A 56,220-nucleotide genomic window follows, 5' to 3' on the forward strand; every position below is an offset into this window, starting at 1 on the left:
CGCCGGGGAGGGGGGGGGGGGGGGGGCGGCGACGGTGGCGCTATTGCCCCTCCGTCAGTCCTTCGGACTGCCACCTCCCCATCGCTTCGCGACAGGGAGGACCGAAAACGCTAAAACCCATACACCAAGGTAAAGCGCGTCTGGGTGTCGACGCTTTCGATGCCGGGCGGCGGGCTGGTGTCGATCTGCGCCGAATAGGCGAAGCGCGCCGACAGCGCGCCGGTCAGCTTGGCGTTGAGCGCGGTCAGCGAGCTCGTCGACATATTTGCCTCGCCAATGATCGTCGACGCCACCTGCGTCAGCCGCAAGGTCGGTGAAATCTGCCAGCCGAAATCCAGGCCCGCGAGCGCGGTCAGTTCGGTATCCTCGCCGCCACGGACAAAATCGGTCTGGCGAAAGGCAGGACCGCCCTTCAGGCTGAGCGTGGTCTTCTTGTTGTCGAGCAGCTTGTAGCCGAACCCGCCCGACAGGTTCCAGCGCGTGTCATAACCCAGGATCCGGTCCTTCTCCCACCGCGCGAGGCCATAAGCGAAGCTGCGGTCGTCGATCCGGTATTGCGGCTCCATCTCGGCGACATAGCGTTCGACCGAAGTGCGGCCGTTGGTGCGCTGGTAATCGGCCTGCGCGCGCAATTTATAAGTCCAGTCGATCCCCCGGCGCGACAGCGCGATCCCGGCGCTCAGCCCCGCCGACTTGGTGTTGCCGCTGCTTTGCGACGCGCCGATCTGTCCCTCGCCTTTCCAGTTCTGCCAGAATTTCGCTGCCGCCAGTTTGGCGCGCGCCGCCGCCGCCGCTTCGTCTTTCAACCGCTGCCGTTCGGCGCGATAAGCGGCCAGTTCGGCGTCGATCTCGGCCGCGTCATCGGGGTTCGTTTCCTTTGCCAGCTTGCCCACCGCCTCGACATCGGCGTCCCTGCCGCTGGCCATCGCCGACGCGAGCATGGTGCGGACCGGATTGACCGGAACCACCGGCGGCAGCTCGCTGCGATAATAAGCGAGCAGCGCGTCGATCTCGCCGACATGCGCGGGATGGGTCATGCGGGCGATCCGCGCTACCGCCTCGACATCGTCATTGTCGCCACCGGCAAAGGCGGCGTCGATCATCGCGCGCACCGCGTCGGGCAGCGGCGGATCGAGCGGAACCAGCGCGGTCGGGATCGGGTTCGCCAGCACCGGATCGGCCAGCGCCGGATTGGGCTGCGGCGGGTTTGCCGGTTCCTGCGTCGCCGATGCGGGCGGCACGGCGAGGGCGAACGACAGGCAAAGCACGGCCGGACGGGGGAGAGCGATCACCGATGACGTCCTTCTCGGGGGAACGAAAGCGCGGGCGAAGCGCCGCTATAACCCGAAAGAGGCTGGCATTTCCACCCCGCCTCCCCCATTTGCAACCCTATGGTTATAGCCCTCGTCGCTATTTTCTGTGCCGGTATCGCCAATTTCGCGATGCACCGTGCCTTCATGGAAAGCGACGACCCGCTGATCCAGCAGATGGTCAAACCGCTCGCCGACAAGGCGGGGCCGCACATCACCTATGTCTTCGAATTTCTGCTGCTTGTGGGCGCGATGGCTATCGCGACGCGCAGCTGGTTCGCCGCGCTGATGCTCTACGGCCTCTACACGATGTTCAACACGATGGCGTTCAGCTGGATCATGCAGCGGCGGGATTGAGGGAGGCTACCAAGCCGGGCCGTTGATTGACAGACCTTGCGACTTGAGCCGGTCCAAAACGCCGTCTTGCTCGGCCAGGATGCGCAGCGGCACGACGGCAAGCGTAACGCCGGGCTGGGCGGTCGCGTCGCGGATTGCGTCGACCCAGATCTGGCGCAGCGCCGAGCCAAAGCTGTCGTTTGTCCATGGCCAGCATCGCCCAAGCGCCTCTTCGAGCGGGTTTGCCATGACGGCCGGAACGTCGAACTCGGTCCAGGCACGACCCCGATCGGCCACCACCTGGCCCTCGGCCTCGGTCGCGGCCATCGCTGCCTCAAGGCACGGGATGTGGGTCGCGGGCGCTGCAGCGAATAGATTGTCGAGCATATCCTCGCCGCGCACCTCGCCGACGGGCTGCGTCGGGATTTTCGATTGCCGCGCCGCCTTGCGCACAACGTCCGACGCATCGGCCGCGGTATCCTTGTTGAAGGAAAGCCGCTTTGACAGCAGATCGAAAGCCGTCATCAGAAAGTTCGAGCGCGTATAATCCTGCTCAAAACGGGTTTCGAGGGCCTGAAGCCGGGCGATCTGTTTCGGATCGAGATAATCGGCGGCAACGCTGCCTTTCGGCAGCTTGGTAAGGCCGCCACCCTTGAAAATCAGCCGCAGGATGTCGCCCGGCGATACTTTGGCCCTCGTGCCCAGAATAACGCGCTGGGCACGGTCGGTCGCGCCTTCGAGCCGTTCGGGCCGCCAAGGGTGTCGCTTTCGGAACCGCAACGATTTCACCAACAAGGATGACGACCCCCTTGGGGGTCTGGATCGTCCACATCGGCGCGCCCGAATGGCGCGCAGTGACGATGATTTCGTCATTGGTCTGATTGGCAGCCGATGTCTCGGCCGCCTGCGCGGTGGCCGGTGCCGCCAAGGCCGAAAGCAATAGGGCGAACAGCGTGCGCATCATGCCACCCCGTGATACCACCACACCCCGTCGCGATCCTCGCGCCGCACCCGGCCTTCAACCTCCAGCCGTTTCAGATGCGCCAGCGCCTCGCCCGTCGCTAGCCCCTGATTATGCTCGCCGATCGGCCGGTTGAAGAGCAGCGGGAAGGCGTCGACCGCGCGCATCGGCGTTTGCGCCACCGCCTCGGCCAGATTGTAAAGCCGCATCCGGTGCTCGTCGCGCAGCGCCGTCAACCGGACGTGCAGCCCCTTGAACGGTTCGCCATGCGCGGGGCAGACGGTGACATCGGCGGGAATCGTCGCGAGCAGCTTGTCGATCGACGCCAGCCATTCGCCGAGCGGGTCGGCATCGGGTTCGGTGATGTTGACCGACACGTTCGAACTGATCCGGGGTAACACCTGGTCGCCCGATACCAGCACGCCCTCTTGCTCGTTCCACAGGCACGCATGTTCGGGGCTATGCCCCGACCCCGTCACGACGCGCCACTGGTGCGCGCCGAAATCGAGCCGCTCGCCGTCGCGCATCCGCACATAGGAACGCGGCAGGGTGAAGATCATGCGCTGGAACATGTTCCAGCCGCGCGACCGCTGTGCCTCGATGGCTTCTTCGCTCCACCCGGCGGCGCGCGACTGCGCCAGCGCCTCGTCGGGCGTCGTATCGGACGAATCGGCGATGATCGCGCGCGCGGTCAGCATCTCGCCGCGCGTCATCCACAGCTTGACGCCCTGTTTCTTCGCGATCCACCCGGCCAGCCCGATATGGTCGGGGTGGAGGTGGGTGCCGATGACGCGCGTGATGCGCCGGCCGTTCAGCGCCCCGGCATAGAGCGCCTTCCACGCGTCCGAGCACATGGTCAGGCAAATCCCGGTATCGACGATCGCGACGCCATCGCCCCCATCGCTGGCAGCATCGTCGAGCAGCCAGCTGTTGATATGCCCCAGCGACCCCGGCATCGGGATGCGCGCCCAGCTGATCCCTGGCGCAATGCGGATCGTCTCGCCCGCGCCCGGCGCGGCGTCGCCCCATGGATAGGTCAGCCCGGCGTGGCTGGTGGCGGTAAAGCTGTCATCCTGGGTCAGCGATGCGTCCGGCGAGCCGCTGGCCGCCGGGATCTGGTCGTCATCGCTGCCCGGCATCTTATGCTTCGTCGCCGGTTTCGGTAGCTTCTTCGGCGGCGCGCGCTTCGTTGGCGGCGGTGCGTTCGGCGCGCAGTTCCTCCAGCAACGCTTCGCGGTCGCCTTCCAGCCGGTTGTCGGTCGGCGCCTCGATCCCCGCCTTCTTCGCCGCCTTGGCCACCAGCGCATCAAGCTCGCGCTGCGAACACAGGCCCAGCGTCACCGGATCCTTCGGCACGATATTGGCGCTGTTCCAATGGCTGCGGTCGCGGATCGCATTGATCGTGTTGCGGGTCGTGCCGATCAGCTTGCCGATCGCGCCGTCGGAAACTTCCGGGTGGTTCTTCAGGATCCACGCAATGCCGTCGGGCTTGTCCTGGCGCTTGCTGACCGGGGTATAGCGCGGGCCGCGGGTGCGGCGGATCGTGTCCTGCGCCTGCTTGCTCATCTTGAGCTTGTAGTTCGGGTCGTTCTGCCCCTTTTCGATTTCTTCCATCGACAGTTCGTGCGCACGCACCGGATCGCGGCCGGTATATTTGGTTGCGGCAGTCTCGTCGGCGATCGCCTGCACTTCCAGGATATGGATGCCGCAATATTCGGCGATCTGGATAAAGGTCAGACCGGTGTTGTCGACCAGCCAGGCGGCGGTCGCATGCGGCATCAGCGGGGTGGCATCGGCATTGGCCATCGTTGCTCTCCAAAGCAGAAATAATAAGGGCCGCCCCTCGCGGGGCGGCCGGACATTGGTGGCGGGTTTAAACCTGAATCATGGAACGCGCAAGCGGGCACGGCCCGCCGCTATACGACATCCTCTTGCAGCCAGTCGCACACGGCGCGCACCGCCGGGTCATCGCGGCGTTCCGGCGTCGTTACCGCATGATAGAATTCACCCTCGATCACCGGGCCAAAGGGATGGACAAGCAATCCAGCGTCGATCGCCGGACGCGCCAGCGCCAGCCCGGAAAGGGCAACCCCGCTGCCCGCCGCCGCGGCCTGCAGCGCATGATCATCTTCGGTAAACCGTGGGCCTTGGTCGACCGACAGCCCCTCGATCCCTGCCAGGCGTGCCCAAAGACGCCAGTCGGGCGCCCTTCCGGCACGCCGCCATTCGATGTGCAGCAACGTCATGCCGCGCAGATCTTCCGGACGGGCGATCCCGGCTTTGGGACTGCAAAGAACGCCGAACCGCTCGGCGAGCAACGGCGTGGCGACCAACCCTCGATACCTGCCCGAGCCATAGCGCACCGCGACGTCGGCCTCACCCGCGACCAGATCGACGGGATCGTCAGAGGCATGGAGCCGCAGGTCATAATCGGGAAAGCGCTCGCGGAACCCGCCGATCGCGGGCAGGATGCGGCGCACGGTAAACAAGGTCGTCGCGCTGAGCGTCACGGCGGCCCGGCGGCGGGGCGACAATTCCCGGATGGCCCGGTCGAACATGTCAAAGCCGTCGCGCAAGGTCGGAAACAGCCGCCGCCCCGCATCGGTCAGCGCGACACCGCGGGCACGCCTGATGAACAGGGCAAGCCCGAGCGTCTCCTCCAACAACCGGATCTGATGGCTGATCGCAGTGGGTGTGACGCCCAACTCGGCCGCGGCCAGCCGAAAACTGACATGGCGCGCGGCCGCTTCGAACGCGCGCAAGGCCGCGAGCGGGGGCAGGCGCCGCGGCTGCAATATAGATGAATCAAATTGAGTCATGGGGTGACGGATTCGCATTCGACCCGCTGAAATAATCCATATTATTCACGATAGCACCCCTCCGATGGATAAAAAGGATTATACCATGTTCGAATCGAACCAGACCGCCCTGCACCTGCTCCATATCGATTCCAGCGCCCGCCCCGGCATCTCGGGCCGCGATCCGCACGGTTCGCACACCCGCCGCCTCAGCGCGCGCTTCGTCGAACGCTGGGCCGCGCAGCGCCCGACCGACACGGTGACCTATCGCGACGTCGGCCAGCACCCGCCCGCGCCGGTCGATGCCGACTGGGTGGCCGCCGCCTTCACGCGCCCCGAAAAGCGCGACGCGGCGCAAGAGGCGCGGCTCGCCGAGAGCGACCGGCTCGTCGCCGAACTGATCGCGGCGGACGTCGTGGTCGTCGGCGCGCCGATGTATAATTTCGGAATGCCCGCTCCGCTCAAGGCGTGGCTCGACAATATTGTGCGCGTCGGCGTCACCTTCGGCTTCGACCGTGCCCGCGATGGCGACCCCTATTGGCCGATGCTGCCGACGGGCAAGACGCTGGTGACGCTCTCCGCTCGCGGCGATTACGGTTATGATCCGGGCGGGCGGCAGGCGCACAATAATTTCGTCGAATCGGGGCTGGCCGCGCCGCTCGCCTATATCGGCCTGCACGACAGGCACGCGATCGCGATCGAATATGACGAGTTCGGCGATCAGCGGCTGGCCGGCTCGATTGCGGCCGCCGAGCAGGCGATCGACGCGCTGGTGGATCGCCTGTTCGTCCAGCTCAAAATTCCCGAACCCTCCTGATTGCGCAGTTAGCGTCGCACCCTCTTGCCGAGGCCAGCGGCCTTCGGTAAGAGCGCGGCGTCGGCGGCTCCCGCATCATCCTGGCGGCCGAAAATCGTGAGAAACCAATGCACGATCGCTTCGCACGGCAGCCGCGCCACGCGGCATCTGCCAGTCTGTTTGGCGATCGACGGGGGCGCCCCGATGACCCGCAATCATCCGCGACGCGATTTCCAGTCCAAAGGAGAATGGTGTGACAAATACGGTCCCGGCAAAGCAGCACGAATATACCAGCGAAATCGTCTGGACAGGCAACCGCGGCGAAGGGACCAAGGGCTATCGCAGCTATGACCGGACGTGGGATCTCGCCGCCCCGGGCAAAGCCGTGGTCCATTGCTCGAACGACCCGCTGCTCGGCGGCGACCCGACGCTCTATAATCCGGAGGATATGCTGCTGTCGGCGCTGTCGGCGTGCCACATGCTCTGGTATCTCCATCTTGCCGCCAACGCCGGGATCGTCGTCCACAGCTATCGCGACCAGCCCGTCGGGCTCGGCGAAACCGAACGCAGTGGCGCGGGCCGTTTTCTGGAGGCAACCTTGCGTCCGGCGATCGAGCTCGCCGCTGGCAGCGATGTCGCGCGCGCCGACGCACTGCACCACGAGATTCACCAATATTGCTTTATTGCGCGGTCGGTCGCCTTTCCGGTGACCTATGCGGCAACGTACAGCGAACACGCCGCCAGCGAGGGGGCCGACCATGCCTGATCGCCAGCGCGTGCTGGCCCTTATCGACCGCGTGGTCAGCGGCGACCATGTTGGCGCGATCGAGGATTATTATCACCCCGATGCGTCGATGCAGGAAAATGGCGCCGAACCCCGCCGTGGGCGCGATGCACTGGTCGCGCACGAGGCGGCGGTGCTCGAACGGATGACGATGCACACGCACCCCGTCGCGACGCATCTGGTCGACGGCGATCTGGTGGTCATTCGCTGGACCTTCGACATGACCGATGCGGCAGGGGTGACCCGGCGGCTGGAAGAATTGTCGCTGCAACGCTGGGTCGGTGACCGGATCATGGAAGAACGCTTTTTCTATGACCCGTCGGCCGCCCGAAAGCCGTTCGAAGAGGGCTGAGCGCGCCAGTCAGATTGTCAGCACGATCTTGCCGACATGCGCACCCGCCTGCATCCGCGCGTGGGCCGCAACGGCGTCGGTCAGCGCAAAGGCCTGATCCATCGTCGGCTTCCACGCGCCGTCGGCCAGCCGCGGCCACAAGGTGCGGTGAATCTCGTCGGCGAGCAGCGCCTTGAATTCGGCGCTGCGCGCACGCAGCGTCGATCCGGTCAGCGTCAGGCGGCGGCGCATCACCTGCGCAATGTCGATCTCGACCTTTGCGCCGCGCTGAAAGGCGATGGTGACGTGGCGGCCGTCGTCGGCCAGGCATTCCAGGTTGCGCGACACATAATCGCCGCCGACCATGTCGAGCACGACGTTCACGCCCGCACCGCCGGTAAAACCCTTCACCGCCCCAACATAATCCTCGCTCGAATAATCCACGGCCAGATCGGCGCCCAGAGCGCGCGCTGCCTCGCATTTCGCCGCGCTGCCGCAGGTCACGATCACCTTGATGTCGAACAATCTGCACAGGCCGATCGCGGTCGTGCCGATGCCGCTGGTTCCGCCGTGGACCAGCACCGTCTCGCCCTCCGCCACATAGCCGCGTTCGAACAGATTGTGCCACACGGTGAAGACGGTTTCGGGCAACGCCGCCGCCTCGGCCATCGAAAAGCCTGCCGGCACCGGCAGGCAGCTGCCGACCGGCGCGACGCAAAATTCGGCATAACCGCCGCCCGCGACCAGCGCGCACATCGCCTGCCCCAGCAATTCGGGATCGCCGCCGGGCCCCACCGCAACAACCGTCCCCGCGATCTCCAGCCCCGGCAGGTCCGATGCCCCCGGCGGCGGCGGATAAAATCCCATGCGTTGCAGGACGTCGGGGCGGTTGACCCCCGCGGCGGCGACGCGGATCAGCACCTCGCCCGGCCCCGGCTGCGGCACCGGGCGTTGTTCGGGCACCAGAACCTCGGGTCCGCCGGGCGCACTGATGGCGATCGCGGTCATGCTCGCTGGCAGGCTGGTCACGTTGAATTTCCCCACTTTTTACTTCGCCCTACGGCCACCTTATTGACAGCGTGGCGCACCGGGTCAACAGTCGCGAGGCGTTTCAGGAGGAACCGCCATGGACGATGACGACCTTCCCCGCCGCCGCGACGATGTCCTTGCGGCGCTGACCCGCCAACCGCTCGACCCGCTGTCGATCGACGAACTCGATGACCGTATCGCGACGCTTGAGGGCGAGATCGCGCGCGTCAAAGCGCACCGCGCCGCCGCAACCAGCCACAAGGCGATCGCCGACGCGCTGTTCAAAAAGGGATAGGCGCTACTCCGCCTCGGTACTCAGCCCCAGCTCGGGAATACCGATCGACCGTCGCCCGCCGAAATCCGACCGCACGACGATCGCGCCCTGCTTTTCCATATAGTCGACCAGCCGCCGGATGCGCCCCGGCGAGTGGCTGCCATAGGCGCGGCCCAGCACGTCGTCGTCGGGACAGGGCTCGCCGTCGATCGCCGCGCGTGCAATCTGCAAAAACGGCGCCAGCATATCGTCGGGCAGCCGCTCGGCGACGCGCAAGGCCTCCGCCCAGCGCGGCTCCGACGGGTCGAACACCCCGCCTTTGGCCAGCGCCAAGCGACGGCGAAAGGCGGCGAGGTCGAGCGGTACCTTTTTCAGCTTCGCCATCCGGCAACGCACCGAAAAATCCTGGTACAAAAACGCTTCTGGCTGAAACACGCTGTCAGGGTCGGCCAGCATCTCTTCGAGCATCGCGACCACCACCGCATCGCTCTGCTCGGCCTCTTCGACCGCGGCGACAATGTCGAGCACCACCGGAGCGTCGCGGTCCTCGTGCAGCCCCTCGACCGCCGCAATGCGTTCAAGCACTTCGCTCGCCGCGATCGGCTCGGGTTCAGGGGCAAAGGTGCGCGGCGCCACCGGCGCTTCCAATTCGGTGAACAGCATCGACCGCATGTCGGCGCCGCCCGCCTCGGGCAGCGGCATCAGGCTGTGTGTTCCCATCCGCGTCGCGGTCTGTGTCGCGCCGATGCGGATCGACAGCGGGCGGCGCGAGATGGCGGGACCGAGCCCCAGGAAATGCCCACGCTCCAGATCGCGGATCGCCTCCGCCTGCCGCCGCTCCATGCCGAGCAGGTCGGCGGCGCGCGCCATGTCGATATCCAGGAACGTGCGCCCCATCAGGAAATTGCTCGCCTCGGCGGCGACATTTTTCGCGAGCTTGGCCAGTCGCTGCGTCGCGATCGCGCCGGCCAAACCACGTTTACGCCCGCGGCACATCAGGTTCGTCATCGCCGACAGGCTGGCGCGGCGGACGGTGTCGGACACGTCGCCCGCAACACTCGGCGCGAACATCTGCGCCTCGTCTACCACCACCAGCGCCGGAAACCAATGCTCGCGCGGGGCATCGAACAATGCGTTCAGGAACGCCGCGGCGCACGTCATCTGCGCCTCGATATCGAGCGACTCCAGGCTGAGCACAATCGACGCGCGATGCTCGCGGATGCGCGCGCCCATCGCCGCAATTTCGCGCTCGTTATAATCGCCGCCGTTGATCACAACATGGCTGTACGCGTCGGCGAGGGTAACGAAATCGCCCTCGGGATCGATCACGATCTGCTGCACCAGCGCGGCGCTTTCCTCGAGGATGCGGCGCAGCAGGTGCGACTTGCCCGACCCCGAATTGCCCTGAACAAGCAGCCGCGTCGCCAGCAGTTCCTGCACGTCGATGCGCACGCTCTGCCCCGCGGCGTCGGTCCCGATGTCGATGCTGGTCTTCACGGACGCCGCCCTATCGGGGCGCTTGGGCAAAGACAACCGAGCCGACTTTCGGACGGTCCGATTTTTCCGCGCCACCTTGCCAAGCGGCACGAACGGGCCAAAAGGGCGGCATGGATTTCGACGACCAGCTTCGCCGCTATTTCGGCACCGCCGACCTGTCGGCGATCCACCCCGAGGCGCACGCCGCGGGCACCGAACGCATGCGCGTCGACTTCGGCCTGGAGACCAACCCCGGCCGCCGCTTCGCTTTGTGGGCGCTGATGTACATGCTCGGCGTCGCGCCAGACCTCGACGTCGCGTTCAAGGATGAGGGCGAGCGCAATGTGGCGCGCGATTTTATGGATATGGTGGATAAAGCGGGCGAAAGTTACGGCGGCTAACGACCGAAGGCGGCCGTTCCTACGCTGATTGACATTTCTCTATCGCGGACATCGATCAACCTTCCTAATATCGAGCGATGGTTCAGTCCGCCGTCGCATATTTCGCCAATGGCAAAATCATTGTTGCCCCCGTCGTTCGCACAACAACTGGCCTCGGGCTGGAAGTCGATCCCAGCGTCTATGCACCAATTCCCGCTGAGATAGCTCTTGGCATGAAAGAGGCCTTGGTGAAGTCCGCGGTGGTTGTAGAACACCCGCCACAAAGCGAGTGGAAGAACTTCTTCAAACCGTTTCAAGACGCCGCTGGAGTTCGCAGCCACGCCGCTTTCATGAAAGCGGCGCAAAGGGTGAGCATTCGTGTCGTGGACAACCAAATTAAGATCACACCACAGCGTAACCTAGGCTCGAAGGAAGGATTCGAACCTATCGCCGATGCCGCTTTGTTCTTTCCTATCGGTGACGAGCATGGTGCTGCGCTGGCTGTGTTGCAGCTTCTAAGCTGAACGACTGCTTTTCGATAGCAAGCGAACGAAAGCTGCCATTCCGCCATCCACCCCAAAACCGACATCAAAAAAAAACGCTTTCCTACAAAATTGCCCCCGCATACGCTGCCACCGTCATAGATGACCGATCCACCGCCGAAGCACACCCCGTCCCCTGCGGGGTCGATGTATCGACAAGTTTGACAACTTCGGATGAAAGCTGCGCCCGCGCGAACGAAAATATCAACATCCCGTTAACCATAACACAACCCCGTCATCGTAATTTCACAAAGCCATCCGCTTTTCCCTTGCAGGGCGGCGGCGACATCGCCACCTTGTGTTCCTAGGGGCCGCCTCTCTCCCCCGGCGGGCCTCGCAAGGAGAAAAGTCCATGCCGTCCTTTTCGGAGAGCCTCGAAAAGACCCTGCACAATGCGCTGAAAGCCGCATCGGAGCGTCACCACGAATATGCGACACTGGAGCATCTGCTCTTCGCGCTGATCGACGACGACCATGCCGCCGAAGTCATGCGCGCGTGCGGCGTCGCGGTCGACGATTTGCAGTCGGCGGTCGTCCATTATCTCGACACCGAACTCGACAGCCTGAAGGTCGAGGGGCACAGCGACCCGTCGCCGACGAGCGGTTTCCAGCGTGTCGTCCAGCGCGCGATCCTGCACGTCCAGTCGTCGGGCAAGGATGAAGTGACCGGCGCCAACGTCCTCGTCGCGCTCTTCTCCGAACGCGAAAGCTATGCCGTCTATTTTCTCCAGCAGCAAGATTTGACGCGCCTCGACGCGGTCTCCTACCTCAGCCACGGCGTCGGCAAGGGCGGCAAGCCCGCGGTACAGGCCGAGCCCGAAGAAAAGGAAGAAACGAAGGACAAGGAGGGCGGCAAGTCCAAGAAGGAAACCGCGCTCGACCAGTTTACCGTCAACCTCAACGAAAAGGCGAAGGGCGGAAAGGTCGATCCGCTGATCGGCCGCGGCGCCGAGGTCGATCGCACGATCCAGATCCTCTGCCGCCGGTCGAAGAACAACCCGCTCTATGTCGGCGACCCCGGCGTCGGCAAGACTGCGATCGCCGAAGGCCTCGCGCGCAAGATCATCGAGGGCGACGTGCCCGAGGTGCTGCTGCCCGCGGTCATTTATTCGCTCGACATGGGCGCGCTGCTCGCGGGTACGCGCTATCGCGGCGATTTCGAGGAGCGGCTGAAACAGGTCGTGACCGAGCTCGAAGGCCTGCCGCACGCAATCCTGTTCATCGACGAAATCCACACCGTCATCGGTGCTGGCGCAACCAGCGGCGGCGCGATGGATGCGTCGAACCTGCTCAAGCCCGCTTTGTCGGGCGGCGTGATCCGCTGCATCGGCTCGACGACGTACAAGGAGTTCCGCAACCATTTCGAAAAGGACCGCGCTTTGCTGCGCCGGTTCCAGAAGATCGACGTGGTCGAACCGACGCTGGAGGACACCAAGAAAATCCTCGCCGGGCTGCGCAGCGCGTTCGAGGCGCATCATCAGGTGCGTTACACCCCCGACGCGATCAACGCCGCGGTCGACCTGTCGGCGCGCTATATCAACGACCGCAAATTACCCGACAAGGCGATCGACGTGATCGACGAGGTCGGCGCGATGCAGATGCTCGTCGCCCCGTCGAAGCGCAAGAAGACGATCACCGCGAAAGAGATCGAGGCCGTGATCGCGACGATGGCGCGCATCCCGCCCAAGTCGGTGTCGAGCGACGACAAGGCGACGCTCGCCAGCCTCGAAACCGACCTCAAGCGCGTCGTGTTCGGCCAGAACACCGCGATCGAAGTGCTGTCGTCGGCGATCAAGCTCAGTCGTGCGGGCCTGCGCGATCCCGAAAAGCCGATCGGCAATTATCTGTTCAGCGGCCCCACCGGCGTCGGCAAGACCGAAGTCGCCAAGCAGCTCGCGTCGATCATGGGCATCCCGCTCCAGCGGTTCGACATGTCCGAATATATGGAACGCCATTCGGTCAGCCGCCTGATCGGCGCCCCCCCGGGCTATGTCGGTTATGATCAGGGCGGCCTGCTCACCGATGCGATCGACCAGAACCCGCATTGCGTGCTGCTGCTCGACGAAATCGAAAAGGCGCATCCCGACCTGTTCAACATCCTGCTCCAGGTGATGGACAATGGTCGCCTGACCGATCACCACGGCAAGACGGTCGATTTTCGCAATGTCATCCTGATCATGACGACCAATGCGGGCGCCAGCGACATGGCGCGCGAATCGATCGGTTTTGGCCAGTCGACGCGCGAGGATGTGCAGGAAGAGGCGGTGAAGCGCATGTTCACCCCCGAATTCCGCAACCGCCTCGATGCGATCGTCCCCTTCGGCTATCTGCCGCCCGAGGTCGTCGCGCGCGTCGTCGACAAGTTCATCCTCGAACTCGAACTGCAACTGGCGGACCGCAACGTCCACATCCAGCTCGACGATGCGGCGCGCGAATGGCTCACCGGCAAGGGCTATGACAAGCTGTATGGCGCGCGTCCGATGGGCCGCTTGATCCAGGAAAAGATCAAGCAGCCGCTCGCCGAAGAACTGCTGTTCGGCAAGCTCGTCCATGGCGGCGAGGTCAAGGTGAAGATGAAGACCGGCGACGACGCCCATGTCGGCAATCCGCTGGCGTTCGAGATCGTCTCGGCGCCGCCGAAAGCGGGCAAGGGCAAGGCGAAGGTGCCGAAGACCGACAACGCGAAGAAGGCGGCGGAATAGCTACCTTGAAATTCTTGAGCGGCGATGTTATAACGAACGTATGAACACGCCGCTCAAGATCACCAAAGTCGGCAACAGCGCAGCCGTCATCCTGCCGAAGGAATTGCTGGCGCGGCTTCGCGTCTCGCTCGGCGACACGCTGTTCGCGACCGAATCGCCCGACGGCATCCGCCTGACCGCGTCCAATCCTGATTTTGCCGCAAAGATGGCGGCCGCTGAAGATATCATGCGCGAAGATCGCGATATTTTGCGCGTGCTCGCCAAATGACGCAGGCGGATCGCATCGAGCCGATCTGGCTCGATGCCGATGTGGCATTGGCCATTCATGATCGCCAGCTGGCCGAACATGGCGGGATTGCGGGTGTACGCGATTCGGGGATGCTGGAATCGGCCCTGGCCCGTCCGGTCAATCAATGGGCCTATGGCGAGGACGATCATGCAAAGCTGGCTGCCGCTTATGCATTTGGCGTTGCGCGGAATCATCCGTTCGGTGACGGAAACAAGCGGACGGCGTGGGTGCTAGCTCGTCTTTTCCTGCGCCTGAACGGTCTAGAGCTTCGGTTTGATCCGCAAGATGCGATTACGACCGTCTTGGCGCTCGCTGCAGGCGAGCTTGCCGAGGACGAGCTGGCTGACTGGTTTCGGAATCACCTGTCGGCGACTTAATCTCGCGACACTATCGCATTTTCAGCCTCCAGTCGCTATATCCCTCCCATGTACGACTATGTCTCCGTAACCACCGCCGACGCCGGCGCGCCCACCCCGGTGCGCGACGGCACGATCAAGCTGCACGACGCGGCGGGCTTTGCCGGGATGCGCAAGGCGGGGCGGCTGTCGGCCGAAATCCTCGACGCGCTGGTTCCGTTTGTTCAGCCCGGTGTGACCACGGCGGCGATCGACGACCTCGTCCGCATGATGATGCTCGACGGCGGCGGCATCCCTGCGACATTGGGTTATCGCGGTTTCACCCACAGCTGCTGCACCAGCATCAACCATGTTGTGTGTCACGGCATCCCCGACGACAAGCCGCTGCGCGAGGGCGATATCGTCAATATCGACGTCACCAGCATCGTCGACGGCTGGCATGGCGACACCAGCCGCATGTATCTGGTGGGCGAAGTGCCGATCAAGGCGCGGCGGCTGGTCGAGGTCACCTATGAATGCCTGATGCTCGGGATCGAGCAGGCGAAACCCGGCAACCGCATGGGAGACGTCGCGCACGCGATCCAGACCCACGCCGAGCGCCACCGCTATTCGGTCGTCCGCGATTTCTGCGGCCACGGGCTGGGGCAGATGTTCCACGATGCGCCCGAAGTCGTCCACGCCGGGCGCCCCGGCACCGGCCCCGAGCTCAAGCCCGGCATGTTCTTCACCATCGAGCCGATGATCAACACCGGCAAATATGCGGTAAAGATGCTTGCCGACGGCTGGACCGCGGTGACCCGCGACCGCAGCCTCTCGGCGCAGTTCGAACATAGCATCGGCATCACTGAGACCGGCTGCGAGATTTTTACCGCCAGCCCGACTGGCCTGAACGCGCCGCCTTGGGCCTGATCGCCACCCGCTTTGATTTCGTCATCCCGGACTTGATCCGGGATCCATGACTTTCAATGCCGCGCCGGCCTTCGTGGACCCCGGATCAAGTCCGGGGTGACGAAAGCCTAGCCCCCTCCGCCCACCCCCCAACTTTCCCCCTTGCACCCACGCCCCTTCGCGCGCAGACTTGACGTTAACGTCAAGATAGGCGTCGAACGGGAGAGCATGGGATGGCGAAACGGGTCTTTTCGGCCGCGCTGCTGGGCTGCGCGGCTTTGGCACTGGCGGCGTGCAACGCGTCGAAGAACGACAGCATCTCGGGAACCGGATCGCTCGACGAAGCGGAGAAAGCCAGCGAGACCCTGCTCAAAACCGGCGGCACCGGCGACGACTGGGGCGCCATCGGTTTCAGCTACGACGAGCAACGCTTCAGCCCGCTCACCGACATCAGCGACAAGAATGTTAGCGAACTGGGCATCGCCTGGACCGCCGATCTGGAGGATGCCCGCGGGCAGGAGGCCACCCCCGTCGTCGTCGATGGCGTTATGTATGTCAGCCACGCCTGGTCAAAGGTCAGCGCCTGGGACGCCGCGACCGGCAAGCCGCTGTGGAAATTCGACCCCAAAGTCCCCGGCGAGAGCGCGGTCAACGCCTGCTGCGACGTCGTCAATCGCGGCGTCGCGCTATGGGGCGACAAGGTTTTCGTCGGGACGATCGACGGCCGCCTGATCGCGCTCGACCGCAAGACAGGCGCGGAGCTGTGGTCGACGCAGACCGTCGATGCTTCGAAACCCTATACGATCACCGGCGCGCCGCGCGTCGTGAAGGACATGGTGCTGATCGGCAATGGCGGCGCCGAATTCGGGGTGCGCGGCTATGTCACCGCTTACGACGCCGACACCGGCAAGGAACGCTGGCGTTTCTACACCGCTCCCAACCCGACCAAGGCGAAGGACGGCGCCGCGTCGGACGACATCTTTGCGAGCAAGGGCAACGCCACCTGGTCCGACACGGGCGAGTGGCAGACCTCGGGCGGCGGTGGCACCGTGTGGGACGCGATCGTTTACGACAAGGATCTCGACCAGATTTACCTCGGCGTCGGCAACGGCAATCCGTGGAACCACGGGACGCGATCGAACGGCGAGGGCGACAACTGGTTCCTGTCTTCCATCGTTGCGGTCGATGCGACGACGGGGGCGTATAAATGGCATTATCAGGAAACCCCCGCCGAGACGTGGGATTATACCGCGACCCAGCCGATCATCCTTGCCGAGCAGGCGGTGAACGGCAAACCCACCAAAGTGCTGTACCACGCACCGAAGAACGGCTTTTTCTTCACGATCGACCGGGCGAGCGGCAAGCTGATCGATGCAAAACCGTTCGTCGATGGCATCAACTGGGCAACGGGCTACGACCTTAAGACCGGCCGCCCGATCGAAAATCCCGAGGCGCGCTTCTACAAGACCGGCAAGCCCTTCATCGCCATCCCCGGCGCGCTTGGCGCGCACAACTGGCACCCGATGAGCTATAATCCAGCAACCGGCCTCGTTTACATCCCGGCGCAGCAGATCCCGCAAGCCTATATCGCCGACATGAACGAACTCGACCGGCGCAAGGTCGTCGGCTTCAACGTCGGCACCTCGCTCACCGGCACGATGATGCCCGACGACAAGGCAGCGTATCGCGCCGCAGTTGCGGCAACGACCGGCCGCCTCGTCGCCTTCGATCCGCGCAGCGGCAAGGTCGCGTGGAGCGTCGACCATCCCGCGGCGTGGAACGGCGGCACGATGACCACCGCGGGCAACCTCGTGTTTCAGGGCACCAGCCTTGGCCGTTTCCGCGCCTATGCCGCCGATACCGGCAAGCAACTCCTCGACCTCGACATGCAATCGGGGATCGTCAGCGCGCCGTCGACCTTCCGCGTGAACGGCGTACAGTATGTCGCCTTCCAGACGAGCAAGGGCGGCGCTTTCCCGCTCGTCGCGGGAGTTGCCGGGGGAGCGACCCGCAAGATACCCAATATCCCGCGCCTCGTCGTGCTGAAGCTCGGCGGTACCGCAAAGCTGCCGGCTCCGACCGCCACTACGACGCTGGCGTGGAACCCGCCGCCGCAGTTCGGCACGCCCGCACAGGTCGCCGCGGGCAAGGCCAGTTTCGGGCGCTATTGCATCGTCTGTCACGGCGACAGCGCGATCGGCAATGGCTTTACCCCCGACCTGCGCGTATCGGGCACGCTGGCCAACGCCGATGCGTGGAAGAGCGTGGTGATCGACGGCGCGCTCAAGGACCGCGGCATGGTCAGCTTTGCGAAAGTGCTGACCCCGCAGGACGCCGAAGCGGTCCGCGCCTATGTCATCGACCGGTCGATCTGGACCAAGGCGAATCTGGCCGACAGCAGCGCGCCGATGGGGCGGTGAACTGAACATCCTCCTTGTCGCGCAGCGATGGGGAGGGGGACCGTTCGCGAAGCGAATGGTGGAGGGGCTTTGCGACGGGAGCGCTATCGCCCCTCCGTCAGCGCTTCGCGCTGCCACCTCCCCATCGCTGCGCGACAGGGAGAAATGAACACGCGTCTGCCGCTTTTTTAGGCACCGCGCCGCGCTCATTGCTCACCGCTTAAGCAAAGACGCAATTTCCTGTCACAAATCTTACCGAAAGCTTGCGATTCGCCAATTGGCACGGCTTTTGATTGGTGCAAGATGGCGGGACACCGCACCGACTCGACGGCAGACCGGACAGGCAGCCCTGATCCGGCTTGACGCGCAAAGGGCGGCGGCCAGCCCAAAGGGGGACGAAAAGCGTGAAGAAGATTGAGGCGATCATCAAGCCGTTCAAGCTCGACGAAGTGAAGGAGGCGCTGCACGAAGTCGGCGTCAGTGGCATCACCGTGACCGAAGCCAAGGGTTTCGGTCGGCAAAAGGGCCACACCGAACTCTATCGCGGCGCCGAATATGTCGTCGACTTTCTGCCCAAGGTGAAGCTGGAGGTGATCGTCGAGGACGGCCTTGCCGAACGCGTGGTCGAGGCGATCGCCGCCGCCGCACAGACCGGTCGCATCGGCGACGGCAAGATTTTCGTCATCCCGGTCGAGACCGCGCTCCGCATCCGCACCGGCGAACGCAACGAGGATGCGCTTTAATCTCTCCACATTTTTCGAAAACCCGACAACCCCGGCACGCCGGACCATTTCGCAAGAAGGAAGCATAGACCATGGCTACGAAGCCCAAGGACATCATCGCCCGGATCAAGGAAAACGACATCGAGTGGGTCGACCTGCGCTTCACCGACCCCAAGGGCAAGTGGCAGCATCTGACGATGTGCGCCGGGGTGATCGACGAAGACGCGCTCGAAGACGGGCTGATGTTCGACGGATCGTCGATCGAAGGCTGGAAAGCTATCAACGAAAGCGACATGATCCTGAAGCCCGACCTCGACGCCGTCTATGACGATCCCTTCTCGGCCACCCCGATGCTGGTGATGTTCTGCGATATCGTCGAACCGTCGACCGGCGAAGGCTATGCCCGCGACCCGCGCACCACGGCCAAACGCGCCGAGGCCTACGTGACCTCGACCGGCATCGGCGACACCGTCTATGTCGGTCCCGAAGCTGAATTCTTCATGTTCGATGATGTCCGTTTCGAAACGGGCTACAACAAGTCGGGCTTCGAGATCGACGATATCGAGCTGCCGACCAATACCGGCCGCAGCTATGAAGGCGGCAACCTCGGCCACCGTCCGCGCGCCAAGGGTGGCTATTTCCCCGTCGCGCCTGTCGACAGCGCCGTCGACATCCGCGCCGAGATGGTCTCGACGATGCTCGAAATGGGCCTGCCCTGCGACAAGCATCACCATGAAGTCGCCGCGGCGCAGCACGAGCTGGGCCTGACTTTCGGCACGCTGACGCAGACCGCCGACCGCATGCAAATCTATAAATATGTCGTGCACCAGGTCGCGCACGCCTATGGCAAGACCGCGACCTTCATGCCCAAGCCGATCAAGGACGACAACGGCAGCGGCATGCATACCCACATCTCGATCTGGGAAAAGGGCAAGCCGCTGTTTGCGGGCAATGGCTATGCCGGCCTCAGCGACATGTGCCTCTATTTCATCGGCGGCGTCATCAAGCACGCCAAGGCGCTCAACGCCTTCACCAACCCGACGACGAACAGCTACAAGCGCCTCGTCCCTGGTTTCGAAGCGCCGGTGCTGCTCGCTTACTCGTCGCGCAACCGTTCGGCCTCTTGCCGCATCCCTTACGGTGCGGGCGCCAAGGCGAAGCGCGTCGAATTCCGCTTCCCCGATGCGATGGCCAACCCCTATCTCTGCTATTCGGCGCTGCTGATGGCGGGCCTCGACGGCATCCAGAACAAGATTCATCCCGGCGACGCGATGGACAAAAATCTGTACGACCTGCCGCCCGAGGAACTGGCCGAAGTGCCGACCGTCTGCGGCAGCTTGCGCGAAGCACTCGACAGCCTGGCCGCCGATCATGACTTCCTGCTGAAGGGCGACGTGTTCAGCAAGGACCAGATCGAAGCCTATATCGAACTGAAGTGGGCCGAGGTTTACAATTTCGAACAGACGCCGAGCCCGGTCGAGTTCGACATGTACTATAGCGCCTGATCGTCCGCGATCAGCGACGCCAGCGAGGGGTGTCCGGTTCGGGGGAGCCGGGCACCCTTTTCTTTTTTACTAGTCCGTTATCCCCCACCCTACGCGGCGGGTAATTGCGCGCCCGGTCAACGGATCCGAAGGCGCCTGTCGAACGACAGGAGAGCCATTTGACCTGGAAAATAGCAGCAGCCTTGCTGGCATCATTGTTGACCGCGTGCAGCAGCGGCGAAAGCGCCGAAGTCCATGATGGCACGCCGGCGGGCTATCGCGAGGCGGCGGCGGCACTCGACGCGGCGATCGTCGCGAAGGATGAAGCGGCGCTCGAACGTCTGCTTGCCGAAGATTTTCTATGGGTTCGCGGCAGCGGCGCCAAAGGCGACAAACAGGCGTTCATCAGCGCGCTGGCCGCGCCGTCGATCCGCATCGAGCCCTTTACCCCCAGCGAGGCGCGGTGGATCACCTCGGGCGACAGCGCGCTGCTCGCCGCGACCAACCGGCTTGTCGGCACCGCCGACGGCGCCGCATTTGTCGATCGCCATCGTTTTGCCGACCACTGGCTGTGGCGTGACGGCGCGTGGCGTCTGGTCTATATCCAGGTGACGCCAGTGCCCGATCCGGCCGCTGATGACTGACGCAGCTATCGCGGCGTCATCATCCCGCGTCGTCCGGCCGCAACGAAGCAGGCGAGCAGCAGCGCGCCGAACGACAGCGACACCAGATCCAGCGCATTCGGACTGTCGGTCAGGCCAACCGCGCTCGCCCCGCCCCACAGGATCAGCACGGGAATGAGCAAATTGCCTGCGACCGCGCCGGTGTCGATAGTCAATTGCCGCCATAGTTCGTCGAAGCTTTGCCACATCCATGCCGACACCAGCGCAAACACAGAAAGCACCGCGACGAGCAGACCATAGGCAACCGGCGGCGTGACCAACGCCGCGCCACCCTCGGCGGCGGTAGCGACCGAATGCGCAAGGAGCATCAATGCCATCCCGAGGACCAGGCAACAGACCGCACTCGCCCCCATATGCGCGCGCTCTTCGACAATTTCCTCGGCATCGGTGACGTTGAGCAGCCGCTGGCCGAGCAGGCGCGGGGCAAGCGTGCCGATCCCGACAAACAATCCCATCAACGCATAGATCAGGCCGACACCGATCAGGATGATCGCCGAGGGCGCCCAGTCGCGCCCGCCCTGCCCGTCCACCAAGCTGAGCACCGCAACCATGCCACCGGCGCCGGCGATCCCGCCGATGACCGCTTGCACCGCCATCTTGCGCCAGCCCCGCGCCTTGCCTGCCGTGGTCGTCATCCTGCTACTCCTTCGCCACCCAGTGATCGATAAACAGTTCGCGTACCTCAAGCCCGAACAGCCCGGCCATGCGCAGCGCCAGCGGCAGGCTGGGGTCATATTTGTCGGTTTCGACCGCATTGATCGTCTGCCGCGACACGCCCAGGCGCCGCGCCAGCTCGCCCTGGCTCCACCCCGCCGCCTCGCGATGTTCGCGCACCCGGTTTTCCACCGCCACTCCCTTGACCTGTCAAGATTTCTTTACAGCCATTGGACAGGCCTGTCAAATACTCTTTACACCGCATCCTATGGTAAACCGACGGGGTTGCGGGGTTGCGGCACCGGTGGCAGGTTGCGCGTCGGGGGGCTGACCGCGAAAGGCTGTTCGGCCATGAAGAAGTACGTTTTCCTTGTCCTGACGTCCCTGATCCTGACCTCATGTGGCGGAGGGGGCGGGAGCGGCGGCGCCGCGCCGCCCGCCGCGAACAGCCCGCCAAGCTTCACCTCCGCGCAAACGGCGAGCGTTGTCGAAAACACGACAGCCGCTTATCAGGCGACAGCCAGCGATCCCGATGGCAACACCCTGACCTTTTCCGTCGACGGCGGCGCCGACGCGGCCCAATTCGCGATCACTGGAGCGGGCGCCCTCAGCTTCCGCACCGCGCCCGATTACGACCTGCCGGGCGATGCCGACGGCGACAATGTCTATGCGGTGGTGCTGCGGGTCAGCGACGGGCAGGCGAGCGCCACGCAAGCGGTCAACATCACCGTCACCAACAGCCGCGAGGGCATATCGGTGGTGCGTGTCGGCACCGGGTTCAGCCAGCCGCTTTACGTCGCCCCGATCCCCGGCAGCAGCAGTGTCTATGTCGTCGAAAAGGGCGGCAAGGTTTACCGATTTGATCCGGCAAACGGCAACCGCACGCTCGTGCTGGACATCACCGACATTTCAACCGACGGCGAACGCGGCCTGTTGGGATTGGCCGCTTATCCCGATCACGCCTCCTCGCAAAAATTGTTCGCGGTCGCGACTGCCGCGAACGGCGATGTCCAGGTGCGCAGCTATACGCTGGGCCTGCCGCAGTCATCCAGCACCTATCAAACGGTGCTGAGCGTACCCCATTCCGGCGCCAATAATCATAATGGCGGCTGGATCGGCTTTGGCCCCGACGGCTATATCTACGTCGGCATCGGCGACGGCGGCGGTGCGGTTGATGCGACGACCACATCACAGAACAATAATTCGCGGCTGGGCAAAATTCTGCGGTTCGCGCTCAACCCCGATCCGTTCGCCGGGGCCAGTCCGCAATATTTCATTCCCGCCCCGGGCAACCCTTTTCTGGCGGGCGGGGGTGACCCCTATGTTTTCGCGACCGGACTGCGCAATCCGTTCCGCGCGTCATTCGCAGGATCGACGCTGCTGATCGGCGATGTCGGGCAAAGCGCGATCGAGGAAGTCAATCTGGTAACCACGGCGCAGCCAGGCGCGAATTTCGGCTGGCCATTCCGCGAAGGCACCCAGAATTTTTCAGGCACCGCGCCCGCCGGATTGACGCCGCCCGTCGCCGAGTATGGCCATGGCACCGGGCCGCGCCAGGGACGGTCGGTCACCGGCGGTTATGTTTATCGCGGACCCGTGACGTCGCTGGCCGGGCAATATGTCTTCGCCGACTTCATCTCGGGCAATATCTGGTCGGTGCCGTTTTCCAGCCTGATCGCGGGGCAAACCTTGCCCTCGTCCCGTTTCGCGCGGCGCAACGAGGATTTCGCGCCCGATGCGGGGACGCTGAACTCGATCGCCTCGTTCGGCGAGGACAGCGCCGGCAATCTGTTCATCGTCAGCATCGGCGGCAGCATTTTCATGGTCCGCCCCGGCTGACCGCTTGCCGATCGCGCGGGCAACCGGCACAAGACCGCCTCGCGAAGGAGCCCGCCATGAAATCGCTGTCGTTTGCCGCCCTGCTTGCCGTCCAGCTTGCATTTACCCCCGTGGCGAGCGCGCAATTGAGCCGCGCCGAAAGCGCGATGGCCAAGACGATCGCAGCCGAACAGGAACGCTCGATCGCGCTGCTCGAACGGCTGGTCAACCAGAACAGCGGCTCGCTCAACCTGGAAGGGGTCGAAAAGGTCGGGGCGATGATGCGCGCCGAGCTCGAGCCGCTGGGCTTTACCGTGACCTGGAAACCGTTGCGCGAAACCGGACGCGCCGGTCATTTGATCGCGACGCACCGCGGCAAGCCGGACGGCAAGCGCCTGCTGCTGATCGCGCATCTCGACACGGTGTTCGAACCCGATTCGCCGTTCCAGCGCTTCGAGCGCATGGGAGACCTCGCCAAGGGACCGGGCGCGGGCGACGACAAGGGCGGCATGGTCGTCGCGCTCGCCGCGCTGCGCGCGATGCACGCCGCCGGCACGTTGAAGGACGCCAATATCGAATTTCACATGACGGGCGACGAGGAGGATGCCGGCGACCCGATCGAAATCGCGCGTGCCGACCTGATCGCGACGGGCATGCGCAGCGACGTCGCGCTGTGTTTTGAAGGGCTGATCCGCGAAAATGGCGCCGACATGAGTTCGGTCGCGCGGCGGTCTTCGGAAAGCTGGACGGTGACCGCGACCGGCAAACCCGGACACAGCTCAGGCATCTTCAGCCCCGCCGCGGGTGACGGCGCGATCTATGAGCTGGCGCGTGTAATACACCGTTTCCGCACCGAGCTGCCCGAACCCAATCTGACCTTCAACGTCGGGCTGGTCGCGGGCGGCGAGCAGACCGCGCTCGACGTAGGGAAAATCCGCGCCAGCGCCAGCGGCAAGACCAACGTCATCGCTTCGACCGCGATCGCGCGCGGCGACCTGCGCACACTGTCGGCCGAACAGGCGGAGCGGGTGAAGGCAAAAATGGCGGCGATCGTCGCCGACCATGCGCCCGGCACCTCGGCCACGCTCGCCTTCGACCCCGGCGGTTATCCGGCGATGGCGCCGACCGACGGCAATCGCGCGCTGCTCGTGCGACTCAATGCGGTGAACCGCGACCTTGGCCTGCCCGAAATGGCGGCGCTCGATCCGTTGAAGCGCGGCGCCGCGGACATCAGCTTCGTCGCGCCGTTCGTCGATTCGCTCGCGGGCCTCGGCGCGTACAGCACCGGCGACCACGGCCCCGAGGAAACGGTCGATTTGCCCAGCATCGCCCGGCAAGCGACCCGCGCCGCGATTTTGATGTCGCGGCTGACGGCGGAAAAGCGCTGAGCGCGCGGTTTTTCGGGCCGCACTGCGCTTGATTCATTCGCCACACCGCTTAGGTAGCAATACGAGACGTAATTTTACGCCGCTGGGAGACAGATGATGAGCACCGAAACGCACCTCAAGCAACATTATATCGGCGGCCGCTGGGTCGACTCGAAAGGCGGCAAACTCCACGACGTCATCAACCCGGCGACCGAGGAGCCAGCGTCGACCGTCGTGCTCGGCACCGCGGCCGACGTGGACGATGCCGTCGCCGCAGCGCGCGAGGCATTCAAGACCTTCTCGCAGACGACGCGCGAGGAACGGCTCGACCTGCTGAACCGCATTGTCGAGGAATATAAAAAGCGCGCGGGCGACCTCGCCAAATCGATGGCGGCCGAAATGGGCGCCCCGGTCAGCTTCGCGGGCACCGCGCAGGTCGGCGCGGGCATCGGCGGTTTCCTTGGCACGATCGCCGCGCTCAAGGATTTCAGCTTCACCGAACAGCATGGCGCGAACAAGGTCGTGTACGAGCCGATCGGCGTCGTCGGCATGATCACCCCGTGGAACTGGCCGCTGAACCAGATCGCGCTAAAGGTCGCCCCGGCACTCGCCGGCGGCAACTGCATGATCCTGAAACCGTCGGAGGAATGCCCCGGCAATGCGGTGATCTTTGCCGAGATCCTCGACGCCGCGGGCGTGCCGCCGGGCGTGTTCAACCTGGTGCAGGGCGACGGCCCGACCGTCGGCAACGCGATCAGCGCGCATCCCGGAATCGAAATGGTGAGCTTCACCGGATCGACCCGCGCCGGCATCCTCGTCGCCAAGGCCGCCGCCGACACGGTCAAGCGCGTCCATCAGGAACTCGGCGGCAAATCGCCGAACATCGTGCTGCCCGACGCCGACTTTGAAACGGTGCTGCCGCCGACGGTGCAGGGCGTGCTGGTCAACACCGGCCAAAGCTGTATCGCGCCGACGCGCATCCTGGTCCAAAAAGAGCGCGAGGCCGAAGCTGTCGGCGTCATCAAAGCGATGTTCGACGGCACGCAGGTCGGCGACCCGATGAGCGAGGGTGGCCATATCGGCCCCGTCGTCAACAAGGCGCAGTTCGACAAGATCCAGGGGCTGATCCAGTCGGCGATCGACGAAGGCGCGCGCCTTGAAACCGGCGGCACCGGGCTGCCGAGCAACGTCAACCGCGGCTATTATATCAAGCCGACGGTGTTCTCGGGCGTCACCCCCGACATGCGGATTGCGAAGGAAGAGGTGTTCGGCCCTGTCGCCACCGTGATGGCCTATGACACGCTCGACGAAGCGGTCGAGATCGCCAATGACACCGAATATGGCCTGTCGGCGGTCGTATCGGGCGACCCCGCCAAAGCGGCCGACATCGCGCCGAAACTGCGCGCCGGCATGGTCGCGGTCAACGCCTGGGGTCCCGGCCCGGGCGCACCCTTCGGCGGCTACAAGGCATCGGGCAACGGCCGCGAAGGCGGTTTGTTCGGGCTGAAGGACTTTATGGAAGTGAAGTCGATCAGCGGCATTCCGGGCTGATCGAAAAATCCTCCCTGCGGCGAAGCCGTGGGGAGGGGGACCGCCCGCGAAGCGGATGGTGGAGGGGCCGCGACGTTGTTGCAAAAGCCCCTCCGTCAGCGCTTCGCGCTGCCACCTCCCCATCGCTTCGCGACAGGGAGGATCAGGTTCCCCGTTTACGGGAGGGGTTTTGCTATCGGGCGATAGCGATTATGCGCCCCGCATGACCACCCGCTCCCCGCTCGCCCCGGCCGCCTTCCCCGACCTCCCGGAAATCGCCGGGGTGACGCGCCGCGTCGCGCGGGCGCAGTACAAGAATTGGGACCGCTGTGACCTGACCTATGTCGAGCTTGCACCCGGCACGACGGTCGCGGGCGTCTTCACCCGCAATGTCTGTTGCTCGTCCGAAGTCGAGCTCGGCCGCGAGCAGGTCAAAGGCGGAACGGGCCGCGCGCTGATCGTCAACGCCGGCAACAGCAACGCCTTCACCGGCTACCGCGGCCGCGAGGCGGTCGAGGCGATCATGGCACAGGTCGCCGATCACCTCGGCTGCGCGCAAAGCGAAGTTTTCGTCAGCTCGACCGGCGTCATCGGCGTACCGCTGCCCAAGGACAAGGCGCGCGCAGGGGTCGCCGCGGCCCTGACCGCTGAACCATGCTCATGGGAAGCCGCCGCCGAAACCATCTGCACCACCGACACCTTCGCCAAGGGTTCGGCCGCCAGCGCGATCGTTGGCGACAAGACCGTTCACGTCGCAGGGATCGTCAAAGGATCGGGGATGATCGCCCCCGACATGGCGACGATGCTCGGCTATATCTTCACCGACGCCGCGGTCGCGCCCGCGCTGCTGCAGGACATGCTGCGCGAGGCGACCGGCGGCAGCTTCAATTCGATCACCGTCGACAGCGATACCTCGACCAGCGACACGGTGTTACTCTTCGCCACGGGGCAGGCGGGCAACACGGCGCTCACCACGCGCAACGATCCCGGCGCCGACGCGCTCTACGCCGCGATCCGGCAGGTCGCGCTTGACCTTGCACAGCAGGTCGTCCGCGACGGCGAAGGCGCATCGAAATTCATCGAGGTTCAGGTGAGCGGCGCGGTCAGCGACGACAGCGCGAAGCGCGTCGCGCTCGCGATCGCCAATTCGCCGCTGGTCAAGACTGCGATCGCGGGCGAGGACGCGAATTGGGGCCGCGTCGTCATGGCGGTGGGCAAGGCGGGCGAACCTGCCGACCGCGACAAACTCGCGATCCGTTTCGGCGATCATTGGGTCGCGAAGGACGGCCTGCCGGTCGACGGTTATGACGAAGCGCCGGTCGCCGCGCACCTGAAAGGCCAGGACATCCGCATCGGCGCGAACCTGGGTCTCGGTGAAGGCCGCGCGACAGTGTGGACGTGCGACCTGACGCATGGGTATATCAGCATCAACGCGGATTATCGCAGCTGAGCTTGAAGAACGTCGCCCCCGCGAAGGCGGGGGCCGCTACGGCGTAGCGCAAGGTTGCCTGCGGCCCCCGCCTTCGCGGGAGCGACGCAAATTCTTACAGTGCCCCCTCCAGCCAGCCCTTGAGCGCGCTTTTCGGCGCCGCGCCGACCTTGGTGTCGGCGATCTCGCCGTTCTTGAACAGGATCATCGTCGGGATGCCGCGCACGCCATATTTGCTCGGCGCGTCGGGATGGTCGTCGATGTTCAGCTTGGCTATCACGACCTTGCCGGCGAGCTCGTCGGAAATCTCTTCGAGCGCGGGGCCGATCATCTTGCACGGGCCGCACCATTCGGCCCAGAAATCGACAAGGACGGGGGTGTCGCTGTCGAGCACGTCGGCCTGAAAGCTTGCGTCGGTGATGGCTTTGGTACCCATGATCTGAACTCCTGAAATTCTGTTGGTGCCAAGCTAGGGCGTCGGCGCGTCCGGCTCAAGGGCGGAACCCGGCAAATTCGCCTTGGTTGCCAGCAAGCCGGGCTTGTGCGCGTCAAGCAGGGCATCGCCGAGCGGAACCAACCGCGGCGCGGCGGTGTAAAGCAGCGCCGCCGCGACGCACCGCCCCGGAAAAATCACGCGCAGCGCATCGCGATACGCCGCCATCTGGCGCAGATAGGCGGGCTGAACCGCGGCGGCGTTCTCCGGCACATGCCGCCCGGTCTTGTAATCGATCACCGTCGCCGCCTCATTGGTGACCAGCAGGCGGTCGACGATCCCCGCCACAACCACGCCGTCGACCACCGCCGACAGCGGCACCTCGGCGAGCGACCCCGGCCCGAACAGCGCCGCATGGGCGGGATTGTCCAGCACGGCGAGCACCTCATCCACCATCGCCTCGCGCGTCGCCGCGTTGAATTCCGCCGCCTGCACCGCCAGCCAGCGCAGCGCCGCCGCCCGTCGCCGCTCGGGCGCCACCGGCGGCAACCGCTCGAACAGCGCATGGAGTAACAAACCCCGTGCGACCGCCACTCCGCGCTCGCCGCCTTGCGGCGGCACCGCGACATCATCCTCACCCAGCGCCGATGGCGCCAGCGGGCGTGGCGGGCGGGCTTCCTCGGGGGCCATACGGTGGAGCCATTCGGGCAAGGCCGCGGGCGAACGCGCCGCTGCCTTCGCTTTCTTCGTCTGCGGCGCCCAGCGTCCGGAGTTAACGCGGTAGACGCGGCGCCGACCCCACGCCGAACCGCCATCTTCCCAGTCGCAGCCCAACCCGTCGAGCGCGCCCGACACCGCGCTGTGCCAGCTCGTTTCGGGAACCGTGCGCTCGGCGGTCTTGGTGACGCCCGCGACGACCAATATCTCCTCGGCGCGCGTCATCGCGACGTAAAAGAGGCGCCAATGCTCCTCATCCGCTGCGGCCTTGGCTTTGGCATAGGCGTCGGCGAGCGCACCGTGGCGCTCGTCGGCGCCGATCGGATAGACGGGCAATTTTTCCCACGCCGCGACATCGACGCTGAAGGGACGATGCCCGAACGCCGCATCGTCGGTCGCGTCGGCGAGGATCACGATCGGCGCCTGCAAGCCTTTGGCGCCATGGACAGTCATCACGCGCACAACGTCGCTGCGCGCCGCAGTCTGGCGTTTGACGTCGGCAGCACTGCCCTCGATCGCCGAGAGAAAACCAAGCAGCGAGACGGTCTCCCGCGCCTCGAACGCCAGCGCCTGATTGAGCAGTTCGTCGATCGGGTCGCGGGCCTCGCGCCCCAACCGCGAGCAAAGCTTGCGCCGCCCGTCGATCGGCCCCGAGAGGATGGTTTCCAGAAAGCGGAACGGCGTCGTATAATCGGCCATCGCGAGGATCTGGCCGAGCGTCGCCATCGTCGCGGGCGGCATCGTGTCCCGATGGGCGCGCAGATGCGCCCACAATGGTGTCCGGCCGCGGCCCTGAACACGGTCGTATAGTTCCTCCTGCGTCCAGCCGACCAGCGGCGACACGAGCAGCGCGGCGAGGTTGAGATCGTCGTGCGGTTGCACCGCAAAGCGCATCGCCGCCATCAGGTCCTGGACGGCGAGTGGCTGCGTCAGCGCGAAACGGTCGACGCCCGCCACGGGCACATGCAGCGCTTGCAACCGCGCGACGATCCGCGCCGCGAGGTCGCGGCGGCGGCGGACCAGAATCATGATGTCACCCGGCACGACCGGGCGCCCGTCCCTGCCGTTGGCGATCCAGTCCTGCACTTCGGCGGCGATGGCGCGGGCAAGGCGCATGCTTGCCGGGTCGCGCGCGGGGGCAGTGGAATCGCCGGCGTCTTCGGCCGCGTCGTCGTCGCCCCCGGTCGCCCCGATCGCCTTGCCGACCGGCAGCGGCTCCCACAATTCGACCTGTCCGGCATGCGCGTCACGGAACGGGTTATGGGGCGGCTCCGTTCCTTCAAGCCCCATCAGCGCGGTGCCGCCCGCTGCCAGCCAGGCGTCGGCGACCGCGAGCACCGCCGGGGTCGAACGATAGTTGGAAACGAGATCGACCGCCTCGAAATCCTGCCCGGCGCGTTCGCCGAGTGCGTGAAACAGGCTGCGCGCGCTGGCAAATGCCTTGGGTTCGGTGCCCTGAAAGCCGAAGATCGCCTGCTTGCGGTCGCCGACGGTGAACAGGGTCCGGGTGCGCTCCATGTCCTCGCCATGCACCGCGAAAAACTCCTCGGCGAGCGACAGCACGATTCCCCATTGGCGCATGTTGGTGTCCTGCGCCTCGTCGACCAATATATGGTCGGTACGCTGGTCCAGCTTGAAACGAACCCATTCGCCAAAGCCGCTGACACGCAACAGCGAGCCCGCCAGGATAATCAGGTCGTCGAAATCGGCGAGCCCCCGATCGCGCTTGGCGAGCGCATAGGCCTCGGCAAAGCGACTGCCGAGCTTCCACCCCGCCGCCAGTTCGTCGGCTACGCGCATCGCCGTCGCGGTGCCGCGGAGCGCCGTCGCGGCGTCCACTATGCGCACCGCGCAGTCGACGCAGTCGGTCATCCGGCCCTTGTCGCCCGCAAAGTCGGCGCGAAGCTCGCCCTTGCCGGTCAGGAAACAGCCGACAAGTTCGTCCAGCATTGCCGCGCGCGCCGCCGCGTCGCCCATCATCCAGCCGACCATCACGTCCGAACAGGCAAGCCCGGTCTTCGTCCCCCATTCCGCGCCGCTCGCCGCCACCGCCTTGATATCGGCATCGGCAATCGCGCCCCCGGCAAGCTGGTCGATCATCCACGCATCGGGGTCGCCGCCGGGCAGGCCGAAGGCGCCGCGCAGGTCGTGCGCCGCGGGCGGCAACAGCGCGCCCGGCCCCCCGAATACCGACGCGCAGCGCGACAGAAAGGACAGCGCGGCATCGGGGCCGAGCCGCTGCGCCAGCATCGCGGCGGCTGCGCGCAGCGCCGCCTGCTCCTCCCCCGCCGCATCGAGCACGTCGCCAAGTATCTGCCGCTGAAGCGCGCCGGCTTCATCCTCCTCGATCGCACGAAAGCCGGGGAGCAGCTTTGCCTCCAGCGGAAAACTCGCCAGCAAGGTCTGGCAAAAGCTGTGGATTGTCTGGACGCGGATCGCGCCGCCGGGGCTGTCGATCACGATAGCGAACAAAGACCGGGCGCGGGCGATCAGCGCCGGGACCCCATGGTCGTAGCCGAGCAGATCGAGGTCGATCCCCAGCGCCTGCAGGTCGAGCCGCAATTCGCCCTCGTCCATCCGCACCCACATCGCCAGCCGCTCGTGGATACGGTGCGCCATTTCGGCGGCGCCCGCCTTGGTGAAGGTGATACACAGGATTGCCTCCGGCGACACGCCGTCGAGCAACAGGCGCAGCACGCGCGCCGACAGCACTTGCGTCTTGCCGGTCCCCGCCGAAGCGCCGAGCCAGACGTGGCGTGCGGGATCGGCCGCAGCACGCTGGCGCGGATCAAGCGCCGCGAGCGTCGCGGGGCGGGTCATGCGCCGTCCTCGCCGCGCCCGAACCATTCATCGCGGCGCATCAGCTGGTCGTAATCGCCAAAGGTCGCGTTGTCCCCCGGCACGAAGGGCGCGTCGCCGAACAGGTAGCGCGCGGCCAGCCCGGCCAGCGCATCGGCGGCATGATCGACCGCCTCCCCCGCGCATTTAAGGTCGCTGCGCGGGCCATAGGTCGACGAAATCTTCCCTGCACCGCCCGCCTTGCGGTCCGGTCGCAAGCTCCAATATTCGAGCGCGCCGATTTCCGCTGCATCCACGCCCTTCATCCCACCCTGCTGCCCGATCAGGCCGAGCAGGCCAAGCTGATTGTCGAGCCGGTCGAACGCCGCTTTGGCGGTTGGCGCCCCGCCGGTCTTGTAATCGACAATCGCGAGGCGTCCGTCGGGCAACCGGTCGATGCGGTCGGCCTTGCCGGTCAGGGTGACGCCGTCAAGCGCGATCTCTCCCCACGCTTCAGCTTTCAACGCCGTGCGTCCTTCGGCGTCAATCAATTGCCGCGCCGCCCAGCGCAGCGCCGGTTCGATGCGCGGCAGCCAAAAGGCGCGCGCAATGGCGTCGAGAGCGGGATCGCTTGCCAGTGCCGCCAGTTCGGCCTCGAACGCCTCCGCGGTCGCCCCGGCGCGTACCCACCGTTCGAACAGCGCATGGACCCGCGTTCCGCGCCAGCGCGGATCGGGCGCAGCGCTGAGCGGTGCGAGCGGCGACAGGCCGAGGATCTGGTTCGCATAATAAGCGAACGGGTCGCGCGCGAGCCGGTCAACCGCGGTCACGCTGATCCGGCGCGGGCGAGCGTCGGCAGGCGGTACGGGGCGGGGTTTGGCGGCGGGGCGAGCACTGCCGGAAGGAAGGTCGATGCGCGCCGCAAGATCGGTCAGCGGGATGCCGCCCGGCACCGGTTGGGCAAGCTCGCCCGCGAGCGCGGTCAGCCGCAGCCAGAAGCGCGACGCGACCGCCGGGTCGCCGCCGCTGCGCTGTGCGCGTGTCACAACGATATCGCCCGCACCCAGCGCGCTCGCAAAGTCATGCGCTGCCATCCCCTGCTGCCGCTCGGCGGCGGGCAGACCGACCAGGCGGCGGATGCCGGGTGCCAGCCAGGGATCGGGCTGCGTCGCTGCGGGCCAGCGCCCCTCGTCGAGCCCGCCCAAGATCATCAGGTCGGCGCGCTGCAACCGCGCCTCGAGCAGCCCCCAGATGAACAGCCGCGGATGCCCGCCATAGGGCGGCCGAACGCTCGCTTCGCCGAGCAATTGGCCGAGCATTGCGGGGAAATCTGCTGGATCGACGCGCGCCGGACCCGCGCCGCGCGCGAGCGTCCAGCGGTCGAACAGGTCGGCCAGCATCCGCCCCGCCGGCCCGGTCCACACCGCCTCGTCGGCCAGCCATTCCAGCCCGTTTTGAAGTGCGGCGAGCAGGTGGTCGGGCGCCACCGACGGGCTGGCGAAGGGAGCGAGCATGGGCGCAAGCGCCGCTGCCATGTCGTGCCACCATGGCGCCAGTTCGACCGCGAGCGCATGGCCGCGTGCGTCGGGGTCCGCGGCGAGCGCGGCGATCCGCGCCGATACCCCCGCCCAGCCGGGTGCAAGCCCCGGTTCGCGGAGCAACAGGTCGAGCCGCCGCACCGCATCGAGCCAGGCGGTTCGGTCCTCGCCCTTGCGGACGAGCGGGTGCGAAAGCAGCGCGATCAGCGCGACCGGATCGAAATCGGCCGCCAGTTCGGCAAGCAGCAGCGCGAGCGCGCCGGACGGCGTACGCCCCAGCGGCTGCCCCGCGCTGTCATCGACGGCAATCCCCCAGCGCGCGAGCGCCGCCGCGACCCGCTCGGCCAGCGCGCGGTCAGGGGTCACCAGCGCCGCGGTGCGCCCCGGCGTCTCGACCGTGTGACGCATCAGTAGCGCGATTCCCTGCGCCTCCTGCGCATCGTCGGAAAAGGTTGCGCCAGTGATCCCGGCGGTCGCGGGCTTGAGGTCCCCCGCCGCCTGCCACTGCGCGGTATAGTCGGCCGGCGCGAACAGCAACGATACGAAAGACGCGCGCGTATCGGGACCATCGAACGACGACACCGCGGCCCATTCGGCAACCTCTTCCCGCGCGACGCCCATGCGGTCGAGCAACAGCTTCAGATGATATTGCGGATGCGTTTCCAGCGGCCGCGCCGCCCGGTCGGTGCCGGGTGCGGTTGGGCCCAGCGCCTCCCACTCCGCTGCTGCCATCGCGGTGTCAACGCCCGGGAACACGACCATGCCGAGGTCCATGTCGGCGACGGTGCGCAGCAGCCTTGCGATGGCCGGCGCCGCGGTGGTGATGCCCGCCGCCACGACGAAGCGCCCCGGCGGGGTCGCCCGCCAGCCCGCCGCGACGCGGTCGAGCAGCGCGTTGCGGCGCGCCGCGCGGTCGGTGTGCCCCGTCGCCGCGAGTACGTCCGGCCAATGATCGACAAGCAGGCGCAGCCGGTCCAGCGACGCGCGCCAGTGGTCGGCAAAGGCGCCAAGATCAAGATCGACGAGCGCCGACGCCGGGACCTCCTCATAATGCAGCTGGTCTATGACACGCGCGAGGCCGCCCGCCAGTTGAAAGGCGGCGGCGCCCGTCACCCGCGGCTCGCCCTCGGGCGTGTATCGCTCGATCAGCCCGGCGAGTAGCAGGCGGCGGCGCAGCGGTTCGATCGCCGGGGGCAGCGGCGCTTCCATATCGATCGCATCGAGCGCCAGTGCGACATTCTCGTCGAGATCGGCGTCGCCGATCACCGCCAGCCGCGGCATCAGCAACCCCGCCCCGCCGGCGCGCACAAACGCCGCCTGCACCGCGCTGCGCGCGCGGTTGCTGGGCAGCAGGATCGACCCTTCGGCGAGTCCCAACGCGCCATCGGCAAAGCGGTCGATCAGGCCTGCGGCGAGGGCATCGGCGAACGCCCGCTGGACGGGGATAGAAAAGACGGTGGGGGATGTCGTCATGCGACCTGGTTATTCAAGGCTTGACGCCGATACGCAACCCGCTCCTCCCCGTCGCGAAGCCATGGGGAGGTGGCAGCGCGAAGCGCTGACGGAGGGGCAAGGACGCGACGTCGCTGCCCCTCCACCATTCGCTTCGCGAACGGTCCCCCTCCCCATCGCTGCGCGACAGGGAGGATCAAGCTGTCAAACCTCACCCAGCGCCGCTTCGGTCGGCGCGATGCGCGCCGGGGTGCCGACGTCGAACCATTGCCCCATGTGCGACAGTCCGAACAGTCGCCCCGCAGCGATCGCGCGGTCCCACAGGATGTTGGTCGAAAACGCCCCTGCAGGCGCGTCGCTCAACAGGCGCGGCGAGATCAGCTGGATGCCGGTGTACACGAACGGCGCAATCCGCCCGGGCTTGCGGCGCGACAGGAGCCCCGAAGGGTCCATATGAAAATCGCCGCGGCCGCCATGCCCGGTGGCGCTCGCCTGCCGGATCAGCAGCAGCAGCGCGTCCATCCGCGTCCCGTCCCAATGGCGCGCGAGGTGGCGGATGCTGTCCACCGGCCCGTCGGTCCAGATATTGTCGCTGTTGACGATCAGGATCGGATCGCCGGACAGCTGCGGCAGCGCCTTGACCATCCCGCCCCCGGTTTCGAGCAGCAGGTCGCGCTCGTCCGAAATGCCGATCGTGAAGCTGCGTTTTTGCGCCGCCAGATGCGCTTCGAGGGCGTCGGCGAGATAATGGACGTTGACCACGACATGCCCGATTCCCGCCGCCTCGATCCGGTCGAGGCTGTGGTCGATCAGCGCCTTGCCCGCGACGCGCACCAGCGGCTTGGGCCGTGTCGCGGTCAGGGGGCGCATGCGCTTGCCCAGCCCCGCCGCCATCACCATTGCGCTTTCGATTTTGGCTTCCATCACCACGCCGCCGCACGCTTGTCGGCGGGGATATTTTCGTCGAACCACGCCCGCACCGGTGCCAGTCCCGGATACGCCAGATCGCGTTCGAGCAGCCCCCACATCCGCGGCTGGAACTGGCGATACCCCGGCTTGCCGTCGCGTTTCCACAGCCGCACGAACACCCCCAGGATGCGCGTGTTGCGCTGCGCCGCCAGCGCCCAATAGGCGCTTTCGATATCCTGCCCGGTCGCGCCTTGGTAACGCGCCAGCATCGCCGCCTCGACCGCCGGCGTGACGTCGCGCCGCGCATCCTCGAGCACCGAAGCGAGATCATAGGCCGGGTGGCCGATCAGCGCGTCCTGAAAATCGAGCAGGCCATAGTGCGCGACCCCCGTCTTGCCCGCGACGAGCATGATATTTTCGGCGTGATAATCGCGCAGCACGGTGACGCGCGGCAGCCCGTCGTGCTCGACCGGGGTCAGTGCCGCTTCCCAAGCAGCGCGAAAGGCCTCACGGTCGACGTCGATCCCCAGCGTCGGGCAATACCAGTCGCTGAATAGCATCACCTCGTCGAGCCACTGTTCGAGCCCCAGCACCGGCAGTCCGGGCATCGGCGGCCGCGTATGAAGGTGGACGAGCAGGTCGGTCACCCCGGCGTACAAATCGACCTCGCGGTGCAGCGCCGCATCGGCCGTTTCGCGCAGCCGCACATCGCCAAAATCCTCGATCAGCAGCAGCCCCTGCGCCAGATCGCGCGCAAAAATCGTCGGCGCGGTCAGCCCCTCGCCGCACAAATATTCGGCCACCGCGATGAACGGCCGCGGATCCTCGTGCGGCGGCGGCGCGTCCATCAGTACCGCCTGCCGCGCGCCATCAACGACGCGAAAATAGCGCCGGAACGACGCATCGCCGGCAAGCGGCAAAATCTGGGCATCGCCCCAGCCATGCGCGGCAAGGAATGCCGGGGCATGGGCGGGCGGAATCATCGGAGCGGCCATCGGCTCCCCCAAGACGTCGGCACGTCGGCTGTCAAGACGCGCGCGGCGCCGCCGCCTGAAATCGTGATCGACAGCGCATCGGGCCAGCCCCGTGCCCCCAGCCGGTCGGGCCATTCGATGAGCAGCGCGCCGTCGTAGAGGTAATCGTCTAGGCCCAGCTCGATCAGCTCGTCTTGATCCTCGATCCGGTACAGGTCGACATGCGCGATCGGCAGATCGACTTCGGGCGGCGCATAGGGCTGGACGATCGCAAAGGTCGGGCTGGGCGCCTCGCCCGCCAGCCCGCGCGCCTTCAGCATCGCCCGCGCCAGCGTCGTCTTGCCTGCCCCAAGGTCGCCCGACAGCAGCACGACGTCGCCGGGGATCAGCGCTGCGCCAATCTCCGCGCCGATGCGATCGGCTTCGTCAAGATTATAGGAACGAGTGAAATTCATAAAAGGCGCCGCGCCCTTTCCAATGCAAGCGCCCATCTCCGGTCGGCGCAATGTTGAAGGAGCGGGAGATGAATCCCTGCCTTCGCAGGGAAACAAGCAGAAAGGAGGCGGGCGAGGGTCGTCATACGCCCCGCGGCAAGCTGATGCGCACCAGCGTCCCCTGCCCCGGCTCGCTGACCACTTCCATCGTGCCACCGTGCGCGGCGACGAGCTGTCGCGCGAGCGCCAGGCCGATGCCGCCGGTCGCCGTTCCCGCCCGCTGGCCCTTAGCGACGGCGGTTGCGGTTTCGGGCATGCCGGGGCCGTTGTCCGATACGATAATATCGACCCCGCGCGCGTCGCCCGCGGCGTGGAGCAGGACCCGGCCACCCGATTTGCGGACCGGTGCGGTGTAGCGCACGGCGTTATCGAGCAATCCGGCGACGAGCCGCGTCAGGCGCGGCGCGTCACCCTCCACCTGCCCCAGATCAGAGGCGATATTCCCCACCAGTTCGACATTTTCGCTGGCGGCAAAAGACCTGGCACCGGCCAGCGCGACATCGAGCAGACGGGACAGATCGACCGGCGCGCGTTCGATCGCCAACGTCCCTGCCTCGCCCTGCGCGAGATCGAGCACATTGTCGATCTGGCGGCCGAGTACCGCGACCGAATCCATGATCGCATCGACATAGCCCTGCTGCTGGTCGCTGAGCTTGCCGGCATAGCCCGCCTGCAGCATCTCGCCGAACCCGCCGATCGAGGTCAGCGGCGTGCGCAGTTCGTAACTCATCCGCGACAGGAACGCGGTCTTGACCTTGTCGGCCGCCTCGAGCGCCTCGTTGCGTTCGCGCAGCGCCCCCTCCATCTTCCGGCTGGCGGTGATGTCGAGCATGATCAGCAGGGCGTTGCCGTCGGGCAGCGGGATCGACGCGAAATCGAAATGGCGGCCGTCGGCAAAGCGGATTTCGCCGACGCGCTGCTGGCGCTCCAGCGTCGCGGCGCGGATGACTTCCTGGACGATGCTGATCTGGTTGGGCTTGGCGAGCCGGTCGGCCAGCCCGCCCATCAGCGCATCGACGCGCGGATGCGCCGCCAGCGTGCCCTCGTCGACGCTCCACAGGCGGCGGAAACGCTGGTTCCACAAATGCAGCCGCCCGTCGGGCGCAAATACCGCGACCGCCTCGAACAGATTGTCGAAGGTCGCGGTGCGCACGCGCAGCAAGGTATCGCGCGCACCCGCGAGTTGCACTTGCTCGGTCCGGTCCTCGGCGATCAGCAACAGCCCGCCGTCGGGCGTCGGCTGCGCCACAACGTGCAGGTGGGTGCCGTCGCGGAGCAGCCAGTCCTCTTCGCTCGCCCCAGCTTGCGCGAACCAGTCGACATGCGCCTGCCGCCATTCGGGATAATCGCGCACCTCGGGCGTTCGTCCACCTTCGCGCCAGGCATCGAGCAGCCGCGCGAAAGGCCGCGCCTCGGCGACATCGTCGGCGCCCAGCGCGAACAGGCGGCGAAACGGCAGATTGGCAAAGGCCAGTCCCTGGTCGGGTCCGAATTGCGCCACTGCCGCCGACAAGCGGTCGAGCAATTCGCGCTGGGTATCGACGAAGCGGCGATGCGCGCCGCGTTCGCTCTCCAGTTCCTGAATGTCGATCGCATAGCCGGCAATGCCGATCACGCGCCCGCCGGTCGGCGCCAGCGGCACATCGACGACGCGCATGATCCGCCGCTCGCCCTCGATCGTCACCGGGATCGTGCGGACCTGCGCGCTGCCCGCAGCGCGCGCTGCGTCGGCCGCTTCGGCCGCGCTGACCCCGGCGACCGTCTCGCACAGCTCGATGCCGCCGTCGATGACCGCCACCGCCGACACTGCCTCGACCGCGCGAACATAGGCGGCATTGACCAGTGCCAGCCGCAATTCGGGATCGCGGAACCACATTGGAAAGGGCGCCGCCTCGATTAGTCCCGACAACGCCTCGAACGCCGCCATCGCCTCATCGCGTTCGGCGCGCGCTTCAGCCAGCGCGTGCTGGCCTTCGGTCGCGTCGCTCAGCCACAACAGCACGCTGCCCGGTCCGCCGACCGCCTGCGGCGCCGGGGCGCCATGCAGGATGATCGTGCGCTGGCTGCCCTGCGGCTTCAGGCTCAGCGTAAAGGGTTTTGCGCCGCGCTGCGCGCCAAGGATCGCCTGGCGCAACGCGTCATGGCCTTCGGCATCAAGGCCGGTGGACAACCCGCGCAATTCGTCGAAGCTGCGCGGCCCCTGCTCGAGTCCGAGCCAGCGGCCCAGCTTTTCGCTCGCCTCGATCCGCCAGTCGGCGCGGATAATGACCGGCAATTGTGGTGACGCCTCGACCAGACTTGCGAGCCGCTCGGTTTGCCCGGCGACAAAGGCAGCGCGCCGCTGCATCGCCACCCCGCGCCCGACCGCCCAAAGCCCGGCGAGCAGCCAGAGCGCGACGAACAGGCCGATCGCGAACAAAAGCGAAGGGGAAAGCGATCCGCTCATCCCCTTCTACGCTTCCGCTTTTCCGCCAACCGCCCAGTGCTCATGGTCGCCAGCCCTATAGGCGATATCGGCATGTTTCAATCGCGCGTCACTGCCGGTCACCGCACTTGATCGTCCGATGAGCTTACCATCCACAATTTAGTTATCGCGAGCGCAGCGAGGCAATCCAGCGCAGCTTACGCCACCCTGGATTACTGCGCTGCACCTGCAATGGCAAAAATGAGGCGGACGGGCAGCCCGCCTCTTCGAAATCAATAACGATAATGATCCGGCTTGAACGGCCCTTCGACCGGCACGCCGATATAGTCGGCTTGCTTCTGGGTCAGCTGGCTCAGCTTCACCCCCAGCTTTTCGAGGTGCAGCGCCGCGACCTTTTCGTCGAGATGCTTGGGCAGGACATAGACGTCGTTCTTGTACTGCTCGCTGCGCGTCCACAGTTCGATCTGCGCGAGCGTCTGGTTGGTGAAACTCGCCGACATCACGAACGACGGGTGGCCCGTCGCGTTGCCGAGGTTCACGAGGCGACCCTTTGACAGGATGATGATCTGCTTGCCGTCGGGGAATTCGACCAGGTCGACCTGCGGCTTCACTTCGGTCCATTTGTAATTGGCGAGCGCCGCGATCTGGATCTCGCTGTCGAAATGGCCGATGTTGCAGACGATCGCCATATTCTTCATCGCCGCCATATGTTCGGCGGTGATGACGTCGGCGTTGCCCGTCGCGGTGACGAAGATGTCCGAGCGCTTGACCGCTTCGTCCATCGTGACGACCTCGAAGCCCTCCATCGCCGCCTGCAGCGCGCAGATCGGGTCGATTTCGGTGACGAGGACGCGCGCGCCGCCGTTGCGGAGCGATTGGGCGGACCCCTTGCCGACGTCGCCGAAGCCGGCGACGGTCGCGACCTTGCCCGCCAGCATCACGTCGGTGCCGCGGCGGATCGCGTCGACCAGCGACTCTTTACAGCCATAAAGATTGTCGAACTTCGACTTGGTGACGCTGTCGTTGACGTTGATCGCGGGGAAGGGCAGCTCGCCCTTCTTGGCGATGTGATACAGGCGGTGGACGCCGGTCGTCGTTTCTTCCGACACGCCCTTGATCGCCTTGACGGTCTTGGTCAGGTAACCGGGGTTCGCGGCAACGAACGCCTTCAGCGCGCGCTGCATTTCGATCTCTTCCTCATTCTCGGGCGCCGGCATCGTCTCACCGGCCTCGAGCTTCGCACCCCACAGCGCAAACATCGTCGCGTCGCCGCCGTCGTCGAGGATCAGGTTGCACGTCGTGCCGTCTTCCACGCCCCAATCGAAGATGCGGCCGACATAATCCCAATAGTCGGCCAGGCTCTCGCCCTTCACCGCGAACACCGGCACGCCCGTCGCGGCGATCGCGGCGGCGGCATGGTCCTGCGTCGAAAAGATGTTGCACGTCGCCCAGCGGACTTCGGCGCCGAGCGCGGTCAGCGTCTCGATCAGCACCGCGGTCTGGATCGTCATGTGCAGCGAACCGGTGATGCGCGCGCCCTTCAGCGGCTGTGCCGCGCCATATTCGGCGCGCAGCGCCATCAGGCCCGGCATTTCGGTTTCGGCGATGTTGATTTCCTTGCGCCCGAAATCGGCGAGGCTGATGTCGGCAACGACATAATCACGGGTGTCGGCGGAGAGAGTGGCCACGGGATATTCTCCATTTGGCAAAACGACCGCAGGCGAGCGGCCACGAAATTATCGTGCGCGCCCTAGCCGAAACGCCACCGCCGATCAAATATAAACTTTTCTTTATATCGCATGCGAAGAACCGTCCGCCTGACCGCGGGGCACACGAATCGGTGGCGCAAAAAAGCACCGGACGCGAAAATAATTTTCGCGCGGCGCGATTGTGACAGTCGCGGCGGCCCGATTGTGACAACGAGTCGCCAAAGCCAAGATCATGAAAAATCTGACTTATAATGCGCCTAGCGATTAGCTTAATTTGCTTTTATGACATGAGTGTTACAAACACCCCGAAACATTGACAATTTTCGCAATGCGCGAGAAAATCACCCCAAGTTTTCGGGGAGATAGAAGAATGAAAAAATATCTGCTGCCGCTTGTTGCACTGGCGTTTACGAGCCCCGCCGCGGCGCAATCGATCATCGTTGTGTCCGGGCCGCAGACCGATTCGACCGCCCTGCCGGTGGCCTATGCCGAACTGAAAGCGGGCGACAACCATGGCGCGGTGGCCAAGCTGACCGGCGAAACCACCCTCGATGCGCGGGACCCGTCGCGGCTTATCAACCTCGGCACCGCTTATGCTCGGCTGGGTCGCACCGGCGAAGCCGCCGCTGCCTATGACGCGGCCATAGCCAGCCCGATCCGGTACGACCTTGAGCTCGCAAACGGCGACTATGTCGATTCGCGCTGGGCGGCGCGCACGGCGCTCGCAAATCTCAAACAGGATCGCCCGCTGCTGGCGCTCGCGCGCTAAGCCTCGCCGCCCTCGGTCGTCAGCAAGCGGGCGTCCACTCCCGCTTCGGCAAACGCCGCCTGCCAGCGTTCGGCGGGCGGCGTTTCAAAAAGCAGCGCATCGCTGCCCGGCGTCACATGCCAGCCGTGGCGCACCATCTCGCCCTCCAGTTGCCCCGCCGACCATCCGGCATAACCCAGCGCCACCAGCCAGCGCGACGGGCCGCGGCCCTCGCCGATCGCGCGCAATATGTCGTGCGAGCTCGATACCATCCAGCGATCGCCGACCTGCACCGCCTCCTGCCCGGCCCAGTCCATGCTGTGCAGCACAAAGCCGCGCGACGGTTCGACCGGTCCGCCGAGAAACACCGGCTGTTCCAGCGGATCGTCATGCGCGATGTCGAGCTGGTCGAGCACCGCGCCGACCGTCATCCCCGAAATCGGATCGGCGATGCCGATCCCCATCGCGCCCTCTTCGTCATGGCTGACCATCGCGATCACCGAATGTTCGAAGCGGGGATCGCCGATGCCGGGCAGCGCGAGCAACAACTGGCCGGTAAACCAAATGGGGTCTGTCTCCATCGCGCCATCATGGCGCTGAGGGACCGGGCGGTCCAGCATCTTTGGCGGGTGGAGATGGCTTTTGGGTGGGGAGCTGTCCTTGCCAATCCTCCCCGGAACGGGGAGGGGGACCAGCGAAGCTGGTGGAGGGGCACCATCGATTTTCCTTGCCGGTGCGATAGTGCGCCGCCGATCGGTCGCCGATAAATGGTGCGTCCCTCGCTCAGCGCTGCGTAAACCGCCTGTGCCCCTCCACCACCCTTCGGGTGGTCCCCCTCCCCCGTCGGGAGAGGATCGGCTATGGCAGCAACCAGTCGCAACCGGAAATCCCCAAAATCCTGCCCTCGCCCGCTCACCAACCTTGACTCCCGCCCCACCCGCCCCAATGTCTCGCCCGCTATCAATCCCCTCAACGAAAAGGATGCCGACCATGACGATCCAGCCCGGCGACAAGCTGCCCGACGCCACCTTTGTAAAGGTCACCGAAAACGGCCCCGAACAGGTCAGCACCTCCGATTATTTCAAGGGCCGCAAGGTCGCGCTCTTTTCGGTCCCCGGCGCCTTCACCCCGACCTGTTCGGCCAAGCATCTGCCGGGCTTTGTCGACAAGGCGGGCGAGCTGAAGGAAAAGGGTGTCGACGAAATCGTCTGCACCGCGGTCAACGATGCCTTTGTCATGGGTGCCTGGGGCAAGAGCGCCGGTGCCGGTGACGCGGTCACGATGCTCGCCGACGGCAATGGCGATTTCGCCGAAGCGGTCGGCCTGACGATGGACGGCAAGGCATTCGGCATGGGCAAGCGCGGCCAGCGCTTCTCGATGATCGTCAACGACGGCGTCGTCGAACAGCTCAACGTCGAAGCACCCGGCGAATTCAAGGTGTCGAGCGCAGATCATATGCTGGAACAGTTGTAAGAAGCTGATCCTCCCTGTGGCGCAGCCATGGGGAGGTGGCAGCGCGTAGCGCTGACGGAGGGGCTTTGGCGCAAGCGTCGTCGCCCCTCCACCATTCGCTTCGCAAACGGTCCCCCTCCCCATGGCTTCGCCACAGGGAGGAACTGTTGCCCGACCCCTTCCCTTTTGTCACAAATTCGTGCAACAGCGTCGCGATGACATCCTCATCGCAGAACCCCGACATCACCGACCCCACTGCCCTCGTCGAAGCGGTCATCGCCGAACTGCAGGACCGGTTCCGCGCCTCGGTCACCAACCTCAAATCCGCCATCGCCGCTTATGTCCGCGATCGCACCCTGCCGCCCGCCGACGCCGCAGCCACCGGGCTGTTCGACTATCCGGCAATCCGCCTGACCACCACCGGCGAACAGCGCGAGGGGCAAAAGGGGCATAATCTTGCGTTCGGCCAGTTCGAGCGCGCGGGCGAATTTGTCACCACCGTCACTCGCCCCGACCTGTTCGCCGATTATCTGCGCGACCAGCTTGGCCTGCTCGCGCGCCATTATGACATCACGCTCGAGGTCACGCGCACCGGGCAGCAGATCCCCTTTCCCTATGTGCTCGATGCCAGCGACGGGTCGGACATGGGCGGTGTCACCCCGCTCGAACTCGCGCGGCACTTTCCGACCACCGAGCTCGCCGACATCGGCGACGAGCTCGCCGACGGGCTGTTCGGCGCCGACCCCGCCAAGTCACAGCCGCTCGCGCTGTTCGATGCGCTGCGCACCGACTTCTCGCTCGCGCGCCTCCGCCATTACACAGGCACCGCGCCCGAGCATTTCCAGCGCTATATCCTGTTCACCAACTACCACCGTTATGTCGACGAGTTCGTATCATGGGCGGGGGCGCAGGTCGGGCAGGGCCGCTACACCGCGCTTGCGGGCGCCGCGGGGCTGTATGTCGACCAGCCGGGGGTCAACGCCAGCGCGCTCGTCGCCGACAGCGCGTGGCGGCGACACCAGATGCCTGCCTATCACCTGATCGCCCCCGACGGCGGCGGCATCACGCTGGTCAACATCGGGGTTGGTCCGTCGAACGCCAAGACGATCTGCGATCATCTCGCGGTGCTGCGACCCGAGGCATGGCTGATGATCGGCCACTGCGGCGGCCTCCGTCCGACCCAGCGGATCGGCGACTATGTCCTCGCCCACGCGTATCTGCGCGACGACCATATCCTCGACAGCGTACTGCCCCCCGAAATCCCGATCCCGCCGATCGCCGAGGTGCAACAGGCATTGGCGAGCGCGGCCGAGAGCGTGTCGGGCACCAGCGGCGCCGACCTCAAGAAACGGATGCGCACCGGCACCGTCGTCACCACCGACGACCGCAACTGGGAACTGCGCTATACCGACAGCGCGCTGCGTTTTTCGCAATCACGCGCGATCGGCATCGATATGGAATCGGCGACGATCGCCGCACAGGGATACCGTTTCCGTGTCCCTTACGGGACGCTGCTCTGCGTCAGCGACAAGCCACTGCACGGCGAACTCAAGCTGCCCGGTCAGGCGAACCGCTTTTACGAGGAAGCGATCGCGGCGCACCTCCAGATCGGCATCCGCGCGTGCGAAACGATGCGTGACGAAGGCGCCAAGCTGCACAGCCGCAAGCTCCGCGCGTTCAACGAGCCGCCGTTCCGGTAATGAATCGCTCGACCGGCGACGGCGGAAAACAAAAAACATTTTGGCCGCGCAGCACAAATCGTTAGGCTGGCTCCGCGGGCCGTGCGGACGCCCGTTCAGACGGCGTGCCGTCCAAGTTCCGCTCCACACGCCGCATGTGCGGCAAGGAGCGCGCTTGTCATGACGACCGAAGAATTTTCGCCACCCCGCCTCTCGCTACCCCGCCTTTTTCTTCGCTTTCTCCGTTTCGGGATGCTCGCCTTCGGCGGGCCCGTCGCGCAGATCGCTATGGTCAAGCAAGCACTGGTCGAGGAGGAACGCTGGATCTCGCCGGCGCGCTTCAACCGGCTGCTTGCGGTCATGCAGGTGCTGCCGGGGCCGGAGGCGCACGAGCTGTGCGTTCACCTCGGCATGATCGCGCGCGGGCGGATCGGCGGCCTGCTCGCCGGGCTCGGCTTCATGCTGCCGGGTTTCCTGCTGATGCTCGGCGTCGCATGGCTTTACCGCGACTGGATCGCCGGGTCGCCCGCGATGGGGCCGGTCTTTCTCGGCGCGCAAATTGTCGTCCTCGCCATCATCGCGCGAGCCGTGCAGCGGATCGGGGCGCATATCCTCGAAGACGCGCTGTTGTGGGTGATCGCCGGGGCGGCGCTGGCGGCCACGCTGGCGGGGGCCGTCTTCTGGATTCCGTTGGTTGCGGGCGGGCTGGTCTATGCCGTGGCCAGGCACCGCGCGGCGGCGGTTACGGTTGCCGTCGTGGCGGTCGTGCTGGCTGTTCTGCTGCCGGTCTCGGACCCCGCACCAATGACCGCCGCGGCGATGGGCGAGGCAAGCATCCTGGCGCTGTTCGTCGCCGGGTTGAAGGGCGGCCTGCTGACCTTCGGCGGCGCCTATACCGCCATTCCCTATGTCCGCGCCGACACCGCCGGCCGCGGCTGGATCAGCGATGCCAGCTTTCTCGACGGGGTGGCGCTGGCGGGCATGCTGCCCGCGCCGCTCGTCATCTTCGCAACCTTTGCCGGTTATATGGCGGGCGGTCTGCCCGGCGCGCTGGCGATCACGGCGGGGATGTTCCTCCCCGCCTTCGCCTTTTCGATGATCTTTTTCGAACGGCTGGAGGCGGTGGTCGAAAATCCGGCGCTGCACCGGCTGCTCGCCGGGGTCGCAGCCGCCGTCGTCGGGGTGATCGCGGCAACGCTGCTGCAACTCGGCTGGTCCACCACCGGGCGCGTCACCGATCCCGTAGTCGCGGCGATGCTGTTTCTTGCCGCTCTGGTCGTGGCGTGGCGCGTCAAGGGATCATTGGTTGCCCCCGCGCTGGTCCTCGCGGGGGGTCTGGCCGGTTGGGCTATGACGCCCTGATCGGACACGGCTATTTCTTGGTCGGTCGGCAATCCTTCAGCCAGACCGTCGACCGGCCATATTGCAACTGGTCGAACGTGCCGGTCAGTTCGACATGCTTGTCGGGTTTCAGCTGCAACGCATACACCGACTGCCCCGGGGCCAGCACACAATTGACCGAATAACCGGCCGATGCGCGGCCCGGAACGATGTCGGTCAGCACATTGGCCACCAGGCCCCACTCGACCCGGTAGCTGTCGCCGAGCGGCCCGACATAGGCAATCGGGCCATAAAGGGTGAACTGCCGCCCCTCGTACCGTTTTTGCACCACGGCATGATTCTTGTCGGCCTGCCCGGTGATGTCCTGTGAAAATCGCAACACGCTCATGCGGATCGGCGCGCCCGCGGCGCTGGTCGCGCCCAGTCCCTGGGCGGCCAGCGTCTCGCCCGCCTTGCCGCCTTTCAGCTGGTTCAAAATGCCGCACATTTCGGCCTTGGCCCCCGCTTCGGGCACCCCCATGCCGGCGCGCAACTTGGCCTCCATGCGGACATTGCCCGCGCCGTCGGCAGCCACTTCGATCGGGAAGGGTCGCGACTTGCCGGTGGCGGGCGGCTCGATCAGCATCGCCCCGCTCGCGGGTTCGGCGGCCAGGATGGCATAGCCTTTTGCGGCGACGATGCCATTGATCTGTCCCACCGCGCTCGCCATGCTCATGTTCGGCACCGTCGTCGTCGCGACAAAACGCAGGCCGGTCACCGGATTACCCGTTTTGACGAATCCGTCCTCGCAGGTCGCCGCCTGCGCCGTTCCGGCGCCAACAAACAGAGCGGCACTGGCCAGAATCACGCGCTTCACAGGGGTTCCTTTCGGTTACGGGGGAAGCTCCCATCGCCGAAGTCGCGGCTTGAAACCAGCCGGAAAAATGTACCAGGTATCCCGTGACGGGATCAGCGATACATGTCCTCGCGCAAGTGAATCCCGTGCTCGATCCACACCTTGAGCGCGCACAGCATCTGCGACCAGCCCTGGCAATTGCCGTAGGAAGCGCTGAGCGCGCCCTGATTCTCGCGCCAACCCTCCTCGGCGATCTCGACCAGCGTGCGGCCATCGTCGAGCGCCTTGAAGCTCATCGTCACGCGGGTGCGGTAATCGGCATCCTGCAGGTCGCCGCCGTCGACATTGGGTGCTTCGCCCTCGCTCGCCTGCCATTCGAGCACGATTTTTTCGTCTGGCACGACCTCGATCACATAGACCGGAAAGGCACCGGGAAAATCATGGAAGTCCCATGTCACCGTCGCGCCGGTTTCCAGCCGGCCCTTGGCACCGCCGGTGGTAAAATATTCGGACAGTTGCGCCGGATCGGCAACCGCCTCGAACACCTGATGCACCGGCTTGGCGATCCGCGCCGCCACCCGAAATTTCAGTTCCATTTTTCATTCTCCGCTTGAGTCGCAGTTCATTATGTTATATTTTTATAACATGTCAATTCACGATAAGTTCGATGCGACCTTCAAGGCACTGGCCTCGCCAGTGCGTCGGCAGATTTTGGACGATCTCAAGGATCAGCCACTGACCACGGGCGCGCTGTGCAGCCATTTCGCCGACATCGACCGCTGCACGGTGATGCAGCATCTCAAAGTGCTGGAGGAGGCGGGGCTGGTGATAGCCGAACGCCGCGGCCGCGAACGGTGGAACCACCTCAACGCGATGCCGATTCAGGATATCCACGACCGCTGGATCGGCCCCCATGCCGCCGCCGCCAGCGCCCGGCTGGCACGGTTCAAACAGGCGGTCGAGGCGCAAAAAATTGGCCGGGAAGCGAACTCCCCGGCCGAATGATGTCGTCAAACGCTACGGCTCACCACCCCTGCGGCTTGCCCTTGTTCTGCTCGTCCAGCCACGCTTTCAGCGGCGCGAAATAGTCGGCCATCGCCTTGCCCGACATCTCGCGGCTGCCGGTAAAGGCTTCGAGCGCGTCGGGCCACGGCTTCGACGCCCCCATTTCGAGCATCGCATTCAGCTTCGCGCCGACCTCCTTGTTGCCATAGAAGGAACAGCGATGGAGCGGGCCGGTCCAGCCGGCCTGCTTGCACGCCGCTTCGTAGAACTGGAACTGCAGGATACGCGCGAGGAAATAGCGGGTGTAGGGGGTGTTGCCGGGGATGTGGTATTTCGCACCCGCGTCGAAGGCATTCGCCGGCCGCTCGCCCGGCGGGACGATGCCCTGATATTGGGTGCGCAGCTGGGTCCAGGCGCGGTTGTAATCGGCTGGCTTAATCGTGCCGTCGAACACGCCCCAGCGCCAGCGATCGACGAGCAGGCCGAACGGCAGGAACGCCACCTTGTCCATCGCCTGCCGCAAGAGCAGGCCGATATCCTTGTCGGCGCTCGGCACCTTCGCGGTGTCGAGCAGGCCGATATCGACGAGATATTGCGGGGTGATCGACAGCGCGACGAAATCGCCGATCGCTTCGTGGAAGCCGTCATTGGCGCCGTTCAGGTAAAGAAACGGCTGATCCTTGTACGCCCGCTGATAATAGTTGTGACCAAGCTCGTGGTGGATGGTGGTGAAGTCGTCGGCATTTACCTTGATGCACATCTTGATGCGGATGTCGTCCTTGTTGTCGATATCCCAAGCCGAGGCGTGACACACGACTTCGCGGTCGGCGGGCTTGGTGAACATGCTCCGCTTCCAGAAGGTTTCGGGCAGCGGCGCCATGCCCAGTGACGAATAGAAATTCTCGCCGATCTTGACCATGTCGAGCGGCGACTTGCCTTGCGCAGTCAACAGCTCGCCAACGTCATAGCCGAGGTCACCCGACCCCGCGGGCGCAACGAGCGGGTAGATATTGCCCCATTCCTGCGCCCACATATTGCCCAGCAGGTCGGCGCGGATCGGGCCGGTCTTGGGCTGCACTGCATCGCCATATTTCTCGTTGAGTTTCCAGCGCGTATAGGTGTGAAGCGCCATATAGAGCGGTTTTACTTCCTGCCACAGCCGCTCGGTCGTCTTGGCGAAATCCTCGGGCGACATGTCGTAGCCCGAGCGCCACATCGCGCCCGTATTGGCAAAGCCCAGTTCCTGCGCGCCTTCGTTGGCGATCGCGACCATCCGGGCGTAGTCATCCTTCATCGGGGCGCCGACATTGTCGTGCCAGCTCGTCCACATTTCGGCGAGTTCGGCGGGCGTCCGCTCGATATTGCCCATCTGCTCCTCGATATCGGAGCCCGAGATTTCCTTGCCGTTCAGCGTCCCGCGGCCCTTGCCATATTGCGATTGCAGCGCGGTCGCGATCCGGTTGAGTTCGGTTGCGGCGCCCTTTCTGGTCGGTGCAGGCAGGACTAGGCCCGTGCGCAACATGTCCAGCTTGCGCCGGGTATCGGCGCTGAGGCCGGGAACATCCTTGTACTTTGCCGCCTCAAGCGCATATTTCACCGATTTCTCGGTGCCAACGGCGTTGATCCGCGCCGCCATCGCGTCGGTATCTTCGGTGATATAGGTACTGTTGACCCAGTTTACCTGGCTTGCCTCGACGGTATAGTCGAACAGATCCTTTTCGGCGGCGGCGACAAAGGCATCCGCTTCGGCGGCGGTGGGTTTCGCGGTTTTCGCGCTGGCGGCCGGTTTCGGATCAGCGGCCATCACCGGCGCGGTCAGCGCGAGCGACAAGGCCAGCGACAAGCTGGATATCATGGCTTTCATGGGGTGCGTCCTCTGAACTGTTCCAAGGCGCTCTTCGGCGCGATGGGAACAGCTAGGCGCTTGCTGCGAGTCCGGTCAAGCGGTCAGGAACGCGGTGATTGCCGCGCCCAGTTCAGGCTCGGTCACGCTCGACATATGGGTGCCCGGGATCGTCGCGAGCGTCGCGTCGGGCAATATCGCGACGAGCTCTTCGGCGGATCCATTATCCTGATCCTGCTCGCCGCACACGACAAGCACCGGCATCGTGAGCGCCGCGAGTGCTTCCGGCGGGGTGTCGGTGAAGCTGTCGAGCAGATGTCCGGCGGCAATGCGGTCGACCCTCATCGTCTTCATGAACTGGATCGACAGCCAGGTGTCGTCGCCGCGCTTGGCCGTTTCATATTCGGCGATCGCGCGCTTGAAAAAGGCGCCGCGCCGCTGCCAGCCCGCGAGTCCCGCCAACCCCATGCCGCCCAGGATCAGCCTCCGCGGCTTCATCCCCGCGACGACCGCGCGGACGCTGGTGCGGGCGCCGAGCGAAAAGCCGCCGAGATCGAAGTCGGTCAGCGCCAGATGCGCGACCAAATCCTCGAGATCGCGCACCAGCACGTCGGGAGGATAATGCTCCTCCTCATGCGGCGCGTCGCTCGACCCGTGGACGCGCAGGTCGGGCATGATCACGCGGTAACCCTCGGCCGCGATTCGCGCCGCAGTGCCGAACTTGATCCAGTTGACCTCGCCGCTCGAGAACAAACCGTGGAGCAGCAGCAACGGCCGACCCTCGCCCGTTTCGCGCCACGCCAGCCGCACGCCGTCGCGCGCTTCGAAAAATTGTGGGTCGTTCGTCATGCCCCGGCTATGCCCGTGCAGCGGCCGGTTGGGCAAGGCCGTTCAGCGCGGGCGGAGACCCTTTTGCTCCATGCGCCAACGCGCCATTTCGATGCGGTCCTGCCCGAAAAAGGGCTCACCGTCGAACACCAAAGTCGGGACGCCCCAATGACCGGCGATTTCGAGTGCGACCTGGTTCGCCGCGATCTCGTTGTCGAGCGCCGGCGCGTCGCGCTCCGCCTCGGCGTCGAGTTCGGCGAGGTCGAGCCCGGCTCGTTTTGCGGCGCCGGCCAGATGGTTGCCGAGATGCCAGTCGGTCGCGCCGCCCCAGATCAGCTGCGCCGCTTCATGCGCGAACGCCAGGCTCTTGCCGCGGCGCGACGCTGCCTGACCGAGGCGGGTGAGGCGGTAGATATAGGGTTGGTCGGCGGCGATCTCGCGCGTCATGACATTCTGGACGATCGGGTCGGGGCGCGGCGGGCCGAAGGGAATGCCGTGAAACTGCGCGACGCGGATCATGTCGCGCATCGTGTAGCTGAGCCAATTGGGGTGGTTCCGCTCGAAAAAGTCGGGCTGGCGGATCGCGAGCGGATAGACGGGGCGCAGGTTGATCGTCACGTCGTGGCTGGCGGCGAGCGCGCGGTAGCGGCCGATGGCGAGGTACGAATAGGGCGAGCGGAACGACCAGAAGAGGTCTGCGGTCAAGGTCATGACGCCATCCTGCGGAAATCACGCCGCTTTGCAAGCATTGTCGGAGAAATTTACACCAAGACGGATCGTTTTCGCGGAAGTTGTCGAAGTTGTCACCTGGTCGATCCCTTGCAGTTAATAGCAGTTGCTATTATATCGCATGCCATGAGTGATACGATCGGATTTCTGCTGAACGATAGCGCGCGGCTGTTCCGCCGCGCGTTCAACGCCCGCACCCGCGACAGCGGCATCACCGCACTGCAATGGCGGCTGCTGATTTATTTGCGCCGCCACGAAGGGATCCGGCAAGGGCCGCTGGCTGAACTGATCGAGGTCGAGCCAATCACTCTGTCGCGAATGATCGACCGGCTGGAAGAGGCCGGACTGGTCGAACGCCGCGCCGACCCGAGCGATCGCCGCGCCTGGCTGCTCTATCTGGCGCCGGGCGCCGACGAGCTGTTGACCGCGATGCGCGCGACGACCGACGCGCTGAACGCGGAGGCGACCGAGGGGCTGACCGCGGCCGAGCGCGACCAGCTGGCGGCGCTGGTCGAGCGCGTCCGCGCCAATCTGTCGCGCCGCGAATGCCTGAAAGAAGAGGAGGCCGCCTGATGGACCAGCTGTCACCCGCGCGCCGTGCCGCCGATGACACCAAGCCGGCGCCGCAGGCCGACCCGGTGCCACCCCCCGCCGCTGCGGCAACGCGCGAAACGCCGAAATGGCGCACCCGCCTGCTGATGTTCGGCCTGCCGGCGTTACTGATTGCCGGGGGCGCCGGCTGGTGGCTTACCAGCGGCGGGTCGGTGTCGACCGACAATGCCTATGTCCAGATGGACAAGGTGTCGGTCGCCGCCGAAGTGGGCGGCCGGATCACCGAAGTGGCCGTGCGCGACGGGCAGCAGGTCGCCGCCGGGCAGTTGCTGTTTCGCATCGACGGCGAACCCTATGCGCTGAGCGTTGCGCAGGCGAATGCCGCGATCGATGCGGCGCAGGTCGAGCTCGGCAATCTGGCGGCAAGCGCCCGCACGTCGAGCGTCGATATCGCCGCGGCGCGCGAGGATGTCGCCTTTGCCCAGGTCAATTTCGAGCGGCAGGCAGCGCTGATGGAAAAGGGCTTCACGACCCGCGCCGCCTATGACGCGTCGCGCCACGCGGTCGCGCAGGCGCGCGAGCGGGTGCGGCAGGCCGAGGCCGCCGCCGCCGAGGCGCGCACCAAGCTGGCCACGGGTCCGGCGAGCGGGGTCAACCCGCAGGTCGAAGCGGCTCGGGTCCAGCGGTCGCAGGCGCAGGTGAATCTCGCCCGCACCACCATCCGCGCGCCGAGCGCCGGTCGCGTCGCGCAAGCGGACCGGCTCCAGATCGGCCAGATGATGGTCGCGGGGCTGCCCGCAGTGACGCTGGTCGACACCGCGCATCCGTGGGTCGAGGCCAATTTCAAGGAAACCGACCTCGCCGATATGCGCGTCGGGCAGCGCGCCGAGGTGACGTTCGATGCCTATCCGGGGCTGAAGGTACGCGGCCATGTGCTGACCATCGGCGCCGGGACGGGCAGCGAATTTTCGGTGCTGCCGGCGCAGAATGCGACCGGCAATTGGGTCAAGGTGGCGCAGCGGGTGCCGGTGCGGATCGCGTTCGACGAAAAACCGGCGCGCGAGATGATCGCGGGGCTGTCGGCGGAGGTGCGGGTGTTTACGAGCGGCGGTGCGGTGAAGGGGGAGTAGGGGTGGGCTTGGCGTCCCCCAAGCGCGTCATTGCGAGCGAAGCGAAGCAATCCAGAGCTGGCGTAAACCGCTCTGGATTGCTTCGCTTTGCTCGCAATGACGAGGATATGGGTACTGAACTTAGAGACGTATCCTCCCTGTGGCGCAGCCATGGGGAGGTGGCAGCGCGCAGCGCTGACGGAGGGGCTTTGGCGCCGCCGTCGCTGCCCCTCCACCCCTTGCTTCGCAAGCGGTCCTCCTCCCCATGGCTTCGCCACAGGGAGGATTGGGTTTAGCCATGGCCTCCCGCTCCCTCCCCCTTCCCCGCCGTCCCGCCGCCACTGCGCTGCCCGCCAACGACAGCATCCCGCTGCACGAACGTGTCCGCCATCGCGCGCTGCTGACCGTTGCGGTGATGGGCGCGTCGATCATGCAGATCCTCGATACGACGATCGCCAATGTCGCGATCCCGCATATGCAATCTGCGCTGGGCGCGACGAGCGAGACGGTGACGTGGGTGCTGACCAGCTATATTTTGGCAAGCGCGGTCGCGATGCCGATTACCGGTTGGCTGGCCGACCGGATCGGGCGGCGCGAATTGTTCCTGATCGCGATTTTCGGCTTCATCGTTGCATCGATGGCGTGCGGCGCGGCACAGTCGCTGGAACAGATGGTCGCCTTCCGCTTTTTGCAGGGGGTGTTCGCCGCCTTTATCGGCCCGCTGTCGCAATCGGTGATGCTCGACATCAACCCGCCAGAACGCCATGCGCGCGCGATGTCGATCTGGGGCATGGGAATCATGATCGGGCCGATCGTCGGCCCCGTGCTGGGCGGCTGGCTGACCGAGCAGGCGAGCTGGCGGTGGGTCTTTTACGTCAACCTGCCGTTCGGGCTGCTGACGCTGGCGCTGATGTGGGCGCTGTTGCCCGCGACGCGCAGGACGGACCGGCGGTTCGACCTGTTCGGCTTTTCGATGCTCGCGCTAGGGCTGGCGGCGCTGCAACTGATGCTCGACCGCGGCGCGCATGCCGACTGGTTCGACAGCGTGGAAATCTGGATCGAATGCGGCGTCGCGGTCGCGTGTCTGTGGATATTCGTCATCCATATGATGACCGCCAAGGCGCCGCTGTTCGCCCGCGCGATGCTGGCCGACCGCAATCTGGTCACCGCGATGGGGTTCATGGTCGTGGTCGGGGTGGTGATGTTCGCGTCGATGGCGCTGTTGCCGCCGATGTTGCAGAATCTGTTCGGCTGGCCGGTGATCGACACCGGGCTTGCGCTGGCGGTGCGCGGCATCGGCATTTTGATGAGCATGGCGGTCGCCGGGCGCCTGCTGGGCAAGGTCGATCCGCGCTGGCTGGTTGGGACCGGGCTGGCCATCGCCGCCTTTTCGCTGTGGCAGATGAGCCACTGGTCGTTGAACATGGGGATGGAGCCGGTGGTTGTCAGCGGGCTGATCCAGGGGCTGGGCATGGGGCTGATCTTCATTCCGCTCAACACCATGGCCTTCGCGACGATCGCACCGCAGTTTCGCACCGACGCATCAAGCCTGCTCAATCTGTTCCGCAGCCTGGGCGCGTCGGTGGGCATTTCCATTGTGACGACCTTGCTGGCCACCAATTTGCAAACGAGCCACGCCGACCTGTCGGCGCATGTCACGAGCAGCTCGGTCAGCATCATCGACCCGTCGACCGCCGACCGGTTCGGCATCGCGGGCGAGACCGCGCTGGCGATGGTCAATGCCGAGATCAACCGGCAGGCGGCGATGGTCGCCTATATCGACGATTTCTGGGCGATGATGTGGATGACGCTGGCGGCGGTGCCGCTGGTGCTGTTGCTGCGGCCGCCGGGGGCAGCGGCGCCCAAGGCGTCGGCGGCGGATATGGGGCATTAGGTTGAGGCTGGTTTGGGGTGGGAAGCTGACGTTTGCTAGACCGCCGTCTCTTTCGCCTTTGCCTTCGCTTTCCTCTGCATAAACGCAACTGGGGCAGCGATCAAAAGCGCACCGATTGCTGAGGCAATAATCCGCGGACCGTTCGGTAAAAATCCCAGCACGGCCAGATGTAGCACCGGTAGTGCGAACAGATAGGTCAGCAGCGCATACGCCTTCGCGCGCCAAAGCAAGGCGAGGCCTATCAAATATGAGGCGAACGCTAATCCGCCCGCTGCGAGAGCGATGAAACTCATGGCCCCATCATAGCCGAAAGTAATATGTCCACAATCGGTCGAAAGTCGACGTTAGCCCAATTTTCGTCATCCCGCCGAAGGCCGGGGTCTCGCCGGTGCTGAAATCCGAGCGGGCGAGATCCCGGCCTGCGCCGGAGGGAAACAGCGAGCCCACGTCGACCAGCCGCCCGTCCGACGCCCCCCGCCCTTGTCAACGACCCGCCACCCCCCTATCCCCGCGAACCGTGCCTTCGCGCACCCGCCGGGTGCCGCCACCAAAGATCACTTCCGCTGCCCCCTGCTCCCGCCACCCCTTATGTCGCACAGCTCAGCATCGGCGCGGGGCGGCGGGCGATTGCGATCGGCCTGGCGCTGTTGATCCCGGCGCTGTTGCTGTTGATGCTGGTGGCTTTTGGGCTGCAAAAGCCGGTACCGGTCAAGGACCAGTCGGTCAGCGTGGTGAGCATCGCCGCGCCGCGGGCCGCGGACGAGGTAGCCGAAGCGAGCCCGCGTGCGAGCGAGCAAGCCGAAACCCCGCCGCGGCCCGAGCCCCCGACACCCGACGAACCGGTGCCGCCGAAAGCCGCCGAGCCGCTCGCCGCACCGACGCCGCCCGCGCCGCCCCAGCCCGTGCCACCGCCGCCGACCGTCCCGAAGATCGGGGTGCGTCCGCCGGGCGGACAGGTTTACGGGCCGCCCAACACGGGGAGTGCTTCCTCATCCTATCGCGACACCGAACGGGTGGGGACAGCGCCGAATGGCGAGCCGCTCTATGCCGCCGCCTGGTACCGCGAGCCGAGCGACGGCGAATTGCGCGGATATTTATCGACCGCCGACGGCCCCGGCTGGGGCCTGATCGCGTGCCGCACCGCGCCCGATTACCGGGTCGAGGATTGCGTCGGGCTGGACGAATATCCCAACGGATCGCAGATCATGCGCGCGGTGCTGGCCGCGGCGTGGCAATTCCGGGTGCGGCCCCCGCGGCTGGGCGGCAAGCCGATGGTGGGGGCGTGGGTGCGGATCCGGATCGATTATGGGGTGCGGCGGCGGTAGGTGGTGGGGAGTGGCTCAGCCGATCCTCCCTGCGGCGAAGCCGTGGGGAGGGGGACCGTCGCCGCAGGCGATGGTGGAGGGGCAGCGACGGCAGCGCCAAAGCCCCTCCCCCTG

52 protein-coding genes are annotated in these 56,220 nt (G+C 65.7%); 28 read left to right on the forward strand and 24 right to left on the reverse strand.

The window, feature by feature from the left end:
• Positions 1 to 110 precede the first annotated feature (110 nt).
• Positions 111 to 1,292 carry a DUF481 domain-containing protein gene (locus IR187_RS12520; RefSeq protein ID WP_324187694.1) on the reverse strand — a complete coding sequence of 394 codons (1,182 nt, stop codon included), beginning with the start codon at positions 1,290 to 1,292 and terminating at the stop codon, positions 111 to 113.
• Positions 1,293 to 1,391: 99 nt separating this feature from the next.
• Here IR187_RS12520 and IR187_RS12525 point away from each other — a divergent pair, with 99 nt between their 5' ends.
• The gene (locus IR187_RS12525) at positions 1,392 to 1,667 is read left to right on the forward strand and encodes a hypothetical protein (protein WP_194954950.1); all 276 of its coding nucleotides are present in this window, start codon (positions 1,392 to 1,394) and stop codon (positions 1,665 to 1,667) included.
• 6 nt (positions 1,668 to 1,673) lie between these two features.
• Here IR187_RS12525 and IR187_RS12530 read toward each other — a convergent pair whose 3' ends face one another.
• The 4 genes from IR187_RS12530 to IR187_RS12545 all read right to left on the reverse strand — a co-directional run bounded on the left by IR187_RS12530 (position 1,674) and on the right by IR187_RS12545 (position 5,426).
• The gene (locus IR187_RS12530) at positions 1,674 to 2,435 is read right to left on the reverse strand and encodes a TraB/GumN family protein (protein ID WP_324187695.1); all 762 of its coding nucleotides are present in this window, start codon (positions 2,433 to 2,435) and stop codon (positions 1,674 to 1,676) included.
• A 171-nt stretch (positions 2,436 to 2,606) separates the two neighbouring features.
• Positions 2,607 to 3,746, reverse strand: coding sequence for an MBL fold metallo-hydrolase (locus IR187_RS12535; protein WP_194954951.1), 1,140 nt, complete (start codon positions 3,744 to 3,746; stop codon positions 2,607 to 2,609).
• A gap of 1 nt (position 3,747) precedes the next feature.
• Positions 3,748 to 4,386 (reverse strand): DUF1013 domain-containing protein, encoded by a 639-nt coding sequence (locus tag IR187_RS12540; RefSeq protein ID WP_194954996.1) that lies wholly within the window; start codon positions 4,384 to 4,386, stop codon positions 3,748 to 3,750.
• Between the two features lie 137 nt (positions 4,387 to 4,523).
• Positions 4,524 to 5,426: a LysR substrate-binding domain-containing protein gene (locus tag IR187_RS12545; RefSeq protein ID WP_194954952.1), complete on the reverse strand. Its 903-nt coding sequence runs from the start codon at positions 5,424 to 5,426 to the stop codon at positions 4,524 to 4,526.
• Between the two features lie 85 nt (positions 5,427 to 5,511).
• Here IR187_RS12545 and IR187_RS12550 point away from each other — a divergent pair, with 85 nt between their 5' ends.
• The 3 genes from IR187_RS12550 (at position 5,512) to IR187_RS12560 (ending at position 7,337) form a co-directional block, all read left to right on the forward strand.
• The gene (locus tag IR187_RS12550) at positions 5,512 to 6,222 is read left to right on the forward strand and encodes an FMN-dependent NADH-azoreductase (RefSeq protein ID WP_194954953.1); all 711 of its coding nucleotides are present in this window, start codon (positions 5,512 to 5,514) and stop codon (positions 6,220 to 6,222) included.
• Positions 6,223 to 6,454: 232 nt separating this feature from the next.
• Positions 6,455 to 6,967, forward strand: coding sequence for an OsmC family protein (locus IR187_RS16880; protein WP_194954954.1), 513 nt, complete (start codon positions 6,455 to 6,457; stop codon positions 6,965 to 6,967).
• Positions 6,960 to 7,337, forward strand: coding sequence for a nuclear transport factor 2 family protein (locus tag IR187_RS12560; RefSeq protein WP_194954955.1), 378 nt, complete (start codon positions 6,960 to 6,962; stop codon positions 7,335 to 7,337). The genes IR187_RS16880 and IR187_RS12560 overlap by 8 nt, the downstream gene beginning before the upstream one ends.
• A 9-nt stretch (positions 7,338 to 7,346) precedes the next feature.
• On the opposite strand, the gene IR187_RS12565 is transcribed toward IR187_RS12560, so the two are convergent.
• A complete protein-coding gene (locus tag IR187_RS12565; protein ID WP_194954997.1) occupies positions 7,347 to 8,324 on the reverse strand; it encodes an NAD(P)H-quinone oxidoreductase in 978 nt (325 codons plus the stop codon).
• Positions 8,325 to 8,442: 118 nt separating this feature from the next.
• Here IR187_RS12565 and IR187_RS12570 point away from each other — a divergent pair, with 118 nt between their 5' ends.
• Entirely contained in the window at positions 8,443 to 8,640 is a 198-nt protein-coding gene (locus tag IR187_RS12570) for a DUF1192 domain-containing protein (protein ID WP_194954956.1), read from the forward strand.
• 3 nt (positions 8,641 to 8,643) lie between these two features.
• Here the strand turns inward: IR187_RS12570 and IR187_RS12575 are convergent, their stop codons facing one another.
• On the reverse strand, positions 8,644 to 10,116 hold the full coding sequence (locus IR187_RS12575) for a helicase HerA domain-containing protein (protein WP_194954957.1): 1,473 nt from the start codon (positions 10,114 to 10,116) through the stop codon (positions 8,644 to 8,646).
• A gap of 110 nt (positions 10,117 to 10,226) precedes the next feature.
• On the opposite strand from IR187_RS12575, the gene IR187_RS12580 reads away from it, so the two are divergent.
• The 10 genes from IR187_RS12580 (at position 10,227) to IR187_RS12625 (ending at position 20,500) form a co-directional block, all read left to right on the forward strand.
• A complete protein-coding gene (locus IR187_RS12580) occupies positions 10,227 to 10,496 on the forward strand; it encodes a hypothetical protein (RefSeq protein ID WP_194954958.1) in 270 nt (89 codons plus the stop codon).
• Positions 10,497 to 10,573: 77 nt separating this feature from the next.
• Positions 10,574 to 10,999 carry a hypothetical protein gene (locus IR187_RS12585; protein ID WP_194954959.1) on the forward strand — a complete coding sequence of 142 codons (426 nt, stop codon included), beginning with the start codon at positions 10,574 to 10,576 and terminating at the stop codon, positions 10,997 to 10,999.
• Positions 11,000 to 11,369: 370 nt separating this feature from the next.
• Positions 11,370 to 13,718 carry an ATP-dependent Clp protease ATP-binding subunit ClpA gene (clpA, locus tag IR187_RS12590; RefSeq protein WP_194954960.1) on the forward strand — a complete coding sequence of 783 codons (2,349 nt, stop codon included), beginning with the start codon at positions 11,370 to 11,372 and terminating at the stop codon, positions 13,716 to 13,718.
• Positions 13,719 to 13,758: 40 nt separating this feature from the next.
• A complete protein-coding gene (locus IR187_RS12595; protein ID WP_194954961.1) occupies positions 13,759 to 13,986 on the forward strand; it encodes an AbrB/MazE/SpoVT family DNA-binding domain-containing protein in 228 nt (75 codons plus the stop codon).
• Positions 13,983 to 14,384: a type II toxin-antitoxin system death-on-curing family toxin gene (locus IR187_RS12600; protein WP_194954962.1), complete on the forward strand. Its 402-nt coding sequence runs from the start codon at positions 13,983 to 13,985 to the stop codon at positions 14,382 to 14,384. Before IR187_RS12595 ends, IR187_RS12600 begins: the two co-directional genes overlap by 4 nt.
• 48 nt (positions 14,385 to 14,432) lie before the next feature.
• Complete coding sequence (map, locus tag IR187_RS12605; protein ID WP_194954963.1) at positions 14,433 to 15,272, forward strand: type I methionyl aminopeptidase; 840 nt, start codon at positions 14,433 to 14,435, stop codon at positions 15,270 to 15,272.
• 212 nt (positions 15,273 to 15,484) lie between these two features.
• Entirely contained in the window at positions 15,485 to 17,671 is a 2,187-nt protein-coding gene (locus IR187_RS12610; protein ID WP_194954964.1) for a PQQ-dependent dehydrogenase, methanol/ethanol family, read from the forward strand.
• 383 nt (positions 17,672 to 18,054) lie between these two features.
• A complete protein-coding gene (locus tag IR187_RS12615; RefSeq protein WP_058816207.1) occupies positions 18,055 to 18,393 on the forward strand; it encodes a P-II family nitrogen regulator in 339 nt (112 codons plus the stop codon).
• A 71-nt stretch (positions 18,394 to 18,464) separates the two neighbouring features.
• Entirely contained in the window at positions 18,465 to 19,877 is a 1,413-nt protein-coding gene (gene glnA, locus IR187_RS12620; protein ID WP_194954965.1) for a type I glutamate--ammonia ligase, read from the forward strand.
• A gap of 158 nt (positions 19,878 to 20,035) precedes the next feature.
• Positions 20,036 to 20,500: a nuclear transport factor 2 family protein gene (locus tag IR187_RS12625; protein WP_194954966.1), complete on the forward strand. Its 465-nt coding sequence runs from the start codon at positions 20,036 to 20,038 to the stop codon at positions 20,498 to 20,500.
• 5 nt (positions 20,501 to 20,505) lie between these two features.
• On the opposite strand, the gene IR187_RS12630 is transcribed toward IR187_RS12625, so the two are convergent.
• On the reverse strand, positions 20,506 to 21,174 hold the full coding sequence (locus IR187_RS12630; RefSeq protein ID WP_194954967.1) for a hypothetical protein: 669 nt from the start codon (positions 21,172 to 21,174) through the stop codon (positions 20,506 to 20,508).
• 4 nt (positions 21,175 to 21,178) lie between these two features.
• Positions 21,179 to 21,385: a helix-turn-helix transcriptional regulator gene (locus IR187_RS12635; RefSeq protein WP_194954968.1), complete on the reverse strand. Its 207-nt coding sequence runs from the start codon at positions 21,383 to 21,385 to the stop codon at positions 21,179 to 21,181.
• A 159-nt stretch (positions 21,386 to 21,544) separates the two neighbouring features.
• On the opposite strand from IR187_RS12635, the gene IR187_RS12640 reads away from it, so the two are divergent.
• The 4 genes from IR187_RS12640 (at position 21,545) to argJ (ending at position 27,358) form a co-directional block, all read left to right on the forward strand.
• Entirely contained in the window at positions 21,545 to 23,032 is a 1,488-nt protein-coding gene (locus IR187_RS12640; protein WP_194954969.1) for a PQQ-dependent sugar dehydrogenase, read from the forward strand.
• Between the two features lie 56 nt (positions 23,033 to 23,088).
• Entirely contained in the window at positions 23,089 to 24,399 is a 1,311-nt protein-coding gene (locus IR187_RS12645; RefSeq protein ID WP_194954970.1) for a M20/M25/M40 family metallo-hydrolase, read from the forward strand.
• Positions 24,400 to 24,495: 96 nt separating this feature from the next.
• Complete coding sequence (locus IR187_RS12650; RefSeq protein ID WP_194954971.1) at positions 24,496 to 25,929, forward strand: aldehyde dehydrogenase family protein; 1,434 nt, start codon at positions 24,496 to 24,498, stop codon at positions 25,927 to 25,929.
• A gap of 202 nt (positions 25,930 to 26,131) precedes the next feature.
• Positions 26,132 to 27,358: a bifunctional glutamate N-acetyltransferase/amino-acid acetyltransferase ArgJ gene (gene argJ, locus IR187_RS12655; protein ID WP_194954972.1), complete on the forward strand. Its 1,227-nt coding sequence runs from the start codon at positions 26,132 to 26,134 to the stop codon at positions 27,356 to 27,358.
• 94 nt (positions 27,359 to 27,452) lie between these two features.
• Here the strand turns inward: argJ and trxA are convergent, their stop codons facing one another.
• The 8 genes from trxA to ahcY all read right to left on the reverse strand — a co-directional run bounded on the left by trxA (position 27,453) and on the right by ahcY (position 40,745).
• Positions 27,453 to 27,773 (reverse strand): thioredoxin TrxA, encoded by a 321-nt coding sequence (gene trxA / locus IR187_RS12660; protein ID WP_194954973.1) that lies wholly within the window; start codon positions 27,771 to 27,773, stop codon positions 27,453 to 27,455.
• Between the two features lie 33 nt (positions 27,774 to 27,806).
• Positions 27,807 to 31,307 (reverse strand): double-strand break repair helicase AddA, encoded by a 3,501-nt coding sequence (gene addA, locus IR187_RS12665; RefSeq protein WP_194954974.1) that lies wholly within the window; start codon positions 31,305 to 31,307, stop codon positions 27,807 to 27,809.
• Positions 31,304 to 34,276 (reverse strand): double-strand break repair protein AddB, encoded by a 2,973-nt coding sequence (addB, locus tag IR187_RS12670; protein WP_194954975.1) that lies wholly within the window; start codon positions 34,274 to 34,276, stop codon positions 31,304 to 31,306. Before addB ends, addA begins: the two co-directional genes overlap by 4 nt.
• A gap of 183 nt (positions 34,277 to 34,459) precedes the next feature.
• Positions 34,460 to 35,179, reverse strand: a complete 720-nt coding sequence (locus tag IR187_RS12675; protein WP_194954976.1) for a nucleotidyltransferase family protein — start codon at positions 35,177 to 35,179, stop codon at positions 34,460 to 34,462.
• On the reverse strand, positions 35,179 to 36,159 hold the full coding sequence (locus IR187_RS12680) for an aminoglycoside phosphotransferase family protein (protein WP_407699086.1): 981 nt from the start codon (positions 36,157 to 36,159) through the stop codon (positions 35,179 to 35,181). Before IR187_RS12680 ends, IR187_RS12675 begins: the two co-directional genes overlap by 1 nt.
• Positions 36,144 to 36,593 (reverse strand): tRNA (adenosine(37)-N6)-threonylcarbamoyltransferase complex ATPase subunit type 1 TsaE, encoded by a 450-nt coding sequence (gene tsaE, locus IR187_RS12685; RefSeq protein ID WP_194954977.1) that lies wholly within the window; start codon positions 36,591 to 36,593, stop codon positions 36,144 to 36,146. The genes IR187_RS12680 and tsaE overlap by 16 nt, the downstream gene beginning before the upstream one ends.
• A gap of 121 nt (positions 36,594 to 36,714) precedes the next feature.
• The gene (locus IR187_RS12690; RefSeq protein ID WP_194954978.1) at positions 36,715 to 39,078 is read right to left on the reverse strand and encodes a PAS domain-containing sensor histidine kinase; all 2,364 of its coding nucleotides are present in this window, start codon (positions 39,076 to 39,078) and stop codon (positions 36,715 to 36,717) included.
• A 251-nt stretch (positions 39,079 to 39,329) separates the two neighbouring features.
• A complete protein-coding gene (gene ahcY, locus IR187_RS12695; RefSeq protein WP_194954979.1) occupies positions 39,330 to 40,745 on the reverse strand; it encodes an adenosylhomocysteinase in 1,416 nt (471 codons plus the stop codon).
• A 391-nt stretch (positions 40,746 to 41,136) separates the two neighbouring features.
• Between ahcY and IR187_RS12700 the strand changes: the two genes are divergently transcribed.
• Positions 41,137 to 41,535 (forward strand): hypothetical protein, encoded by a 399-nt coding sequence (locus IR187_RS12700; RefSeq protein ID WP_194954980.1) that lies wholly within the window; start codon positions 41,137 to 41,139, stop codon positions 41,533 to 41,535.
• Here IR187_RS12700 and IR187_RS12705 read toward each other — a convergent pair.
• Positions 41,532 to 42,095: a YqgE/AlgH family protein gene (locus tag IR187_RS12705; protein WP_194954981.1), complete on the reverse strand. Its 564-nt coding sequence runs from the start codon at positions 42,093 to 42,095 to the stop codon at positions 41,532 to 41,534. The genes IR187_RS12700 and IR187_RS12705 overlap by 4 nt on opposite strands.
• A gap of 409 nt (positions 42,096 to 42,504) precedes the next feature.
• Here IR187_RS12705 and IR187_RS12710 point away from each other — a divergent pair, with 409 nt between their 5' ends.
• From IR187_RS12710 to chrA, 3 genes are all read left to right on the forward strand, one after another.
• Entirely contained in the window at positions 42,505 to 42,987 is a 483-nt protein-coding gene (locus tag IR187_RS12710) for a peroxiredoxin (protein WP_194954982.1), read from the forward strand.
• A gap of 194 nt (positions 42,988 to 43,181) precedes the next feature.
• Positions 43,182 to 44,666, forward strand: coding sequence for an AMP nucleosidase (locus tag IR187_RS12715; RefSeq protein WP_194954983.1), 1,485 nt, complete (start codon positions 43,182 to 43,184; stop codon positions 44,664 to 44,666).
• A gap of 159 nt (positions 44,667 to 44,825) precedes the next feature.
• A complete protein-coding gene (gene chrA / locus IR187_RS12720) occupies positions 44,826 to 46,007 on the forward strand; it encodes a chromate efflux transporter (RefSeq protein WP_194954984.1) in 1,182 nt (393 codons plus the stop codon).
• Positions 46,008 to 46,017: 10 nt separating this feature from the next.
• On the opposite strand, the gene IR187_RS12725 is transcribed toward chrA, so the two are convergent.
• Entirely contained in the window at positions 46,018 to 46,842 is an 825-nt protein-coding gene (locus tag IR187_RS12725) for a hypothetical protein (RefSeq protein WP_194954985.1), read from the reverse strand.
• A 92-nt stretch (positions 46,843 to 46,934) separates the two neighbouring features.
• On the reverse strand, positions 46,935 to 47,417 hold the full coding sequence (locus IR187_RS12730; protein ID WP_194954986.1) for an SRPBCC family protein: 483 nt from the start codon (positions 47,415 to 47,417) through the stop codon (positions 46,935 to 46,937).
• A 49-nt stretch (positions 47,418 to 47,466) separates the two neighbouring features.
• Between IR187_RS12730 and IR187_RS12735 the strand changes: the two genes are divergently transcribed.
• Positions 47,467 to 47,826, forward strand: a complete 360-nt coding sequence (locus tag IR187_RS12735; protein ID WP_194954987.1) for an ArsR/SmtB family transcription factor — start codon at positions 47,467 to 47,469, stop codon at positions 47,824 to 47,826.
• Between the two features lie 19 nt (positions 47,827 to 47,845).
• Here IR187_RS12735 and IR187_RS12740 read toward each other — a convergent pair whose 3' ends face one another.
• The 3 genes from IR187_RS12740 to IR187_RS12750 all read right to left on the reverse strand — a co-directional run bounded on the left by IR187_RS12740 (position 47,846) and on the right by IR187_RS12750 (position 51,208).
• Positions 47,846 to 49,690 (reverse strand): M2 family metallopeptidase, encoded by a 1,845-nt coding sequence (locus IR187_RS12740; protein ID WP_194954988.1) that lies wholly within the window; start codon positions 49,688 to 49,690, stop codon positions 47,846 to 47,848.
• Between the two features lie 75 nt (positions 49,691 to 49,765).
• Positions 49,766 to 50,518 (reverse strand): alpha/beta fold hydrolase, encoded by a 753-nt coding sequence (locus IR187_RS12745; protein WP_194954989.1) that lies wholly within the window; start codon positions 50,516 to 50,518, stop codon positions 49,766 to 49,768.
• A gap of 42 nt (positions 50,519 to 50,560) precedes the next feature.
• Entirely contained in the window at positions 50,561 to 51,208 is a 648-nt protein-coding gene (locus IR187_RS12750) for a 2-hydroxychromene-2-carboxylate isomerase (protein WP_194954990.1), read from the reverse strand.
• A 144-nt stretch (positions 51,209 to 51,352) separates the two neighbouring features.
• Between IR187_RS12750 and IR187_RS12755 the strand changes: the two genes are divergently transcribed.
• From IR187_RS12755 to IR187_RS12765, 3 genes are all read left to right on the forward strand, one after another.
• Positions 51,353 to 51,799, forward strand: a complete 447-nt coding sequence (locus IR187_RS12755; RefSeq protein ID WP_194954991.1) for a MarR family winged helix-turn-helix transcriptional regulator — start codon at positions 51,353 to 51,355, stop codon at positions 51,797 to 51,799.
• Positions 51,799 to 52,908 (forward strand): HlyD family secretion protein, encoded by a 1,110-nt coding sequence (locus IR187_RS12760; RefSeq protein ID WP_194954992.1) that lies wholly within the window; start codon positions 51,799 to 51,801, stop codon positions 52,906 to 52,908. The genes IR187_RS12755 and IR187_RS12760 overlap by 1 nt, the downstream gene beginning before the upstream one ends.
• Positions 52,909 to 53,185: 277 nt before the next feature.
• Entirely contained in the window at positions 53,186 to 54,781 is a 1,596-nt protein-coding gene (locus IR187_RS12765; protein WP_194954993.1) for an MDR family MFS transporter, read from the forward strand.
• Between the two features lie 35 nt (positions 54,782 to 54,816).
• Here IR187_RS12765 and IR187_RS12770 read toward each other — a convergent pair whose 3' ends face one another.
• Positions 54,817 to 55,074, reverse strand: a complete 258-nt coding sequence (locus IR187_RS12770) for a hypothetical protein (protein WP_194954994.1) — start codon at positions 55,072 to 55,074, stop codon at positions 54,817 to 54,819.
• Positions 55,075 to 55,428: 354 nt separating this feature from the next.
• Here IR187_RS12770 and IR187_RS12775 point away from each other — a divergent pair, with 354 nt between their 5' ends.
• Positions 55,429 to 56,106: a hypothetical protein gene (locus IR187_RS12775; RefSeq protein ID WP_228765916.1), complete on the forward strand. Its 678-nt coding sequence runs from the start codon at positions 55,429 to 55,431 to the stop codon at positions 56,104 to 56,106.
• The last annotated feature ends 114 nt before the right edge of the window (positions 56,107 to 56,220 follow it).

It is taken from the genome of Sphingopyxis solisilvae (assembly GCF_015475875.1).
Lineage (GTDB): Bacteria > Pseudomonadota > Alphaproteobacteria > Sphingomonadales > Sphingomonadaceae > Sphingopyxis > Sphingopyxis solisilvae.

What these genes read in the sequence shown, in the direction of transcription:
- trxA (WP_194954973.1), bottom strand. Translation starts at nt 27,773, where the DNA reads ATGGGTACCAAAGCCATCACCGACGCAAGCTTTCAGGCCGACGTGCTC.
- IR187_RS12710 (WP_194954982.1), top strand. Translation starts at nt 42,505, where the DNA reads ATGACGATCCAGCCCGGCGACAAGCTGCCCGACGCCACCTTTGTAAAG.
- IR187_RS12565 (WP_194954997.1), bottom strand. Translation starts at nt 8,324, where the DNA reads ATGACCGCGATCGCCATCAGTGCGCCCGGCGGACCCGAGGTTCTGGTG.
- IR187_RS12700 (WP_194954980.1), top strand. Translation starts at nt 41,137, where the DNA reads ATGAAAAAATATCTGCTGCCGCTTGTTGCACTGGCGTTTACGAGCCCC.
- IR187_RS12740 (WP_194954988.1), bottom strand. Translation starts at nt 49,690, where the DNA reads ATGAAAGCCATGATATCCAGCTTGTCGCTGGCCTTGTCGCTCGCGCTG.
- IR187_RS12540 (WP_194954996.1), bottom strand. Translation starts at nt 4,386, where the DNA reads ATGCCGCATGCGACCGCCGCCTGGCTGGTCGACAACACCGGTCTGACC.
- IR187_RS12560 (WP_194954955.1), top strand. Translation starts at nt 6,960, where the DNA reads ATGCCTGATCGCCAGCGCGTGCTGGCCCTTATCGACCGCGTGGTCAGC.
- IR187_RS12545 (WP_194954952.1), bottom strand. Translation starts at nt 5,426, where the DNA reads ATGACTCAATTTGATTCATCTATATTGCAGCCGCGGCGCCTGCCCCCG.
- IR187_RS12535 (WP_194954951.1), bottom strand. Translation starts at nt 3,746, where the DNA reads ATGCCGGGCAGCGATGACGACCAGATCCCGGCGGCCAGCGGCTCGCCG.
- chrA (WP_194954984.1), top strand. Translation starts at nt 44,826, where the DNA reads ATGACGACCGAAGAATTTTCGCCACCCCGCCTCTCGCTACCCCGCCTT.
- IR187_RS12525 (WP_194954950.1), top strand. Translation starts at nt 1,392, where the DNA reads ATGGTTATAGCCCTCGTCGCTATTTTCTGTGCCGGTATCGCCAATTTC.
- IR187_RS12760 (WP_194954992.1), top strand. Translation starts at nt 51,799, where the DNA reads ATGGACCAGCTGTCACCCGCGCGCCGTGCCGCCGATGACACCAAGCCG.
- IR187_RS12755 (WP_194954991.1), top strand. Translation starts at nt 51,353, where the DNA reads ATGAGTGATACGATCGGATTTCTGCTGAACGATAGCGCGCGGCTGTTC.
- IR187_RS12765 (WP_194954993.1), top strand. Translation starts at nt 53,186, where the DNA reads ATGGCCTCCCGCTCCCTCCCCCTTCCCCGCCGTCCCGCCGCCACTGCG.
- clpA (WP_194954960.1), top strand. Translation starts at nt 11,370, where the DNA reads ATGCCGTCCTTTTCGGAGAGCCTCGAAAAGACCCTGCACAATGCGCTG.
- IR187_RS12610 (WP_194954964.1), top strand. Translation starts at nt 15,485, where the DNA reads ATGGCGAAACGGGTCTTTTCGGCCGCGCTGCTGGGCTGCGCGGCTTTG.
- map (WP_194954963.1), top strand. Translation starts at nt 14,433, where the DNA reads ATGTACGACTATGTCTCCGTAACCACCGCCGACGCCGGCGCGCCCACC.
- IR187_RS12650 (WP_194954971.1), top strand. Translation starts at nt 24,496, where the DNA reads ATGAGCACCGAAACGCACCTCAAGCAACATTATATCGGCGGCCGCTGG.
- IR187_RS12640 (WP_194954969.1), top strand. Translation starts at nt 21,545, where the DNA reads ATGAAGAAGTACGTTTTCCTTGTCCTGACGTCCCTGATCCTGACCTCA.
- argJ (WP_194954972.1), top strand. Translation starts at nt 26,132, where the DNA reads ATGACCACCCGCTCCCCGCTCGCCCCGGCCGCCTTCCCCGACCTCCCG.
- addA (WP_194954974.1), bottom strand. Translation starts at nt 31,307, where the DNA reads ATGACCCGCCCCGCGACGCTCGCGGCGCTTGATCCGCGCCAGCGTGCT.
- IR187_RS12690 (WP_194954978.1), bottom strand. Translation starts at nt 39,078, where the DNA reads ATGAGCGGATCGCTTTCCCCTTCGCTTTTGTTCGCGATCGGCCTGTTC.
- IR187_RS12730 (WP_194954986.1), bottom strand. Translation starts at nt 47,417, where the DNA reads ATGGAACTGAAATTTCGGGTGGCGGCGCGGATCGCCAAGCCGGTGCAT.
- IR187_RS12585 (WP_194954959.1), top strand. Translation starts at nt 10,574, where the DNA reads ATGGTTCAGTCCGCCGTCGCATATTTCGCCAATGGCAAAATCATTGTT.
- IR187_RS12600 (WP_194954962.1), top strand. Translation starts at nt 13,983, where the DNA reads ATGACGCAGGCGGATCGCATCGAGCCGATCTGGCTCGATGCCGATGTG.
- IR187_RS12680 (WP_407699086.1), bottom strand. Translation starts at nt 36,159, where the DNA reads ATGGCCGCTCCGATGATTCCGCCCGCCCATGCCCCGGCATTCCTTGCC.
- IR187_RS12715 (WP_194954983.1), top strand. Translation starts at nt 43,182, where the DNA reads ATGACATCCTCATCGCAGAACCCCGACATCACCGACCCCACTGCCCTC.
- IR187_RS12550 (WP_194954953.1), top strand. Translation starts at nt 5,512, where the DNA reads ATGTTCGAATCGAACCAGACCGCCCTGCACCTGCTCCATATCGATTCC.
- IR187_RS12770 (WP_194954994.1), bottom strand. Translation starts at nt 55,074, where the DNA reads ATGAGTTTCATCGCTCTCGCAGCGGGCGGATTAGCGTTCGCCTCATAT.
- IR187_RS12630 (WP_194954967.1), bottom strand. Translation starts at nt 21,174, where the DNA reads ATGACGACCACGGCAGGCAAGGCGCGGGGCTGGCGCAAGATGGCGGTG.
- IR187_RS12675 (WP_194954976.1), bottom strand. Translation starts at nt 35,179, where the DNA reads ATGGAAGCCAAAATCGAAAGCGCAATGGTGATGGCGGCGGGGCTGGGC.
- IR187_RS12570 (WP_194954956.1), top strand. Translation starts at nt 8,443, where the DNA reads ATGGACGATGACGACCTTCCCCGCCGCCGCGACGATGTCCTTGCGGCG.
- IR187_RS12705 (WP_194954981.1), bottom strand. Translation starts at nt 42,095, where the DNA reads ATGGAGACAGACCCCATTTGGTTTACCGGCCAGTTGTTGCTCGCGCTG.
- IR187_RS12750 (WP_194954990.1), bottom strand. Translation starts at nt 51,208, where the DNA reads ATGACCTTGACCGCAGACCTCTTCTGGTCGTTCCGCTCGCCCTATTCG.
- IR187_RS12595 (WP_194954961.1), top strand. Translation starts at nt 13,759, where the DNA reads ATGAACACGCCGCTCAAGATCACCAAAGTCGGCAACAGCGCAGCCGTC.
- glnA (WP_194954965.1), top strand. Translation starts at nt 18,465, where the DNA reads ATGGCTACGAAGCCCAAGGACATCATCGCCCGGATCAAGGAAAACGAC.
- tsaE (WP_194954977.1), bottom strand. Translation starts at nt 36,593, where the DNA reads ATGAATTTCACTCGTTCCTATAATCTTGACGAAGCCGATCGCATCGGC.
- IR187_RS12745 (WP_194954989.1), bottom strand. Translation starts at nt 50,518, where the DNA reads ATGACGAACGACCCACAATTTTTCGAAGCGCGCGACGGCGTGCGGCTG.
- IR187_RS12645 (WP_194954970.1), top strand. Translation starts at nt 23,089, where the DNA reads ATGAAATCGCTGTCGTTTGCCGCCCTGCTTGCCGTCCAGCTTGCATTT.
- IR187_RS12580 (WP_194954958.1), top strand. Translation starts at nt 10,227, where the DNA reads ATGGATTTCGACGACCAGCTTCGCCGCTATTTCGGCACCGCCGACCTG.
- addB (WP_194954975.1), bottom strand. Translation starts at nt 34,276, where the DNA reads ATGACGACATCCCCCACCGTCTTTTCTATCCCCGTCCAGCGGGCGTTC.
- IR187_RS12735 (WP_194954987.1), top strand. Translation starts at nt 47,467, where the DNA reads ATGTCAATTCACGATAAGTTCGATGCGACCTTCAAGGCACTGGCCTCG.